Origin of the sequence: Pseudomonas sp. NCHU5216 (genome assembly GCF_052156495.1) — a bacterium.
Lineage (GTDB): Bacteria > Pseudomonadota > Gammaproteobacteria > Pseudomonadales > Pseudomonadaceae > Aquipseudomonas.
Genome location: NZ_JBQLIX010000033.1, coordinates 1 through 56,850 on the forward strand (window position 1 = coordinate 1; position 56,850 = coordinate 56,850).

50 protein-coding genes, 1 pseudogene and 2 CRISPR repeat arrays (1 of these 53 only partly in view) are annotated in these 56,850 nt (G+C 64.1%); of the genes and pseudogenes, 38 read left to right on the plus strand and 13 right to left on the minus strand.

Annotated features, from left to right (window positions below):
• A pseudogene (locus tag ACSVIK_RS19645) lies at positions 1-239 on the plus strand (hypothetical protein); the annotation flags it as partial.
• Positions 240-412: 173 nt separating this feature from the next.
• On the opposite strand, the gene ACSVIK_RS19650 reads toward ACSVIK_RS19645, so the two are convergent.
• The gene (locus ACSVIK_RS19650) at positions 413-1,636 is read right to left on the minus strand and encodes a CaiB/BaiF CoA transferase family protein (RefSeq protein WP_442445901.1); all 1,224 of its coding nucleotides are present in this window, start codon (positions 1,634-1,636) and stop codon (positions 413-415) included.
• 96 nt (positions 1,637-1,732) lie between these two features.
• Entirely contained in the window at positions 1,733-2,911 is a 1,179-nt protein-coding gene (locus tag ACSVIK_RS19655) for an acyl-CoA dehydrogenase (protein ID WP_442445902.1), read from the minus strand.
• Positions 2,912-3,079: 168 nt separating this feature from the next.
• Between ACSVIK_RS19655 and ACSVIK_RS19660 the strand changes: the two genes are divergently transcribed.
• From ACSVIK_RS19660 to ACSVIK_RS19695, 8 genes are all read left to right on the plus strand, one after another.
• The gene (locus tag ACSVIK_RS19660; protein ID WP_442445903.1) at positions 3,080-4,000 is read left to right on the plus strand and encodes a LysR substrate-binding domain-containing protein; all 921 of its coding nucleotides are present in this window, start codon (positions 3,080-3,082) and stop codon (positions 3,998-4,000) included.
• Between the two features lie 437 nt (positions 4,001-4,437).
• On the plus strand, positions 4,438-5,559 hold the full coding sequence (locus tag ACSVIK_RS19665) for a Re/Si-specific NAD(P)(+) transhydrogenase subunit alpha (RefSeq protein WP_442445904.1): 1,122 nt from the start codon (positions 4,438-4,440) through the stop codon (positions 5,557-5,559).
• An 11-nt stretch (positions 5,560-5,570) separates the two neighbouring features.
• Entirely contained in the window at positions 5,571-5,882 is a 312-nt protein-coding gene (locus ACSVIK_RS19670) for an NAD(P) transhydrogenase subunit alpha (RefSeq protein ID WP_027591131.1), read from the plus strand.
• A 3-nt stretch (positions 5,883-5,885) separates the two neighbouring features.
• Complete coding sequence (locus tag ACSVIK_RS19675) at positions 5,886-7,322, plus strand: NAD(P)(+) transhydrogenase (Re/Si-specific) subunit beta (RefSeq protein WP_442445905.1); 1,437 nt, start codon at positions 5,886-5,888, stop codon at positions 7,320-7,322.
• Positions 7,323-7,678: 356 nt separating this feature from the next.
• Positions 7,679-7,894, plus strand: coding sequence for a DUF1127 domain-containing protein (locus ACSVIK_RS19680; RefSeq protein ID WP_442445906.1), 216 nt, complete (start codon positions 7,679-7,681; stop codon positions 7,892-7,894).
• A gap of 140 nt (positions 7,895-8,034) precedes the next feature.
• On the plus strand, positions 8,035-8,355 hold the full coding sequence (locus tag ACSVIK_RS19685; RefSeq protein ID WP_442445907.1) for a DUF2388 domain-containing protein: 321 nt from the start codon (positions 8,035-8,037) through the stop codon (positions 8,353-8,355).
• A 125-nt stretch (positions 8,356-8,480) separates the two neighbouring features.
• Positions 8,481-8,801 carry a DUF2388 domain-containing protein gene (locus ACSVIK_RS19690; RefSeq protein WP_442445908.1) on the plus strand — a complete coding sequence of 107 codons (321 nt, stop codon included), beginning with the start codon at positions 8,481-8,483 and terminating at the stop codon, positions 8,799-8,801.
• Positions 8,798-10,753 (plus strand): DUF7844 domain-containing protein, encoded by a 1,956-nt coding sequence (locus ACSVIK_RS19695; protein ID WP_442445909.1) that lies wholly within the window; start codon positions 8,798-8,800, stop codon positions 10,751-10,753. The genes ACSVIK_RS19690 and ACSVIK_RS19695 overlap by 4 nt, the downstream gene beginning before the upstream one ends.
• Positions 10,754-10,832: 79 nt before the next feature.
• Here the strand turns inward: ACSVIK_RS19695 and ACSVIK_RS19700 are convergent, their stop codons facing one another.
• Positions 10,833-11,237 carry a GFA family protein gene (locus ACSVIK_RS19700; protein ID WP_442445910.1) on the minus strand — a complete coding sequence of 135 codons (405 nt, stop codon included), beginning with the start codon at positions 11,235-11,237 and terminating at the stop codon, positions 10,833-10,835.
• Between the two features lie 108 nt (positions 11,238-11,345).
• On the opposite strand from ACSVIK_RS19700, the gene ACSVIK_RS19705 reads away from it, so the two are divergent.
• The 4 genes from ACSVIK_RS19705 to ACSVIK_RS19720 all read left to right on the plus strand — a co-directional run bounded on the left by ACSVIK_RS19705 (position 11,346) and on the right by ACSVIK_RS19720 (position 14,897).
• A complete protein-coding gene (locus ACSVIK_RS19705) occupies positions 11,346-12,215 on the plus strand; it encodes an AEC family transporter (RefSeq protein ID WP_442445951.1) in 870 nt (289 codons plus the stop codon).
• A gap of 247 nt (positions 12,216-12,462) precedes the next feature.
• Positions 12,463-13,200, plus strand: coding sequence for a TerC family protein (locus ACSVIK_RS19710; RefSeq protein ID WP_442445911.1), 738 nt, complete (start codon positions 12,463-12,465; stop codon positions 13,198-13,200).
• Between the two features lie 157 nt (positions 13,201-13,357).
• Complete coding sequence (locus ACSVIK_RS19715) at positions 13,358-13,657, plus strand: hypothetical protein (protein ID WP_442445912.1); 300 nt, start codon at positions 13,358-13,360, stop codon at positions 13,655-13,657.
• A 115-nt stretch (positions 13,658-13,772) separates the two neighbouring features.
• Complete coding sequence (locus ACSVIK_RS19720) at positions 13,773-14,897, plus strand: PilT/PilU family type 4a pilus ATPase (protein ID WP_442445913.1); 1,125 nt, start codon at positions 13,773-13,775, stop codon at positions 14,895-14,897.
• Between the two features lie 60 nt (positions 14,898-14,957).
• Here ACSVIK_RS19720 and ACSVIK_RS19725 read toward each other — a convergent pair whose 3' ends face one another.
• A complete protein-coding gene (locus ACSVIK_RS19725) occupies positions 14,958-17,516 on the minus strand; it encodes a TRAP transporter permease (RefSeq protein WP_442445914.1) in 2,559 nt (852 codons plus the stop codon).
• Between the two features lie 140 nt (positions 17,517-17,656).
• A complete protein-coding gene (locus ACSVIK_RS19730) occupies positions 17,657-18,628 on the minus strand; it encodes a TAXI family TRAP transporter solute-binding subunit (RefSeq protein ID WP_442445915.1) in 972 nt (323 codons plus the stop codon).
• 277 nt (positions 18,629-18,905) lie between these two features.
• Here ACSVIK_RS19730 and ACSVIK_RS19735 point away from each other — a divergent pair, with 277 nt between their 5' ends.
• Positions 18,906-19,907: an LLM class flavin-dependent oxidoreductase gene (locus ACSVIK_RS19735; protein WP_442445916.1), complete on the plus strand. Its 1,002-nt coding sequence runs from the start codon at positions 18,906-18,908 to the stop codon at positions 19,905-19,907.
• Between the two features lie 96 nt (positions 19,908-20,003).
• Positions 20,004-20,429 carry an OsmC family protein gene (locus ACSVIK_RS19740; protein WP_442445917.1) on the plus strand — a complete coding sequence of 142 codons (426 nt, stop codon included), beginning with the start codon at positions 20,004-20,006 and terminating at the stop codon, positions 20,427-20,429.
• 22 nt (positions 20,430-20,451) lie between these two features.
• Here ACSVIK_RS19740 and ACSVIK_RS19745 read toward each other — a convergent pair whose 3' ends face one another.
• The gene (locus tag ACSVIK_RS19745) at positions 20,452-20,874 is read right to left on the minus strand and encodes a PA0061/PA0062 family lipoprotein (protein WP_442445918.1); all 423 of its coding nucleotides are present in this window, start codon (positions 20,872-20,874) and stop codon (positions 20,452-20,454) included.
• A 257-nt stretch (positions 20,875-21,131) separates the two neighbouring features.
• Between ACSVIK_RS19745 and ACSVIK_RS19750 the strand changes: the two genes are divergently transcribed.
• A complete protein-coding gene (locus ACSVIK_RS19750; protein WP_442445919.1) occupies positions 21,132-22,199 on the plus strand; it encodes an aminopeptidase in 1,068 nt (355 codons plus the stop codon).
• Between the two features lie 57 nt (positions 22,200-22,256).
• Positions 22,257-22,487 carry a DUF1161 domain-containing protein gene (locus tag ACSVIK_RS19755; protein ID WP_442445920.1) on the plus strand — a complete coding sequence of 77 codons (231 nt, stop codon included), beginning with the start codon at positions 22,257-22,259 and terminating at the stop codon, positions 22,485-22,487.
• 89 nt (positions 22,488-22,576) lie between these two features.
• Here the strand turns inward: ACSVIK_RS19755 and ACSVIK_RS19760 are convergent, their stop codons facing one another.
• On the minus strand, positions 22,577-23,224 hold the full coding sequence (locus ACSVIK_RS19760; protein ID WP_442445921.1) for an HAD family hydrolase: 648 nt from the start codon (positions 23,222-23,224) through the stop codon (positions 22,577-22,579).
• A 65-nt stretch (positions 23,225-23,289) separates the two neighbouring features.
• On the minus strand, positions 23,290-24,258 hold the full coding sequence (locus ACSVIK_RS19765; protein ID WP_442445922.1) for a hypothetical protein: 969 nt from the start codon (positions 24,256-24,258) through the stop codon (positions 23,290-23,292).
• 263 nt (positions 24,259-24,521) lie between these two features.
• A CRISPR array of direct repeats spans positions 24,522-26,290; the repeat unit is 28 nt; unit sequence CTTCACTGCCGTGTAGGCAGCTTAGAAA.
• Between the two features lie 136 nt (positions 26,291-26,426).
• On the opposite strand from ACSVIK_RS19765, the gene cas1f reads away from it, so the two are divergent.
• The 8 genes from cas1f to cas6f all read left to right on the plus strand — a co-directional run bounded on the left by cas1f (position 26,427) and on the right by cas6f (position 36,499).
• Positions 26,427-27,395: a type I-F CRISPR-associated endonuclease Cas1f gene (cas1f, locus tag ACSVIK_RS19770; RefSeq protein ID WP_442445923.1), complete on the plus strand. Its 969-nt coding sequence runs from the start codon at positions 26,427-26,429 to the stop codon at positions 27,393-27,395.
• Positions 27,392-30,631 carry a type I-F CRISPR-associated helicase Cas3f gene (cas3f, locus tag ACSVIK_RS19775; RefSeq protein ID WP_442445924.1) on the plus strand — a complete coding sequence of 1,080 codons (3,240 nt, stop codon included), beginning with the start codon at positions 27,392-27,394 and terminating at the stop codon, positions 30,629-30,631. The genes cas1f and cas3f overlap by 4 nt, the downstream gene beginning before the upstream one ends.
• A gap of 126 nt (positions 30,632-30,757) precedes the next feature.
• Positions 30,758-31,009: a helix-turn-helix domain-containing protein gene (locus ACSVIK_RS19780; RefSeq protein ID WP_442445925.1), complete on the plus strand. Its 252-nt coding sequence runs from the start codon at positions 30,758-30,760 to the stop codon at positions 31,007-31,009.
• Positions 31,006-32,292: a HipA domain-containing protein gene (locus ACSVIK_RS19785; protein ID WP_442445926.1), complete on the plus strand. Its 1,287-nt coding sequence runs from the start codon at positions 31,006-31,008 to the stop codon at positions 32,290-32,292. The genes ACSVIK_RS19780 and ACSVIK_RS19785 overlap by 4 nt, the downstream gene beginning before the upstream one ends.
• Positions 32,293-32,614: 322 nt before the next feature.
• Positions 32,615-33,931, plus strand: a complete 1,317-nt coding sequence (csy1, locus tag ACSVIK_RS19790; protein WP_442445927.1) for a type I-F CRISPR-associated protein Csy1 — start codon at positions 32,615-32,617, stop codon at positions 33,929-33,931.
• Complete coding sequence (gene csy2 / locus ACSVIK_RS19795) at positions 33,918-34,892, plus strand: type I-F CRISPR-associated protein Csy2 (RefSeq protein ID WP_442445928.1); 975 nt, start codon at positions 33,918-33,920, stop codon at positions 34,890-34,892. Before csy1 ends, csy2 begins: the two co-directional genes overlap by 14 nt.
• A gap of 12 nt (positions 34,893-34,904) precedes the next feature.
• The gene (gene csy3 / locus ACSVIK_RS19800) at positions 34,905-35,933 is read left to right on the plus strand and encodes a type I-F CRISPR-associated protein Csy3 (protein ID WP_442445929.1); all 1,029 of its coding nucleotides are present in this window, start codon (positions 34,905-34,907) and stop codon (positions 35,931-35,933) included.
• Complete coding sequence (gene cas6f, locus ACSVIK_RS19805) at positions 35,930-36,499, plus strand: type I-F CRISPR-associated endoribonuclease Cas6/Csy4 (RefSeq protein WP_442445930.1); 570 nt, start codon at positions 35,930-35,932, stop codon at positions 36,497-36,499. The genes csy3 and cas6f overlap by 4 nt, the downstream gene beginning before the upstream one ends.
• A gap of 130 nt (positions 36,500-36,629) precedes the next feature.
• A CRISPR array of direct repeats spans positions 36,630-38,458; the repeat unit is 28 nt; unit sequence GTTCACTGCCGTGTAGGCAGCTCAGAAA.
• A gap of 94 nt (positions 38,459-38,552) precedes the next feature.
• Here cas6f and ACSVIK_RS19810 read toward each other — a convergent pair.
• Together ACSVIK_RS19810 and ACSVIK_RS19815 are read right to left on the minus strand one after the other, a co-directional pair.
• The gene (locus tag ACSVIK_RS19810; RefSeq protein ID WP_442445931.1) at positions 38,553-39,053 is read right to left on the minus strand and encodes a GNAT family N-acetyltransferase; all 501 of its coding nucleotides are present in this window, start codon (positions 39,051-39,053) and stop codon (positions 38,553-38,555) included.
• A complete protein-coding gene (locus ACSVIK_RS19815; RefSeq protein ID WP_418805037.1) occupies positions 39,050-39,592 on the minus strand; it encodes a gamma carbonic anhydrase family protein in 543 nt (180 codons plus the stop codon). Before ACSVIK_RS19815 ends, ACSVIK_RS19810 begins: the two co-directional genes overlap by 4 nt.
• Before the next feature lie 128 nt (positions 39,593-39,720).
• Here ACSVIK_RS19815 and prlC point away from each other — a divergent pair, with 128 nt between their 5' ends.
• Together prlC and ACSVIK_RS19825 are read left to right on the plus strand one after the other, a co-directional pair.
• Positions 39,721-41,769: an oligopeptidase A gene (gene prlC / locus ACSVIK_RS19820; RefSeq protein WP_442445932.1), complete on the plus strand. Its 2,049-nt coding sequence runs from the start codon at positions 39,721-39,723 to the stop codon at positions 41,767-41,769.
• Positions 41,766-42,029 (plus strand): YheV family putative zinc ribbon protein, encoded by a 264-nt coding sequence (locus tag ACSVIK_RS19825; protein WP_277373274.1) that lies wholly within the window; start codon positions 41,766-41,768, stop codon positions 42,027-42,029. The genes prlC and ACSVIK_RS19825 overlap by 4 nt, the downstream gene beginning before the upstream one ends.
• A 515-nt stretch (positions 42,030-42,544) precedes the next feature.
• Here ACSVIK_RS19825 and ACSVIK_RS19830 read toward each other — a convergent pair.
• Positions 42,545-42,730 carry a hypothetical protein gene (locus ACSVIK_RS19830; protein ID WP_442445933.1) on the minus strand — a complete coding sequence of 62 codons (186 nt, stop codon included), beginning with the start codon at positions 42,728-42,730 and terminating at the stop codon, positions 42,545-42,547.
• A 107-nt stretch (positions 42,731-42,837) separates the two neighbouring features.
• Positions 42,838-43,629: an AraC family transcriptional regulator gene (locus tag ACSVIK_RS19835; RefSeq protein WP_442445934.1), complete on the minus strand. Its 792-nt coding sequence runs from the start codon at positions 43,627-43,629 to the stop codon at positions 42,838-42,840.
• An 82-nt stretch (positions 43,630-43,711) separates the two neighbouring features.
• Here ACSVIK_RS19835 and ACSVIK_RS19840 point away from each other — a divergent pair, with 82 nt between their 5' ends.
• The 11 genes from ACSVIK_RS19840 to ACSVIK_RS19890 all read left to right on the plus strand — a co-directional run bounded on the left by ACSVIK_RS19840 (position 43,712) and on the right by ACSVIK_RS19890 (position 56,229).
• On the plus strand, positions 43,712-44,698 hold the full coding sequence (locus ACSVIK_RS19840; protein WP_442445935.1) for a bile acid:sodium symporter family protein: 987 nt from the start codon (positions 43,712-43,714) through the stop codon (positions 44,696-44,698).
• Between the two features lie 76 nt (positions 44,699-44,774).
• Complete coding sequence (locus ACSVIK_RS19845) at positions 44,775-45,836, plus strand: PA0069 family radical SAM protein (protein ID WP_442445936.1); 1,062 nt, start codon at positions 44,775-44,777, stop codon at positions 45,834-45,836.
• 62 nt (positions 45,837-45,898) lie between these two features.
• Positions 45,899-46,804: an AraC family transcriptional regulator gene (locus tag ACSVIK_RS19850; RefSeq protein ID WP_442445937.1), complete on the plus strand. Its 906-nt coding sequence runs from the start codon at positions 45,899-45,901 to the stop codon at positions 46,802-46,804.
• Between the two features lie 227 nt (positions 46,805-47,031).
• The gene (locus tag ACSVIK_RS19855) at positions 47,032-48,342 is read left to right on the plus strand and encodes an ABC transporter substrate-binding protein (protein ID WP_442445938.1); all 1,311 of its coding nucleotides are present in this window, start codon (positions 47,032-47,034) and stop codon (positions 48,340-48,342) included.
• A gap of 114 nt (positions 48,343-48,456) precedes the next feature.
• Positions 48,457-49,389, plus strand: a complete 933-nt coding sequence (locus tag ACSVIK_RS19860; RefSeq protein WP_442445939.1) for a carbohydrate ABC transporter permease — start codon at positions 48,457-48,459, stop codon at positions 49,387-49,389.
• 10 nt (positions 49,390-49,399) lie between these two features.
• The gene (locus ACSVIK_RS19865) at positions 49,400-50,233 is read left to right on the plus strand and encodes a carbohydrate ABC transporter permease (protein WP_442445940.1); all 834 of its coding nucleotides are present in this window, start codon (positions 49,400-49,402) and stop codon (positions 50,231-50,233) included.
• Positions 50,234-50,245: 12 nt separating this feature from the next.
• Positions 50,246-51,349 carry an ABC transporter ATP-binding protein gene (locus ACSVIK_RS19870; protein WP_442445941.1) on the plus strand — a complete coding sequence of 368 codons (1,104 nt, stop codon included), beginning with the start codon at positions 50,246-50,248 and terminating at the stop codon, positions 51,347-51,349.
• A gap of 26 nt (positions 51,350-51,375) precedes the next feature.
• A complete protein-coding gene (locus ACSVIK_RS19875) occupies positions 51,376-52,851 on the plus strand; it encodes a mannitol dehydrogenase family protein (RefSeq protein ID WP_442445942.1) in 1,476 nt (491 codons plus the stop codon).
• Between the two features lie 3 nt (positions 52,852-52,854).
• Complete coding sequence (gene xylB / locus ACSVIK_RS19880; protein WP_442445943.1) at positions 52,855-54,354, plus strand: xylulokinase; 1,500 nt, start codon at positions 52,855-52,857, stop codon at positions 54,352-54,354.
• Between the two features lie 29 nt (positions 54,355-54,383).
• Positions 54,384-55,331 carry a carbohydrate kinase family protein gene (locus ACSVIK_RS19885; protein ID WP_442445944.1) on the plus strand — a complete coding sequence of 316 codons (948 nt, stop codon included), beginning with the start codon at positions 54,384-54,386 and terminating at the stop codon, positions 55,329-55,331.
• Between the two features lie 169 nt (positions 55,332-55,500).
• Positions 55,501-56,229, plus strand: a complete 729-nt coding sequence (locus ACSVIK_RS19890) for a carbonic anhydrase (protein ID WP_442445945.1) — start codon at positions 55,501-55,503, stop codon at positions 56,227-56,229.
• Between the two features lie 251 nt (positions 56,230-56,480).
• On the opposite strand, the gene oadA is transcribed toward ACSVIK_RS19890, so the two are convergent.
• Positions 56,481-56,850, minus strand: the end of a protein-coding gene (gene oadA / locus ACSVIK_RS19895) for a sodium-extruding oxaloacetate decarboxylase subunit alpha (protein ID WP_442445946.1). Its footprint extends 1,439 nt past the window's final position; the window shows 370 of its 1,809 coding nt (coding positions 1,440-1,809); its start codon lies beyond the right edge, outside the window; the stop codon is at positions 56,481-56,483.

Genomic DNA, 56,850 nt, shown 5'->3' on the forward strand with positions numbered 1-56,850 from the left:
ACAAGCACCCACACGAATTGCTTGATTCAGTTGTTAAAGAACAGTTGGTTAAGTCTTTCGTCTCAACCGAGGCCGCGAATTCTACAGCAGCCTTTGTTTCTGTCAAGCTGTTTTTCGAAGTTATTTTCTGGAGAAAACTCTTTCAATTCAACAGCTTGGATAATCCTCAGCTTCATCTCTTCAGCTTCGGTGAGGCGCGCATTCTACAGCACCTCGTTACTCCGTCAAGTTGTTTTTGAAGAAATTTTCTTTCTATCTCAACAACTTAGCGCTTCGCCGAACCTGAGTTCGTCTCAGCGAGGCGCGCATTCTACATGAGCTTAGCGGGCTGTAAAGCCCTGATATGCAAAAAATTGCGCAAATAGAACCAGGCGCCCTCTCCTCTTCTTTATATAAGGACGCAACGGCAGCCTCAGATCACGCCCGCCCCACGCAGCTCGGCGACCTGCGCCTCGCTCATGCCCAGCAGCCGCTGCAACAGAGCCTCGGTGTGCTGCCCCAGCAAAGGGGGCGCTGCGCGGTAGACCACCGGCGTAGCGGATAGGCGCAACGGACTAGCGACCTGCGGCGTCGTGCTGCCCATGGCATTGGGCAGATCGAGGCGCAGACCTCGCGCCTGCACCTGCGGATCGGCGAATACCTGTTGCAGGTCGTTGATCGGCCCACAGGGCACGCCAGCCTTTTCCAGCAGCTCGATCCATTGCGCCGTGGTCTTGAATACCGTGGCCTGGCGCAGCAGTGGGATCAGCTCGGCACGATGCGCCACCCGCTCCTTGTTACTGACAAAGCGCGGATCATCGGCAAGGTGCGCAATACCCGCCACTTCGCAGAACTTACGGAACTGCCCGTCATTGCCCACCGCCAGGATGAAGTTGCCATCGGCACTGGGAAAGTCCTGATACGGCACTATGTTCGGGTGGGCATTGCCCAGACGCTTGGGCGATACACCGGTTGCCAGGTAGTTCATGGCCTGGTTGGCCAGACAGGCCACCTGTACGTCCAGCAGCGCTACATCTATATGCTGGCCAATGCCGGACTGCTCACGCTGATTCAGTGCAGCCAACACCCCAACGGTGGCGTAGAGCCCGGTCAGGATATCGGTCAGCGCCACGCCCACCTTGATCGGCCCGGCGCCCTCTTCCCCTTCTGGCCGGCCAGTCAGGCTCATCAGGCCACCGAGGCCCTGGATCATGAAGTCGTAACCGGCACGCTTGGCGTAGGGACCGGTCTGGCCGAAGCCAGTGATGGAGCAATAGATCAAGCGCGGGTTGATCGCCTTCAAGGACTCGTAGTCGAGGCCATAGGCCGCCAGACCACCGACCTTGAAGTTCTCCAGCAACACGTCGCACTGCGCGACCAGCTCACGCACCAGGCGCTGGCCTTCTGGCTGGGTGAAATCCAGGGTCAGCGACTGCTTGTTGCGGTTGGCACTCTGGAAATAGGCCGCCTCCCGCGAGTCGTTGCCCTCGGCATCCTTTATATAAGGAGGGCCCCAGTGCCGGGTATCGTCGCCGGTACCCGGCCGCTCCACCTTGATCACCTCGGCACCCAGGTCACCGAGGATCTGCCCGCACCAGGGGCCGGCGAGGACGCGAGAAAGATCGAGCACACGGATATGGGAAAGGGCGCCAGCCATGGGAAACCTCTTCGAGGAGCTACAAGCGGTGAGCTTCAAACCGCAAGACAAGCTGCCGTTACTTGCAGCTCGAGGCTTGAAGCTTGCCGCTGCGGTTTAGAAGAAAGCCTGGATGCCGGTCTGCGCACGACCGAGAATCAGCGCATGCACGTCATGCGTGCCCTCGTAGGTATTGACCACCTCGAGGTTGACCAGATGGCGGGCGATACCGAACTCGTCGCTGATACCGTTACCGCCCAGCATGTCGCGGGCCATACGGGCGATATCCAACGCCTTGCCGCAACTGTTGCGCTTCATGATGGAGGTGATTTCCACCGCGGCAGTGCCTTCGTCCTTCATCCGCCCCAGGCGCAGGCAGCCTTGCAGAGCCAGAGTGATCTCGGTCTGCATGTCCGCCAGCTTCTTCTGGATCAGCTGATTGGCCGCCAGCGGCCGGCCGAACTGGTTGCGATCGAGCACATACTGGCGCGCGGTGTGCCAGCAGAATTCGGCAGCGCCCAGCGCACCCCAACTGATGCCATAACGGGCGGAGTTCAGGCAGGTGAAGGGGCCGCGCAGACCGCGCACGTCGGGGAAGGCGTTTTCCTCAGGACAGAACACGTTGTCCATAACGATCTCGCCGGTGATCGAAGCGCGCAGGCCGACCTTACCGTGAATCGCCGGAGCGGACAGGCCTTCCCAGCCTTTCTCCAGCACGAAACCGCGAATCTCGCCGGCATCGTCCTTGGCCCAGACCACGAACACATCGGCGATGGGACTGTTGGTGATCCACATCTTGCTGCCGCTCAGGCGGTAGCCACCTTCGACCTTCTTGGCGCGAGTCACCATGGAGCCCGGATCGGAGCCATGGTTCGGCTCGGTCAGGCCGAAGCAGCCGATGTACTCACCACTGGCCAGCTTGGGCAGGTATTTCTGCTTGGTCGCCTCGCTGCCGAACTCGTTGATCGGCACCATGACCAGCGAGGACTGCACACTCATCATCGAGCGGTAGCCAGAGTCGATGCGCTCCACTTCACGGGCGATCAGGCCATAGCACACATAGCTGAGGCCACTGCCACCATAGGCTTCGGGGATGGTGGCGCCGAGCAGGCCGGTTTCGCCCATCTCGCGGAAGATCGCAGGATCGGTGCGCTCGTGACGGAAAGCCTCCAGCACGCGCGGTGCCAGCTTGTCGGCGGCGAACTGTGCGGCGCTGTCGCGCACCATGCGCTCTTCTTCGCTCAGTTGCTGATCCAGCAGCAGCGGGTCGATCCAGTTGAAGCTTGCCTTGGCCATCGCGAAAAACCTCGAAGCAGTGAAAGGAGCAATCGGTGAATGACTCCGATCCTAGGCCGACCTGGCGCGGCGGGCAAACGCAGAATTCGCACAGACCTGTGCTTTTTACTCACTTCGAGATAGCCTGAAAGGCGATATAGATGGCTTATGAGTGAGGCCTTGGCATAAATGCGCCGCAAGATCCCCAGCACTGCCGCCCTGGTGGCCTTCGAGGCCGCTGCACGCCACCAGAGCTTCACCAAGGCCGCCGACGAGCTCAGCCTGACGCAAAGCGCAATCTGCCGGCAGATCGGCGGGCTGGAGAGCTTCCTCAATGTCGAGCTGTTCCGCCGCTCGCGACGCGGCGTGGTACTCACCGAAGCCGGCGTTGCCTATAGCCGCAAGGTGGCGACGCAGCTCGATGCCGTCGAGCGCGACACCCTGGCCCTGATGGGCAACCAGGGCACCAGCAGCATCGAACTGGCAGTGGTGCCCACCTTCGGCACGCAATGGCTGCTGCCGCGCCTGCGCACCTTCCAGCAAGTGCATCCGCAGGTGACCGTGCACCTGACCAACCGCACCCGCCCCTTCCTGTTCGCCGACACTCACTTCGACGCCGCCATCTATTACGGCGACGCCGAGTGGTCAGGCACCGAGGCGCACTTTCTCATGCACGAGCATCTGCTGCCGGTGTGTAGCCCGGCCTTGCTCGGCGCGAGCCCGGTCACCGCCGAGCACATTGCAACGCTACCGCTACTGCAGCAGACGACCCGCCCCTATGCCTGGCGCCAATGGTTCGCGGCTCAGGGCATGAATGTCTCCCGCGACATGACCGGCCCGCGCCTGGAGCTGTTCTCCATGCTCGCCCAGGCCGCACAACATGAAATGGGCGTGGCGTTGATCCCCCCCTTCCTGATCCAGCGCGAGCTGCAGGATGGCAGCCTGGTGATCGCCCTCGATCGCGCGGTGCCGAACAACGACCGCGCCTACTACCTGATGGTGCCAGAGCGCAAGGCCGAGTCGACGGCACTCAAGGCCTTTCGCGACTGGCTGCTGCTGCAAGCTAGCGCCTACCGCGAGGGCGATCTCCAGCGCCACGAAGACGGCTAGAAGAAGTCAAAAAAGTCATGATCAATACTGGTAGCAATAAATTGGTCACACTACAGCGCCATCCTTGAGCCAATCCGCGCCATGGCCAGTACTTTCGGGTGGTTCCACAATTTTGAACGCCCCGTTCGCGACTTTTCACACTGCAGCCAATACGACCAACGGTCATTCGCTCGATGAATATCGCGCGCGCAGCACAAAGCCCGTATAGCCTGCTTTCCCCAGATATGACGCGGGTTTGCCGCAGTATAAAAATCCCTCATAGACCCATTACTTGTAGTAATCCATTTTTTTTACTCCATAACTTCTTGTAAGGGTCTGCATTCGATTGCACAATCGCCGCGCCCGCCTTCATCCGGCAGGTGTTGTGCTGATCCCCAATCGCCGGCGCGCCAGCGCAGTGCACCGGTTCACAAAAAAGATCACGCAGGAGATTAGAAGTGCACATTGGTGTTCCTCTCGAAACCCATGCTGGGGAGACGCGGGTTGCCGCGACGCCCGAGACCGTCAAGAAACTGGTTGGCCAGGGCCACCAGGTGACCGTCCAGACCGGCGCCGGCATCAGCGCCAGCATCCCGGACAGCGCCTATGAAGCCGCTGGCGCCACCATTGGCAACGACTCCGCCGCCTTCGGCGCCGACCTGGTGCTCAAGGTGGTCGCGCCGACCGACGCCGAACTGGCGCTGATGAAGAGCGGCGCCGTGCTGGTGGGCATGCTCAACCCCTTCTGCAACGACACCATTGCGCGCATGAATGCCCGCGGCATCATCGCCTTCGCCCTGGAGGCCGCGCCGCGTACCTCCCGCGCGCAAAGCCTGGACGTGCTCAGCTCGCAGGCCAACATCGCCGGCTACAAGGCCGTGATGCTCGCCGCCAACCACTATCCGCGCTTCATGCCGATGCTGATGACCGCAGCCGGTACGGTGAAGGCCGCCCGCGTGCTGATCCTCGGTGCCGGCGTCGCCGGTCTGCAGGCCATCGCCACGGCCAAGCGCCTGGGTGCGGTGATCGAAGCCTCCGACGTGCGTCCTGCGGTGAAGGAACAGATCGAGTCGCTCGGCGCCAAGTTCGTCGACGTCCCCTTCGAGACCGACGAGGAGCGCGAATGCGCCCAGGGCGTGGGCGGTTACGCCCGGCCAATGCCGGCCTCGTGGATGGAGCGCCAGGCCAAGGCCGTGCACGAGCGCGCCAAGCAGGCCGACATCGTAATCACCACCGCGCTGATTCCGGGTCGCAAGGCACCCACGCTGCTGCACGAAGCCACTGTGCAAGAGATGAAGCCGGGCTCCGTGGTCATCGACCTGGCCGCCGCTCAGGGTGGCAACTGCCCACTGACCGAAGCCGACCAGGTGGTGGTCAAGCATGGCGTCACCTTCGTCGGCCACACCAACCTGGCCGCACTGGTGCCGGCGGACGCCTCCGCCCTGTATGCACGCAACCTGCTGGACTTCCTCAAGCTCGTGATCGACAAGGAAGGCCAGTTCCAGCTCAACCTCGAAGACGACATCGTCGCGGCCTGCCTGATGTGCAACGCCGGCGAAGTCGTGCGCAAGAACGGCTAAGGAGTAGAGACATGGATCTGATTTCCGACGGCATCTACAACCTGATCATCTTCGTGCTGGCCATCTACGTCGGCTACCACGTGGTGTGGAACGTCACCCCGGCCCTGCACACCCCGCTGATGGCCGTGACCAATGCCATTTCCGCCATTGTCATCGTCGGCGCCATGCTCGCCGCCGCGCTCACCGTTACCCCGCTGGGCAAGGCCATGGGCACCCTGGCCGTGGCACTGGCGGCGGTCAACGTGTTCGGTGGCTTCCTGGTCACCCGGCGCATGCTGGAAATGTTCAAGAAGAAGGCCCCCAAGGCCCAGGTGGAGAAGTAAGCGATGAGCATGAATCTGATCACCGTTCTCTACCTCGTCGCCTCGGTGTGCTTCATCCAGGCGCTCAAGGGCCTGTCGCACCCGACCACCTCGCGGCGCGGCAACCTGTTCGGTATGGTCGGCATGGCCATCGCCGTGCTCACCACCGTGGGTTTGATTCACAAACTGGGCGCTGAACTGGCCGTGCAGGGCATCGGCTTCGTCATCGTCGGTCTGCTGGTCGGTGGCACCGCTGGCTCGATCATGGCCAAGCGTGTCGAGATGACCAAGATGCCGGAGCTGGTCGCCTTCATGCACAGCATGATCGGCCTGGCCGCCGTGTTCATCGCCATCGCTGCCGTGGTCGAGCCACAGTCGCTGGGCATCGTCGCCGCCCTGGGTGATGCCATTCCGGCAGGCAACCGTCTGGAGCTGTTCCTCGGCGCCGCCATCGGTGCCATCACCTTCTCCGGTTCGGTGATCGCCTTCGGCAAGCTGTCGGGCAAGTACAAGTTCCGTCTGTTCCAGGGCGCGCCCGTGGTGTTCAAGGGTCAGCACCTGCTGAACCTGCTGGTGGGTATCGCCATCGTCGCCCTGGGCCTGTATTTCACCTTCACCGGCGACATCCGCGCCTTCGCCATCCTGGTGGCCTTGGCCTTCGTCATCGGCGTGCTGATCATCATCCCCATCGGCGGCGCCGACATGCCGGTGGTGGTATCGATGCTCAACAGCTACTCGGGCTGGGCAGCGGCCGGTATCGGCTTCTCGCTGAACAACTCCATGCTGATCGTTGCCGGCTCGCTGGTGGGTTCTTCGGGTGCCATCCTCTCGTACATCATGTGCAAGGCGATGAACCGCTCGTTCTTCAACGTCATCCTCGGCGGCTTCGGCGCGGATGCCGACGCCGGCGCGGCTTCCGGCAGCCAGGAGCAACGCAGCGTCAAGTCGGGTTCGAGCGACGATGCGGCCTTCCTGCTGACCAACGCCGACACCGTGGTCATCGTCCCCGGTTACGGCCTGGCAGTGGCCCGCGCCCAGCACGCGCTGATGGAGCTGGCGGAGAAGCTGACCCACCGCGGCGTCACCGTGAAGTACGCGATCCACCCGGTGGCCGGTCGTATGCCGGGCCATATGAACGTCCTGCTGGCCGAGGCCGAGGTGCCCTACGAGCAGGTGTTCGAGATGGAGGACATCAACTCCGAGTTCGGCCAGACCGACGTGGTGCTGGTGCTCGGCGCCAACGACGTGGTCAACCCGGCGGCGAAGAACGATCCGAAGTCGCCGATCGCCGGCATGCCGATCCTCGAGGCATACAAAGCCAAGACCGTGATCGTCAACAAGCGCTCGATGGCCAGCGGCTACGCCGGCCTGGACAACGAACTGTTCTACATGGACAAGACCATGATGGTCTTCGGCGACGCCAAGAAGGTCATCGAGGACATGGTCAAGGCCGTTGAATAAGCGCTGACCAGCCCGACAGGAAACCCGGCCTCGTGCCGGGTTTTTTGTGCCCGGGTTCTCAGAAAAAATTGATTTTCAGGTCAGAAACAAAAGCCAATCAATTCAAAACTGTACTGTTTGAAAGGCTGTATTTTTTGGGTTGCACCCAGTTAAAAACACTGCAAATTACGGTTGCACCCAGCTTTTTCACTTATTACCAGTACAGTTAATTCAATTAATAGCATCACAGTTACAAAGCAACCTATCTAATAGCACAACAATTTTCTTCATCTGTGACTACTGAGTCTCCTCCGCGCTCGGGATAATTTGCCCATCGACAGCAAACACACCCCGCCACAAGCGGAAGGATGACCACCATGGAACGTACCCTCAGTTCCGCCCTGCTCCAAACCCACAGCGCCGCCAGTGACAAGTCCCCCTGGCCGCTCCGCGTGATCGCCACCCTCACCCAGTGGCAGCGCCGCATCGTCAGCCGTCGTCAACTGGCTCGACTCGATGCCCGCCTGCTGGCCGACGCCGGCATCACCGAAGATCAGCGTTACCTCGAACTGCAGAAGCCGTTCTGGCGCTGATCCCCCTTTGCTCCATCCCATTAAGGGATCTTCTGAGAGCTCTACCGACTCTGCGCGGTAGGGCTTTCGTTTTATTCACGCCCTGCATAAGCTCGCCTGACCGCTCAACGATAACGAGGCGGCATTTTCGGAGCCTTGCCATGCACAGCAGATACCTGATCAGCCTCACCCTCCTGATGACCCTGGCAGGCGCTGCCTCTGCGAGCAGCTTCGTCGCCACCACCGATACCCTCGGCAGTGCCTTGGCAGGCAGCGCCGAAGCCACCTCGGATGCCACCTCCTCGCTGCGCGACAGCAAGGTGGTGCAAGCCGCCCAGGACGATGCCGCCAGCTTCGTCGCCAGCAATGGCCAGGTGCGCGGGGCTCGGCTGGAAAGTGCACTGCGCTACCTGCGCAGCCAATCGGCGGCCCTGCATGGCGTCAGCGACCTGCAACTGGCCAGCGCCATCCTCGCGCGCTGATTGCCGTGGACGGCTGCTGACCGCCGCGTCGGCGCCCCGTAAACTACAGCGACATCCCAGCAGCGGAACCGCGCTGGCCTGGCCACGTCCAATCGTCCGTCCTGCAGTTCTCGGAGCTATCCATCATGCGTCGTTCACTCGTCATCACCCTCACTACCTGCGCCCTGTTCAGCGGTATCGCCCAGGCGCAAACCGTGGTCGCCACCAGTAACATCGTGGTGCGCGCCCTGGATCGCAGCATCAACTTCACCTCCGATACCACCACCTCGATTCGTGACATGAAAGCCGTGGTGCAGGCCCGCGACGACGCCGCCAGCTTCGTCGCCAGCGCCGGGGAGATCCGTGGCGCGCAACTGGAAGCCGCACTGCAAGCTATCCGTCAGCAATTGCCCGAGGCGCAAAGCGCCAGCGACCTGCAACTGGCCGAAGCCATCCTCGCCCTGTGATACGCCTTGCCGCCTGGTGCTGCGGCGCGCTGCTGGCCCTGACCACAGGCGTCGCCCAGGCGCAATTGCGGCTGACCCTGGACAACCGCGGTCTCGACGCCGACCAGCGCCAGGTCAGCCAGGCCCTGCTGGAAGAGGCCATGGCGGCGCTGCCGCCGCGCTTCGTCGAACGCCTGGATCGAGACGTACGGGTCAGGTGGCGCGCCGACATGCCCACCCAGGTGTACGGCCAGGTCGGGCGCTACAGCGGTATCGAACTCAACGCCCGACTGTTGCCGAAACTGGTCGATGGCTCGGCGGCGCAGAACCGCACCAGCCGCCCCCATGGCACCCAGCGCCAGGAACTGCTGGCCACCTTGCTGCATGAGCTGACTCATCTCTACGACCGCGCTCGCCTCTGGCCCGCTGCCCAGCGCCGGCAGATCGTCCAGTGCCGGCAACGCGCCCGCTCCACTGGGCTGGTCGGGCTGCCGGATGCCTGTCGTGGCCAGACCGAGCGCCGCTTCACCCTCAGCGACGATCCACGCCTGCTCGACCTGGCTGGCTGGCCACAGCGGGTCGGCCGACGCGGCGCGCGTGACGACGACAACGGCCAGGTGGCGCGCAGCCCGGACAGCTACGAGCTGAGCAACCCGCTGGAGTTCGTCGCGGTCAACCTCGAGTACTTTCTGCTCGATCCCAGTTACGCCTGCCGCCGCCCGTCCCTGGCCCGCTACTTCCGTGAGCATTTCGACTGGGCGGCGCCAAGCCAGCCCTGCGCCGAGGGCTACGCCTACCTCAACGCCGGGCGCGACTTCGCCCGTCAGCCACTGGCACGCATCGACCCCGAACGGGTCTACGCCGTGGACTACCTGCTGGCCGAAGCCAACGACGCCTGGATGAGCCGCTGGGGCCACAGCATGCTGCGCCTGGTGATCTGCGCGCCGGGTCGACCACGCGGCCCGGATTGCCGGCTGGATCTCGATCAGCATCTGGTGCTGTCCTACCGCGCCTTCGTCGGCGACGTGCAACTGTCGAGCTGGGACGGCCTCACCGGCGCCTACCCCTCGCGCCTGTTCGTCCTGCCACTGGAACAGGTGATCGACGAGTACACCAAGATCGAGCTGCGCAGCCTGGCCTCGGTGCCGCTGCGCCTGTCGCGCGACGAACTGGAGCGCCTGGTGGCACGCGCCGCCGAGCAGCACTGGAGCTATGACGGCGACTACTACTTCATCTCCAACAACTGCGCGGTGGAGACGCTCAAGCTGCTGCGCAGCGGCACCGGCAATCCGCGCTTGCAAGCCCTCGACAGCATCATGCCCAACGGCCTGCTGGAGCTGCTGGCGGCGCGTGGTCTGGCCGACACCTCGGTACTGAACGACCCACGCGAAGCCTTGCGCCTGGGCTACCGCTTCGACTCCTTCCGCGAGCGCTACCAGGCCATGTTCGCCGTGTTGCGCCAACGCCTGCCAATTCCACAAAGCGACGTGGAAAGCTGGCTGGAACAGACCGCTGAAGAGCGCAGCCGGTGGTTCGCCCAGGCCGACCTGCGCGCCAGCGCCGCCCTGCTGCTACTGGAACAGGCGGCGCTGCGCCGGCAACTGCTGCTGGCCCAGGACGAGCTCAAGCGCCGCTACCTGACCGGCCGTGCGGCCGGCGACCCGAGCCTGAACAAGGCTGGCGCAGCGCTGGAACAGATACTGGCCAACAGCGGTTTTCTCAGCCGCCCGGCGGAATTGCTCGAAGGTGGCTACGGGCTGCCACAGCAACAGGAATGGGATCGCCTGGAAGCCAGCAGCCGCGAACGCCAGCAGCAACTGCGCCAGCTCAGTGACGAGCTGGACGGCGAAGTGCGCAACCTGCTGCTGCCCGAGCGCCGTGCCGAACTGGAAGCCAACGAAGCCAACCTGCTCGCCCTGGGCGAACACCTGCGCGCGCTGCACAAGGCCAGTGGTGGGCTGGAGCTGCCCTAGCCTCTTGAGTAGCCCGGATGAAATCCGGGAAATCACTCTACCCAGTCCCCGGATTGCATCCGGGCTACGGGTCGAGATCCTACGGAATGATCTCCTGATCTTCTTCCGGCAGGTGCTGGTCGACCGTCAGCCAGGGCAGCCGGCTGCTCACCCAGATATGCCGATTCGCTGGCGCCTGCTCGGGGGCGTCGAGGGTGGCCACGGTCACGTCCAGGGTGTCTGGGCTGAGCGTGGTGAACAGGGCCAGGTGTGCGCCGCAGTCGCCGCAGAAATAGCGGGTACAACTGGCCGACGAGGCAAAAGCCTTTGGCGCGCCACGTAACCATTGGAACGTCTGGCGCGGCACCGTGACCCAGGTGGTGAGAATGCCGCCGCTGCTGCGCCGGCAGATTGAACAATGACAATGCGCGCTGTCGTGCAACGCGGCCTCGATGCGATAACGCAGCGCCCCGCACTGACAGCCGCCTTCATGACGCTCGCTCATCCCACCTCCTCCTTGCATTGCCCCGCCGCGCTGACCAAGATAGCGCGACCCTCGCCACCGAGAATTGCCGTGATCGATCTGCTGCTGGCCCTGTGGCCGCTGTTCGCCATGATAGTCGCCGGCTACTGGCTGCGCCTGCGTGAATTTCCCAGCGAGGCCTTCTGGCCCGGTGCGGAACGCCTCAACTACTTCATCCTGTTCCCCGCCCTGCTGTTCTCCAGCCTGGCCAAGGCGCCGCTGAACAACCCGGCCCTGCCGCGCCTGGCCCTGGCGGTATTGCTAGGCCTGGGTATCGCCTGGCTCGCCCTGTTGTTGGTGCGCCGCCTGCGCGGCTGGCCGGCTGGGCGCTTTGGCGCCTTTACCCAGGGCATCCTGCGTTTCAACACCTATCTCGGCCTGGCGGCGGTGGGCAGCCTGTTCGGCCAGCAGGGCCTGACCCTGGCCGCGCTGATGCTGGCGCTGATGGTGCCGACGGTAAACGTGCTGTCGGTGTGGTCGCTGACCGCCGAGCGCGGCGTCAGCGCGCGCAGCCTGTTGCTGCCGATCGTCAAGAACCCGCTGATTCTCGCCTGTGTCGGCGGCGCGCTGTTCAACCTGACGGGCATAGGCCTGCCCGGCGGCACGGATCGTTTGCTAAGCCTGCTCGCCGCCGCCAGCCTGCCACTGGGCCTGCTCTGCGTCGGCGCGGCACTCAAGCCCGAGCAACTGGGCGGGGAGATTCCCGCGCTGGGCTGGAACAGCGCTCTGCGCCTGCTGGCCATGCCAATGCTGGCCTGGGGCGTGGCCTGGGTACTGCATCTGCCGGCGATGGAAAGCGCCGTGCTGGTGCTGTTCTTCGCCCTGCCCACCGCCCCCACCGCCTACGTGCTGACCCGCCAGCTCGGTGGCGACAGCCAGTTGATGGCCGGGATCATCACTCTGCAGACGTTGCTGGCGGCAGGCACTTTGCTGCTGGTGATGGCCGCACTTGTACCCTGACACCGGGCCACGGCTGAAAGCTGTCCGAAAGCAGCCGCACCTAGGATGACGTAGCACTGCGCCACAGCGCAGCCGCCACCGACAAGAACAAGACAGGTCACGCCCAAGACATTTCAGACGCCCATCTCCGAGATTTGCGGCCGCTCGTAGCAGTCGCCAACCCGCAAAATTCAAGAATAGCCAGCGGCCATGTAACATGCGCCGTCCAGCCGCGCGTGGCTCCCCTCAGCGTTTACGAGAATCGAATATGGAATGGCTCAGCAACCCGGAAATCTGGGTCGCCTTCTTCACCCTGACGGCCCTGGAGATCGTCCTTGGCATCGACAACATCATCATGATCGCCATTCTGGTCGGACGTATGCCGCCGCACCTGCAGGCGCGCACGCGCTTCTTCGGTCTGGCCCTGGCGATGGTCACGCGCATCGGCCTGCTGCTGTCGATCACCTGGATCATGCGCCTGACCAACGACCTGTTCCACCTGTTCGGCCAGGGTATTTCCGGGCGTGACCTGATCCTGTTCTTCGGCGGCCTGTTCCTGCTGTGGAAGAGCAGCACCGAGATGTACCACAGCCTCGAAGGCGAAGAGGAAACCGAGCAAACGGCAGGCAACGGTGCGGCGCGCAACTTCATCGGCACCATCATCCAGATCGCCATCATCGACATCGTATTCAGCCTGGACTCGGTGATCACCGCCGTCGGCATGGTGTCCCACGTCCCGGTGATGGTCGCGGCGATCATCGTCGCCGTGCTGGTGATGATGCTGGCGGCCGGCACCATCAGTAATTTCATCGACAAGCATCCTTCTTTGAAGATGCTGGCGCTGTCCTTCCTCGTGGTGGTCGGCACCGTGCTCATCGCCGAGGCCTTCGAGGTGCACGTACCAAAAGGTTACGTCTACTTCGCCATGGCCTTCTCGCTGGGCGTGGAGGCACTGAATATCCGCATGCGCGTACTGCGCGGGCGCAAGGAAGATCCGGGTCAGTAAGGCCGGCTGCCACCCAGATCAAGGGCTTCTATAACGAGGCCCTTTTTCTTTGCCTGACGAAAAGACCAGCACGTTGCCACAGCACTCGAAAATTTGTTTTTGATTGATAAATCATGGTGTTAGCCTTCTCGCCCCGCGAAGCTATACCCGATCACAGATGAAGAGTTCCGCTACCCTCCCCAAGTATCGACAACCTCAGCTCGACGATAGCCGCACTCTTGCCGAGCAGTTATCAGCATCATCGCCTGCCTCTTCTCGTCGCCCTGTTCCGCTGCGCGGCCAGGGCAAGGTCGTACCGCTCAAGCGTGCCGAAGTAAAACGTGCAACGGGATTTTTCGATGCCGTGCCTGGCGCCAACATTGAAACGGCTTTGCTGCTTTTCGGCGTGATTGCCCTCGGCATTGCCATAGGCGTTCCGCTAGGTGCCTGGATGTTCGTCAGCGCGGCGGTAGGCTGAAGCGCGCTCCTGTGCAGGCTTTCAGCCCTGCGCCGAGATTGATCCCGCTCAGCACGCAACCGGGCCGCTACGACTATGCTTGCCGGCACATTCGATCCAGCACAGGGTCATACCAATGAACGACGCCAGCGACACCCTAGACGTCTTCCCCTACCTGCAACTGATGCACCAGCATGCGGGCTCCGACCTGTTCTTCAGCGTCGGCGCGCCGCCGCATATGAAGGTCGAAGGCCACAGCCAGCCGGTCGGGCAGCGCGCGTTCAAGGCCGGCGAGGTGCAACAACTGGCCTACCAGTTGCTGAGCCAGAAGCAGGTCGCCGAGTTCGAGCGTGATCTGGAGATGAACCTGGCGGTCAGCCTGCAAGGCGCCGGGCGTTATCGGGTCAACGTCTATTACCAGCGCGGCGAAGTGGCCATGGTGGTGCGCCTGATCAAGAGCCAGATCCCCGACTTCGAGGCGCTCGGCCTGCCCAAGCTGTTGGAGAAACTGGCCCTGCAGGATCGCGGGCTGATCCTGGTCACCGGCGCCGCCGGCTCGGGCAAGTCCACCACCCTGGCGGCCATGCTGGACTATCGCAACCGCCACAAGAGCGGGCATATCCTCTGCATCGAAGACCCCATCGAGTTTCTCCACAGCCACCAGCGCTCGATCATCGATCAGCGTGAGGTGGGGCTGGACACCCACAGCTTCGCCGATGCCCTGCGCAACGTGCTGCGCGAGGCGCCGGACGTGATCATGCTTGGCGAGATCCGCGACGCTGCCACCATGCAACACGCCCTGCACTACGCCGAGAGCGGCCACCTGTGCATGGCCACGCTACATGCCACCAGCAGCAGCCACGCCATCGAACGCATCGCCCGTTTCTTTCCCGACGAGGCGCGCAAGCAGGTGCTGGCCGATGTGGCGCACAACCTGCTGGCGGTGGTTGGCCAACGCCTGGTGCCCGGCCTCGACCACAAACGCGTGGCGGCAGTCGAACTGATGCTCGGCACCCCCTATATCCGCGACCTGATCCAGCGCGACGAGCTGGACGAGTTGCGCGAAGCCATCGGCCGCGCCGCCGAACAGGGCCTGCAGACCTTCGACCAGCACCTGTTCGCCCTGCTCGAAGCCGGGCGTATCGGCCTGGCCGACGCGCTCAAGTTCGCCGATTCACGCACTGACCTCAGCCTCAGGTTCAAGCTCGAACGCGGGTTCTCCGCCGACGAGGCCGAACTCAAGGTGCTGCGCGACGCTTGAGCCGGGCCAAAAACGCACAAGGCAGCCGAAGCTGCCTTGTGTCTTCCTAGCGCCAGCGCGTCAGGCGGGTTGCAGCGCCTTGCGTCGACGCTGCAGCACGACCACCAGGGCGAACAGCAAGAAGCCCGGAATCCACATCAGCTCCTTGACCCAGCGGTCGGTGGGCGCCTTGATGCTGATGATCTGCTGATCGAACTCCAGCCCCGCTTCGGCCGCCGGGCTGCCGAAGCCGACGCTGTCGATCAGCACCTTGCCATTGTCCTCGTAGGTCATCAGGCCCAGCTTGTCCAGGCGTGCCTGGCCATCTTCACCCGCAGGCACCGGCAACAGCACGACGAACTCGCGCGGATCACCCACGGCGTCTTCGCCACGTACCCACACGCGCAGCGAGCTGCCGTCTTCGACATTGCCCAGCGCCTGCGCCAGTTGCGCCGGCGGCACCTCCCGATAGGGGTCGTGCAGCATGTCCATCCAGAAGCCGGGGCGGAACAGGGTGAAGGCCACCAGCAGCAACAGCACGCTTTCGTACCAGCGGCTGCGCACCAGGAAGAAACCCTGGGTGCCGGCGGCGAAGATCAGCATGGCGATGGTGGCCACGATGAAGATCAGCACGCCGTGCCAGAAGTCCACGTCGATCAGCAGCAGGTCGGTGTTGAAGATGAACAGGAACGGCAACGCGGCGGTACGCAGGCTGTAGTAGAAAGCCACCAGGCCGGTCTTGATCGGGTCGCCCTTGGACACCGCCGCCGCGGCGAACGAGGCCAGGCCCACCGGCGGCGTGACGTCGGCCATGATGCCGAAGTAGAAGACGAACAGGTGCACCGCGATCAGCGGCACGATCAGGCCGTTCTGCTGCCCCAGCGCCACCACCACCGGCGCCAGCAGGCTGGAAACCACGATGTAGTTGGCGGTGGTCGGCAGGCCCATGCCGAGGATCAGGCTGAACACCGCCACCAGCAGCAACATCAGCATCAGGTTGCCCATCGACAGCAGCTCGACCAGATCGGCCAGCACCAGCCCCACGCCGGTCTGCGACACCGCGCCGACGATGATGCCGGCCGCCGCCGTGGCGATGCCAATGCCGATCATATTGCGCGCACCGGCAATCAGGCCTTCGCGCAGATCGACCACACCGTCCTTGAAGGTGCCGTGATCATGGCTGCCGTCATGGCGCATCCAGCTCAGCAGCGGGCGCTGGGTGAGCAGGATGATCACCAGCATCACGCTGCCCCAGAAGGCGGACAGACCGGGTGACAGGCGCTCGACCATCAGGCACCAGACCAGCACCACCACCGGCAGCAGAAAGTGCAGGCCGGAGAGCAACACGGCACGCGTCTCGGGCAGTTCTTCCAGCGGCGCATTAGGGTCTTCGGCCGGCAGCACCGGCACGCTGGCGGCGATCTTCAGCAGGCCGAGATAAACCAGCGCCAGCAAGGTGCCGATCACCGGCAGGGCATAGTCTCCGAGCAACGGTTTGAGCCAGCCCAGGCCGTAATACACCGCCAGGGACAGGCCGCTGATCAGCGCCGCACCGAAGGCGAAGCCGGTCAGACGGCGCAGCCAGGGCTTGGGCTGGACGCTGCCAATGGGTTGCAGGCCAAGCTTGAGCGACTCCAGATGGACGATGTAGAGCAGCGCGATATAGGAAATCGCAGCCGGCAGGAAGGCGTGCTTGATGATCTCGACATAGGGCATGCCGATGTACTCGACCATCAGGAAGGCCGCCGCGCCCATCACTGGCGGCATGATCTGGCCATTGACCGAGGACGCCACTTCCACCGCGCCGGCCTTCTCCGAAGAAAAGCCGGTGCGTTTCATCATCGGGATGGTGAAGGTGCCGGTGGTGACCACGTTGGCGATGGACGAACCGGAGATCATCCCGGTCAGGCCGGAGGCCAGCACCGCCGCCTTGGCCGGGCCACCGCGGAAGTGGCCGAGCAGGCTGAACGCGAGCTGGATGAAGTAATGCCCGGCGCCGGCCCGTTCGAGCAGCGCACCGAACAGCACGAAGAGGAAGACGAAGCTGGTGGAAACCCCCAGGGCGATGCCGAACACCCCCTCGGTGGTGATCCACTGGTGGTTGGCCAGCGCTTGCAGGCTTACCCCACGGTGCGCCAGCAGGCCCGGCATGTAGGGGCCGGCCAGGCTGTAGACGAGGAACACCAGGGCGATGATCGCCAGCGGTGGGCCGAGCGCGCGGCGGGTGGCCTCCAGCAGCAACGGAATACCGATGCAGGCAGTGACCAAGTCTGCCGTGGTCAGGCTGCCGGGGCGCAGCGCCAGTTGCTCGTAGAAGATGAACAGATAGGCCGAACTGGCCGCCGCCACCAGGCCGAGGGCGATGTCCATGAGCGGCACCCGGTCGCGTGGCGAGCGCCTGAAGGCCGGGTAGGCAAGAAAGGCCAGCAACAGGGCGAAGGTCAGGTGAATGGCGCGAGTCTGGGTATCGTTGAGCACGCCGAAGTCGAAGATGAACGGCAGCGGCGAGGCGATCCATAACTGGAACAGCGACCAGAGCAGGGCGAGGCCAGTGATCACCTTGGCCATGAGGCCGACAGGCGAGCGTGCGCCGACATCCTGGGCGATCAGTTCCTCGGTGGACAGTTGCTTGTCAGGCATGGAATGGAACCTGCGTTTGAATGAATCGGAAAACGGCAAAAACCCGCAGGCCTGCGCCATGCGGGTTTTGCCAGGGCTGCCGGATATCACCGGCAGCGGGACGTAACAGGCTCACCGAGGGATATCGGCGGGCCATCGCCTTACATCCAGCCGCGTTCCTTGTAGTAACGCACGGCGCCTTCATGCAGCGGCGCGCTCAGGCCGACCTTGATCATGTCGGTTTCCTTGAGGTCGGCGAAGGCCGGGTGCAGACGCTTGAAGCGGTCGATGTTGTCGAATACCGACTTGACCAGTTGGTAGACCACTTCCGGGTCAGCCTTGGCGCTGGTGGACAGCACAGCCTTGCCGCCGATGGACGGGGTCGGCTGATCGTTGCCCTTGTACAGCCCGCCAGGGATGTCGGCCTTGGTGTAGTAAGGCTTCTCGGCCAGCAGCTTGTCGATCTCGGCGCCGGTCACCGGCACCAGCACGGCGTCGACGGTGGTGGTGGCTTCCTGGATCGCGCCGTTGGGATGACCGACGAAGTAGGTCATGGCGTCGATGTTGTTGTCGCCCAGGGCACTGGCCTGCTCGGCCGGCTTCAGCTCGGCGGCCAGGGCAAAGGCGGAACGATCCCAGCCCTTGACGGCCATGATCTCTTCCAGGGTGTCACGCTGGCCGGAACCGGGGTTGCCGATATTGACGCGCTTGCCCTTGAGGTCATCGAAACTTTTGATGTTCGCGTCACGACGGGCGAGGATGGTGAACACTTCGCTCTGCAGCGAGAACACCGCGCGGATGTCCTCCATCGGGCCTTCGGCCTCGAACGGCGAGGCTCCCTTGAGCGCCTTGTACTGATGGTCGGACTGCATGATGCCGAAGTTGAATTCGCCACTGCGAATGCCGTTGACGTTGGCCACGCCACCGCCGCTGGCCGGTGCGTTGCACTTGATACCGTGCTCGGCCGTGCCACGGTTGAGGAAACGGCAGATGGATTGGCCCGCCACGTAATACACGCCGGTCTGGCCGCCAGTGCCGATGGTGACGAACTTCTCGTCAGCCTGTGCCATTCCACCGAAGGTGGTGCCTGCGAGTACGGCAGACAGAGCCCATGCCAAGGATTTGCCTTTCATGGGGAATCTCCTTTTTCTGTTTTGTGGAGCCGGCGCACCTCGTGGGCACGAGCCGGGGAACCTGAAGTCTAACCGCTAGGGACGAGAATGCACGCCCGTCGTTCGCCAGGGCTCGTAACCGCTTGTGTAAAGCAGCCCTGACAGCGCCACTCGAGCATAGGCTTGAGGGCAAGCGGCGACCCCTCTCGTCGCCAGGCGGGTATCCGCAGTACAGGGTTTGGCGCCCTGTCGGCAAAGCCCGTAGAGTGTTCACCCTGTTGTCATGAGGATCCCATCCATGAGCCGACTGGCCTCCATCAAGCTCTCCACCCTCGACCTGGCGCCGATTCGTGATGACGGCGACGCCGCTCAGGCCCTGAACAATTCCCTGGCCCTGGCCCGTCATGTGGAAAGCCTGGGCTTCGAGCGCTTCTGGGTCGCCGAGCACCACAACATGGACGGCATCGCCAGCTCCGCCACCGCCGTGCTGATCGGTTATCTGGCCGCCGGCACCTCGCGCATTCGCCTGGGCGCCGGTGGGGTGATGCTGCCCAACCACGCGCCGCTGGTGATCGCCGAGCAATTCGGCACCCTCGCCACCCTCTACCCCGGCCGCATCGACCTGGGCCTGGGCCGTGCGCCCGGCGCCGACCAGTACACCGCCCATGCCCTGCGCCGCAGCCGCGACGGCAGCGCCGAGGACTTCCCCAACGACGTCGAGGAACTGCAGGCCTATCTCGGCCCGCGCCAGGAGGGCCAGCGGGTCATCGCCATGCCCGGCAGCGGCACCGAAGTGCCGATCTGGCTGCTCGGCTCCAGCCTGTTCAGCGCCCAGCTCGCCGGCATGAAAGGCCTGCCCTATGCCTTCGCCTCGCACTTCGCGCCGCGCTACCTGCACGAGGCGATCCGCGTCTACCGCAACCACTTCCGCCCCTCGGCGGTGCTGGACAAGCCCTACGTGATGCTCGGCGTGCCATTGCTGGCAGCGGACAGCGACGAGCAGGCGCAGCACCTGGCTACCTCGGCCTTCCAGCGCATCCTCGCGCTGATCCGTGGCCAGAGCCTGGTGCAGCGCAAGCCGGTAGCGAGCATGGAAGGCCTGTGGCTGCCACACGAGCGCCAGGCCGTCAGCGAGTTCCTCGGCCTGGCCGCCATCGGTGGGCCACAGACCGTGCGCAACCGTCTGGAACAGTTGCTGGAGCAGACCGAAGCGGACGAGCTGATCTTCACCTGTGACATGTACGACTTCGCCGATCGCCTGCATGCCTTCGATATCCTCGCCGAGCTGCAGCGCGGCTGACAGGTTGCTGAAGTCGAACTTGTGCGCCACACAGGCCTCTGAATGCACGAGGGCCGCCAGCCAGGCGGCTCGCCATCAAGCAATGGGAGAACGCGCATGAAGAAGACAGCATCGGCCCACTGGCAAGGCGGCATCAAGGACGGCAAGGGCACCATCAGCACCCAGAGCGGCGCCCTCAAGGACAACCCCTACGGCTTCAACACCCGCTTCGAGAACGAGCCCGGCACCAACCCCGAGGAGCTGATCGGCGCGGCCCATGCCGGCTGTTTTTCCATGGCTCTGTCCAAGGAGCTGGGTGATGCCGGCATGACTGCCGAGAGCATCGACACCAAGGCCGAAGTGACCCTGGACAAGGTGGAAGGCGGCTTCGAGATCAGCGCCGTGCACCTGTCGCTGCGGGCGAAGATTCCCGGCGCCGACCGCACCGCCTTCGAGAAAGCCGTGGAAACGGCCAAGACCGGCTGCCCGGTCTCCAAAGTGCTCAACGCCAAGATCACCCTGGAAGCGGTACTCGATAACTGAATCGATGGCCGCGGCGCATGACTCAGAGCGCCGTGCCGCAGCGCTCCACCTCACCCCGCGCCAACACCTGGCGCTGCTCGTCATAGAGCCAGGCCTGCGCCTTCATCAGCAGCGGCCTGGCCTCGATGCGGTAGCGTTGGCCGGGGGCGAAATCTGCATAACGCAGGGTGATCTCGCAGGTCATGCGCAGCGGCTCGCTCTGCATGCCCAGCGAGCCACCGCCGCGCACCTCGAACTGAAAGCGGGTCTGCAACTCATGCTCGCCGGGCGTTACCTGAAAGTAACGCCCATCCGGCCAGCGTTGGCCATCCAGGCGGTCGGCCATCAGCAGTGTATCGGCGGAGGAGTAAAGCTCGACCCAAGCCTGCTGCGGGTCGGGCTTGGGCAGTGGCGAAGCACAGGCCCCGAGCATCAGCAGGGCGGGCGCGAGAAGCAGGGCACGCATGGTGGCCTCCAATCGATGAGTGACTCGACGCCAGCCTACACCCCTGAAGGCCAGCCTGTATCTGGGCGAAACGTCGCCATAGGGCATCTCTAAAAACGTAGGCGAGGCAGTCAGCGCAAGACAAAAGCAGGCGAAAAAGCGCAGTTTACGCATTGTAAATGAGCATTTTGACTGGGCTCGCACGCGAGCCTGTTTTTAACGCCGCGATGGCAACGTAGGTAGTTTTTAGAGGTGCCCTATTCAGGTAGCGTGACGCCATGCCCACTATCCTTCCTATCGACTGGCTGCGCCGCCTCGGCGTTCCCCTGCTCGCCCTGCTGCTAACGGGTTGCTCGACCCTGGATTACTACGCCCACCTGGGCCAGGGCCAATGGCAACTGCTACAGGCACGTGAGCCGGTCGAACGCCTGCTCGCCGACCCGGCCACTGCCCCCACGCTGGCCCGGCGCCTGCGCCTGTCACAAACCGCACGAGACTTTGCCAGCAGCCATCTGCACCTGCCGGACAACCGCAGCTATCGCCTATACGCCGACCTGCACCGCCCCTTCGTGGTGTGGAACGTCTTCGCCACCCCGGAGTTCTCCCTCGACCCCGAGCTGCACTGCTTCCCCATCGCCGGCTGCGTCGCCTATCGCGGCTACTACCAGCAGGGCCGTGCCCGAGGCGCCGCCGCGCTGCTGCGCCAGGAGGGGCTGGACACCTACATCGGTGGCGTGGAGGCCTACTCCACCCTGGGCTGGTTCGACGACCCGCTGCTCAGCACCATGCTGCGCTGGAACGACGAACGCCTGGTGGCGGTAATCTTCCACGAGCTGGCCCACCAGCAGTACTACCTGCCAGGCGATACCGCCTTCAACGAATCCTTCGCCACCTTCGTCGAGCGCGAAGGCCTGCGCCAGTGGCACGCAGCCCGTGGCGAAACGCCGCCGCCCAGCGACGACCGCCAGCGTCAGCAGTTCGTCGACCTGGTGCTGGCCAGCCGCGAACGCCTGCGCCAGCTCTATGCCAGCGATCTGCCAGAGGCAGCCATGCGCCTGGCCAAGCAGGCCGAATTCGCCCGTCTGCGCCGTGATTATCGCGCCTTGCGCCAGCGTGAATGGGGTGGCCAGGGCCGCTTCGATGCCTGGATTGACAGCCCGCTGAACAACGCCAAGCTGCTGCCCTTCGGCCTCTACGACCAGTGGGTGCCGGCCTTCGCCGCCCTGTTCGCCCGTGCAGGGCAGGACTGGCCAGCCTTCTATGCCGCCGTCGCCGCACTGGGCCAGTTGCCTGCAGCCGAACGCCAGGCGCAGCTACAAGCTCTGCTGCAAGAACGCCAGAACTGAGCGGCCATTTGCCAGTCCAACCTACTCAGGTTTCGCCCAACACCGGAGGTACAAGCGATGCAACGACTGATTCCCGCTCTGGCCCTGATGCTGCTCGCCGGCAGCGCCCTGGCCGCGACCAAGCCCTGCGAAGAACTCAAGCAGGAAATCGAAGTGAAGATCCAGGCCAACAACGTGCCCAGCTACACCCTGGAAATCGTCGCCAACGACGAGGTCAAGGATCAGAGCATGGTGGTCGGTAGCTGCGACGGCGGCAGCAAGAAGATCATCTACCAGCGCAACGACTGACACCCAACGCCTGTAGGAGCGAGCTCTGCTCGCGAAACATGTCGAGCAGACAAAATGCTTCGCGAGCAGAGCTCGCTCCTACACAGCCTTCAGCCGATCAACGCCCGGTGCAGTTCTGCCAGCGTCTCGACGTGATAGGCCGGTGCCTCCCCAAGCAGCTCTTCACGGCTGCCGAAGCCATAACCCACCGCCACCGCCTGCAAACCGTTGCTGCGCGCCCCGATCAGGTCGTGCTTGCGATCACCGATCATCAGAGCCGATTCCGGCGCCAGCTTCTCCGACGCCAACAGGTGCGCCAGCAGTTCCACCTTGTTGGTGCGCGTGCCATCCAGCTCGCTGCCATAGATACGGGTGAAGTAACGGCCGAAGCCGAAGTGCCGAGCGATCTCCTCGGCGAATACCGTCGGCTTGCTGGTGGCGATGTACAGCGTGCGCCCCTGCGCCACCAAGGCCTCCAGCAATGCCTCGACACCCTCGAATACCCGGTTCTCGTACAGCCCCGTCACCCCGAAACGCTCACGGTAGTGATTGACCGCCTGCCAGCCGGTGGCCTCGTCCAGCGCATAGGTACTCATGAAACACTGCAGCAAGGGTGGGCCGATGAAGTGCTCCAGCGCGGTGATATCCGGCTCGTCGATGCCCAGCTTGGCCAAGGCGTACTGCACCGAACGGGTAATGCCCTCGCGCGGGTCGGTGAGCGTGCCGTCGAGATCGAAAAGGAGAGTGGAGTGCTGCATGGCGGGCGCCTATTCGTAACCGGAACGGCTGCGCAGGATACCCGCCTTCATCACCAGCTTCACGCTCAAGCGGCCTGCGCCCGATAGCCCCAGCGCAACCCCAGGCAAGTGAACGGCCAGAGTAGCGCCAGTTGCAGCAAGGCGAGCAGCAGCATCAGCACCAACCCTCCCGCTACGCCAAACACGAACGACGTCAGCACCATGAGCACACTCAGAAGCACAGCGCTGCCGAGCCACAATGCAAAGGTGATCAGGCAGGCCAACGCCAGCCGCCCACCTCTGAAGCCGCGCACCTGCGCAGGCAGTGCCGAGCGCGCCGCGAAGAACGACACGACCAGGCACAACCCGGCATTGAGCAACAGCGCCAGCATTTGCCAACCGTCGCTCACGCTACTCGGAGCCACAGCCTTCACAAGGCGAAGCGAGAGGCCATGAAGCTGCAGGCTGACCACCACCACGCCCAGGGCGAAACACCAGGCCAGAGCCGTCGCCGACACCCGCAAGGTGTCTTCCGTCGGCCTGGCCTTGTGGCGGAACAGATGCAGCACCAGCCACAGCGTCAGCAGCGTCTCGACGGCGAAACGCAGCAAGCCGATCAGCCACCACAGGCAATCATTGAGCAGGCGGCCAATGCCGTTATAACCGGTTTTCTCGTACAGCCAGATGGACAGAAAACTCAGCGCGTAGCCCAAGCCCCAGGAAACCAGCAACCAGACCAAACCGTAAGCCAGCATCAGCCACCCAGGCTGCGGGTAGTCCGCCAGGCCGTTGCGTTCCAGATAGACCAAGATAACCCAGTAAGCGGCCAGCGCCGACAGCAGCAGATACCCCGCCCAGGCCGACACCGACTGACGCAACAAACTGGCGTAGTCGACCTCATCGATCCTGCCCCAGGTAATCAATGTGATGACAATGCCGATCACCCCGACCGCCAAGGCAACCCAAGCCAACCTGCGCGGCAATGCCGGCCACTCGCTCAGGCTGGGACTCACGGCCGCAGCCGGCAAAGAATCGAAGGGATTGGCTTGGCTCATGCAGCACTCCTTGTCGGGGTTTGGATCCATCGAGAACGCGAGAGTACCGACCCTCCCCGCAGTGCAATAGTTCGAGATGGCAGAACTGTGCGGTACGGCCCGTCGATTGGAGACAGATGCAAAGCGTATCCATACCCTTTTTTCTACGGCTGACGCCTCACCTTTAAAAATCAATGACTTGCAAGACATTCAGAAAAAAGGGGTATCCACCACCGAATCCCGCCATCCCTTGAGCGGCGCGGATTTGCCGGCTATCGTGCCTACTTCACTGCCGTGTAGGCAGCTTAGAAATCGCATGTCGGCCTGGCTACGCAGCACCGTGACTTCACTGCCGTGTAGGCAGCTTAGAAATGTAACTCATTGGCAGCCGCTCCCTCCTCCCCCTTCACTGCCGTGTAGGCAGCTTAGAAATGATAGGCGCCAGGCGCCAGGTTCTCGAATCGCTTCACTGCCGTGTAGGCAGCTTAGAAAAAACGCGGTACCGAGCTGGAAACCCGCGTCACCTTCACTGCCGTGTAGGCAGCTTAGAAATGGTTCAGCTCGGCGCGCACGTCGGCCAGTCGCTTCACTGCCGTGTAGGCAGCTTAGAAAAACATCGGCTTCACCTACCTGACTGGCGGCTCCTTCACTGCCGTGTAGGCAGCTTAGAAAGTGCCGGCCTCGAATCCCTCGCCTGGCACCACCTTCACTGCCGTGTAGGCAGCTTAGAAAAGCCACAGGGCCTGAGTGGGGCAGTGCCTCGGCTTCACTGCCGTGTAGGCAGCTTAGAAAATGTAGCGATCACGCATCCTGAGCTGCTCAAGCTTCACTGCCGTGTAGGCAGCTTAGAAATGGTGGTGTGAAGATCACCGGCAATACGGACACTTCACTGCCGTGTAGGCAGCTTAGAAACATCGCCCACGGCGCGATGAAAACCAAGACGGCTTCACTGCCGTGTAGGCAGCTTAGAAATCGACGACAGACGCGCCCAGGAAGCGAATCACCTTCACTGCCTTGTAGGCAGCTTAGAAAAAACCAAGTGGCAGCAAGCCGCTACCGCTGATCTTCACTGCCGTGTAGGCAGCTTAGAAAACTCAGGGTTTTGCAGACGAGCAGGGGTTTTGCCTTCACTGCCGTGTAGGCAGCTTAGAAATTGTGGGTTTGTGCCCATGATGAGTTTCGGGTCTTCACTGCCGTGTAGGCAGCTTAGAAAAGTACGGCTGCCAACTGTCGAGCGAGAGCGTCCTTCACTGCCGTGTAGGCAGCTTAGAAACTCAAGGACGGCAAGCTCACGCTGGATTACGACTTCACTGCCGTGTAGGCAGCTTAGAAATGGGGTCGAACGGGGCGGGTGTTGAGCCTGGTCTTCACTGCCGTGTAGGCAGCTTAGAAATTGTTCTTCATCGCGGCGTCGATTCGCTTTGTCTTCACTGCCGTGTAGGCAGCTTAGAAATGGTCGATCGACAAAGTGACCGCCAGCGGATCCTTCACTGCCGTGTAGGCAGCTTAGAAAAGGAACACGACGCCATCGCCTCGGTGAAGGCCCTTCACTGCCGTGTAGGCAGCTTAGAAAACGTCGACCGCGGGCGACCCGTCATCATGCCGCTTCACTGCCGTGTAGGCAGCTTAGAAAACCTTGTCGCCCAGCTCGCGATACTTTTGCCACTTCACTGCCGTGTAGGCAGCTTAGAAAAGGTGCCGCCGCAGCCGCGCGGCAGGGGCTTGCTTCACTGCCGTGTAGGCAGCTTAGAAAAGTGCACGCGGTACTGGTCGGCATCGGTCACGCTTCACTGCCGTGTAGGCAGCTTAGAAAGCCCCAACCGTCAAGGCTGAGCAGGTGCAGTGCTTCACTGCCGTGTAGGTAGCTTAGAAACGGAGGCGGTCGCAAGCCGAAGCCGACCGCGCACTTCACTGCCGTGTAGGCAGCTTAGAAAGCGAGCGGAGCAAAAGCGCGGCCCTGTGCCTCTTCACTGCCGAACAGGCAGCTTAGAAACTGCCTCCCGACGCCTCGCGGGCGAGAGCGGTCTTCACTGCCGAATAGGCAGCTCAGAAAAGGCCATGGTGCGACCGGTGTCCCGCTTCACTCTGCCGCTCATGAATGGGCCATGAGATCGTCAACGAAGCCGCCCCTGCACTTGGCACCTTCTGGCAAAAGCGCTTAACTGCCAGCATTGCCTCAGGAGCCTTTCATGGACGACATCAGCCCCTCCGACCTCAAGACCATCCTCCATTCCAAGCGCGCCAACCTGTACTATCTGCAGCACTGTCGGGTGCTGGTCAACGGCGGGCGGGTGGAGTACGTCACCGATGCCGGCAAGCAGTCGCTGTACTGGAACATTCCCATCGCCAACACCACTACCATCCTGCTCGGCACTGGCACCTCGATCACCCAGGCGGCGATGCGCGAGCTGGCCAAGGCCGGTGTGCTGGTGGGCTTCTGTGGCGGGGGCGGCACACCGCTGTTTTCCGCCAACGAGATGGACGTGGAAGTCGCCTGGTTCTCACCACAGAGCGAATACCGCCCCACAGAATATCTGCAGAAATGGGTAGGGTTCTGGTTCGATGACGGCAAACGTCTGGAGGCAGCCAAGGCCTTCCAAATGGCGCGCCTGCAACGCATCCGCCAGGGATGGCTTAGCAGCCGCGCCCTGAAAGATGCCGGTTTCCAGGTCGATGCTGCCGCCCTGGAGCACGCACTCGATGCCTCGCAGCAAGCCATCCTGGCCGCCCCGGACAACACCTTTCTGCTGACCGAAGAAGCCCGCCTGAGCAAGCAACTGTTCGCCCTCGCCGCCCGCGCCGTCAGCTATGGCGACTTCACCCGCGCCAAGAAGGGCAGTGGCAGCGACCCGGCCAACCGCTTTCTCGACCACGGCAACTACCTGGCCTACGGCCTGGCCGCCAGCGCCACCTGGGTGCTGGGCATCCCCCATGGCCTGGCCGTGCTGCATGGCAAGACGCGCCGTGGCGGCCTGGTGTTCGACGTGGCCGATCTGGTGAAAGACGCCACCATCCTGCCCCAGGCCTTCGTCAGTGCCGTGTGCGGCGACGAGGAACAGGAGTTCCGCCAGGCCTGTATCGAAAGCCTTACCCGCAGCGAATCGCTGGACTTCATGATCGACACCCTCAAGGCCGTGGCCGAGCAGGTCGGCGCATGAACGTGCTGTTGATCGCCCAGTGCGACAAACGCGCCCTGGTGGAGAGCCGGCGCATCCTCGACCAGTTCGCCGAACGCCGGGGCGAACGCACCTGGCAGACGCCGATCACCCAGGCCGGGCTGGACACCCTGCGCAAGCTGCTGAAGAAGAGCGCCCGGCGCAACACCGCCGTGGCCTGCCACTGGATACGCGGCAAGGATCACAGCGAGCTGCTGTGGATAGTCGGCGACGCCAGCCGTTTCAACGCCCAGGGCGCGGTGCCGACCAACAGTACCCGCCGCGACGTGCTGCGCAAGGACGACGAGAACGACTGGCACAGCGCCGAGGCCATCAAGCTGCTGGCGCAGATGGCGGCGCTGTTCCACGACGTCGGCAAGGCCAACGCCGCCTTCCAGGCCAAGCTGCGTGGCAAGGGATCACTGGCCGATGCCTACCGACATGAGTGGGTGTCGCTGCGCCTGTTCGAGGCCTTCGTCGGCAGCGGCGCCAGCGATGCCGACTGGCTGCAGCGGTTGATAGACGGCGATGCCGACTGGTTCGCCCGCCTGCGCGCCGACCATCCACAGCCACAGCCCAGCCCGTTCATGCAACGGCACCTGCCACCGCTGGCGCAGGTGATCGGCTGGCTGATCGTCAGCCATCACCGTCTGCCCAGCGGCAAGCTGCCAGCAGCGGGCCTGAAACTGTTGCCGGCGCCGATAAAACCCGACTGGTGTGGCGCACGCCCCGATGCCAGCCCAGCGGAAAAAGCCGCCTGTTGGCAATTCCCGCCCGGCCATCTGCCGTTCGCCAGCGCCGCCTGGAACAAAGGTGTCGCCGCCTGCGCCCAGGCCATGCTGGAGCGCCCCGGCCTGCTGCAGAACGCGCCGCAGTGGCTGAGCGATCCCTACCTCATGCACCTGTCGCGCCTGGTGCTGATGCTTGCCGACCACCACTATTCGAGCCTGCCGAGCAATGCCCGCCTGGGGGATGCCGCCTTTCCCGCCCACGCCAACACGGACAGCAACGGCGCGCTGAAACAACGCCTCGACGAACACCTGCTCGGCGTCGCTCAGGGCGCCCGGCGCATCGTCGGCCTGCTGCCGCGCCTGGAGCGCAGCCTGCCGCGCATCGCCCGGCACAAGGGCTTCAAACGCCGCGCCACGGACGAGCGCTTTCGCTGGCAGGACAAGGCCTTCGACCTGGCCTGCAGCCTGCGCGAAACCTCCATGCGCCAGGGCTTCTTCGGCATCAACCTGGCGTCCACCGGCTGCGGCAAGACCCTGGCCAACGGCCGCATCCTCTATGCCCTGGCCGACCCGCAGCGCGGCGCGCGCTTTTCCATCGCCCTCGGCCTGCGCACCCTGACCTTGCAGACTGGCGAAGCCTACCGGGAAAAACTTGGCCTGGATGAAGACGACCTGGCCGTGAGAGTCGGCGGCACGGCAGTACGCGAGCTGTTCGAGCTGGGCGCCCGCGAACAGCGCGCCGCCGCCCGAGGCAGCGAATCGGCAGCCAGCCTGCTGGACAATGGCCACGTGCACTACGAAGCCAACCTGCAGGACGGCCCGCTCAAGGACTGGCTGCAACGCGACCCGCAGGCACACAAATTGGTCAGCGCGCCCGTGCTGGCCTGCACCGTCGACCACCTGATCCCCGCCTGCGAAAGCACCCGTGGCGGACGGCAAATCGCGCCGATGCTGCGCCTGCTCACCTCCGACCTGGTGCTGGACGAACCGGACGACTTCGACCTGGCCGACCTGCCAGCGCTGACGCGCCTGGTGCACTGGGCCGGGCTGCTCGGTAGCCGCGTACTGCTCTCCTCGGCCACCTTGCCGCCAGCGCTGTTGCGCGCCCTGTTCGAGGCCTACAGCGCCGGGCGCGCGGCCTATCGCCAGCACCGAGGCGAGCCCGGCACCTCGGCGGACATCTGCTGCGCCTGGTTCGACGAGTTCACCTGCAACGCCTCGCAGCACGCCGACGGCGAAGGTTTCACCATTCAGCACAGCACCTTTATCAACAAGCGCCTGGCCGCCCTGAGCACACAACCCGTGCGCCGCCGCGCGCGCATCGTCCCGCTCAGTGCCAGCAGCAAACAACGCCCAGTCATTTGCGCCGAGCTGGCGCAGCAATTACCGAGCTGGATGAGCGAACTGCACCAGCGTCACCACAGCACGGCCAGTGACGGCCGACGCGTCAGCTTCGGCCTGCTGCGCCTGGCCAATATCGACCCGCTGATCGAGCTGGCCCAAGCCCTGCACGCCCAGGGCGCCCCCGAGGGCGTGCGCTTGCACCTTTGCGTCTACCACGCGCGCTTCCCATTGCTGCTGCGCTCGGCCATCGAACGCCAGTTGGATGCGCTGCTGCGCCGCCATGATCCGCAGGCCGTGTTCGACCAACCCACGGTACGCGACGCCCTGGCCCGTTACCCGGAGGCCGATCATTTGTTCGTCGTGCTCGCCTCGCCGGTGGCCGAGGTGGGCCGCGATCACGACTACGACTGGGCCATTGTCGAACCCTCGTCCATGCGCTCGATCATTCAGCTCGCCGGGCGCATTCGCCGTCATCGCCCCGGCGCCTGCGAGGGCGACAACCTCTACCTGCTGTCGCATAACCTCAAGGCCCTGCAAGGCGAAGCACAGGCCTTTACCCGCCCCGGCTTCGAGAGCGAGCGCCTGCGCCTGGCCAGCCACGACCTGCGTGAACTGCTGCCCGCCGCAGCGCTCGCCATCGACGCTGCGCCGCGCATCGTAGAGGCCAGCCCCTTGCAGCCGAAAACCCGCCTGGTGGACTTGGAGCACGCTCGCCTGCGCGCCGAACTGCTCGGGGAAGGCGCCAGCAATACCGAACTGAGTGCAGCGTTCTGGTGGCAAACGCCGGCCCCGCTCAGCGGCGTGATGCAAAACGCGCAACGCTTTCGCAAAGGTCGCCCACAACTCGATTACGCCCTGCTGCCGAACAGCGACGACGAGCCGCCCTATGTCTTGCACCGCGACGAGGAAGACGGCACCTGGCGCCCGCTGGGTAATCTGCTCGAAGCATTGCCGCTGGACTACGGCCCACGCATCCACCGCTGGGGCCACCTCGGCTACGAGGCCGAGCTGATAGCGATGGCCGAGCAGCAAGGCCTGAGCCTGCGTGTTTGCGCCATGCGCTACGGATACCTCAGCCTCGACTGCCAGCACAACGACAGCGGCACCCTGACCGACCTCCCCTGGCGCTGGCACGAGGCACTGGGCTTCACCCGTGCACGTTAATCCTCATGATCGTGAAGATTGGCGCTCGCCATGTCGTGAGGAGCCAAATAATCCTCACGAATGTGGGGATTTACTTGCTCAACCGGGTATTACATGCCAGATTCCTCACAATCGTGAGGATTCAATATGCAAACCACACTCAAGAACGCCGCCGAACTGGGCGAGTTGATACGCCGGACGCGCAAAGCACAGAACATCCGCCAGGATGACGCCGCCGGCAGTATCGGCGTCAGCGAGAACTTCCTCGGCAAGGTCGAGCGCGGTAGCGAGAGCGTGCAGTGGGGCAAGCTGTTCCAGGTGCTCGACGGACTGGGCCTACGACTGATCGTCGATTTGCCGGATGAGGTGCAAGCACGCTCCGATGAGCCTGACGCATGAAACGCGAACTGCTGGCCTGGATCGATGATCGCCTGGTCGGGCATCTGTATGACGACAATGGCGTGTGGAGTTTCCGCTATGCCGACAACTGGGCCGCTTTCGACCTTTGCCCGAACCTGCCACGGGCACAGGGCAGCATCGTAGACGGCAGCAGCCAGCGCCCCGTGCAGTGGTACTTCGACAATCTGCTGCCCGAAGAAGGCCAGCGCCAGTTGCTGGCTGCCGATGCTCGCCTGGAAGCCAGCGACGCCTTCGCCTTGCTGGCGTACTACGGCGCCGAGTCGGCCGGCTCATTGACCCTGCTGCCGCCGGGCGAGGCACTGCCGAGCGGCGCACTGCGCCCTCTGACGGACGAAGCATTGGCCAGACGCATCGCCGCCATGCCGCGTCTGCCTCTGACCCACGAAGCCCACAAGCGCATGTCCCTGGCTGGCGCCCAGCACAAGCTGGCCGTGGTGCTCAAAGGCGGCGAGCTGTATGAACCGGTCGGCGCCGCACCCTCGACGCATATTCTCAAGCCGGATCACCCCGAGCGCGCCTTCGCCCATTCGGTGATCAACGAGTGGTTCTGCATGCGCCTGGCCGCCCGCGTCGGTGTGGCCGTGCCCAACGTCAGCCGTCATTACGTACCCCAGCCGGTCTATCTGATCGAGCGCTTCGACCGCCAGTCACAGGGCGACACCTGGCAACGCCTGCACAGCATCGACGCCTGCCAGATGCTCGGCCTGGATCGTCATTTCAAGTACCAGGCCGGCAGCATCGAGCGCCTGGTTCAGCTACTGGGGCTGACCACAGCTCCCGCCGTTACCCGTACACGTCTGTTCAACTGGCTGCTGTTCAATGTGCTGATCGGCAACACCGACGCCCACCTGAAGAACATCAGCTTTCTGGTCGGCCCGCGCGGTCAACAGTTGTCGCCGTTCTATGACCTGCTGAGCACCGCCGTCTACGAAACCCGCGCCTTCGATCAGGATCGCTGGCCCCATGCGACCACCCTGGCCTGGCCGCTCCTCGACGAATCGCACCTGGCACGTATCGACCGCCAGCATCTGCTCGATGCCGCCGAAGCGCTGGGTCTGAAACGCTCCCCGGCCAACGCGCAGTTGCAGCGTATGCAGACACGCATCGTCGCGTACGCCGATGAAATGCTGGCACAGACAGAACAGGAAAACGCCGAGCTTGCAGCCCAACGCCCGGAGCTGCGCGCCACCTTTGCAGGGGAAATGCGTTGCCTGCGAGCGATTCGGGCACTGGTGGCAGAGCAGGCCGCTCGGCTGCAATAGACAACGTGTAAAAGAAACGCTGTTTTCTTTACACGTCACGCCCAACGCATAAAGAAAACGGCGATTTCTTTACATGAGGCTGCTTGCTCAGCAGTCGAAGGAACACAAAGGTGCAAAGCAATATTTCTGAGCTACCTGATCGGTAGTGCCTTCAGCCTAGCTCACCTATTGCTTTGCGCTAATATGTTTTTGTCTTGAAGGATCAGCTTGCGCCCTCACCAATATGTACTAGCCTAACTGAGCAACCGGCAAAATGATGGCACCACCTACCATTCGGACAGGCAGTCCTGACATCAATGCTTTCGCCTAAACAGGAGGTTCCATGGCGACGAGGAGCTCATCTGAATCAGCCGCCCTGCGCGACCTGATCCACACCTTTATCCACACCCGCCTACAGACCAAGCTCGACAAGCTGGCCGACGACGATCCCAAGCGCCAGAAACTGCTCGACGAGCACCAGCCCGACGCCTGGCTCGCCGATGCCGCACGGCGCGTGGCGCAGATCCAGCTCGCCACCCACACCCTCAAGCCCATTCACCCGGATGCCCGTGGCAGCAACCTGCATGCGCCGCCGCCCGCGCTCGACCTGCCAGGGCTGGTGTCCAGCCATTGCCTGGCCGAGCAGTGGGACGATGACGTGGTGGGCAACGCGGCGGCGCTGGATGTGTTCAAGTTCCTCAAGCAGGAACACGCAGGCCGCAGCCTGCTGCAACGCCTGCTGGAGCACGACGCCGAGCTGCTCGCCGCGCTCAGTGACGATGCCGCGCAGGCCGAGGCCTGGCGCGCCAGCTTCGCTGCTATCACCGAAAGCCGAGGCACGCCGGCCTCCCATACCCTGGCCAAGCAGATCTACTTCCCCTTGCCAGATGGCAGCTACCACCTGCTGGCGCCGCTGTTCCCCACCAGCCTGGTGCATCGCGTGCAACGGCGCATGCGTGAGGATCGTTTCGGCGAGGCGGCCAAGGCGGCGCGCGATGCGCGCAAGGCCAAACAACCGCACCCGCACGGTTACTGCGAGTACCTAGATCTGGCGATCCAGAAATTCGGTGGCACCAAGCCGCAGAACATCAGCCAACTCAACAGCGAACGCTATGGCGAGAACTGGCTGCTCGCCTCGCTGCCACCGCAATGGCGCACTCTCGACCTGCGCCCGCCGCTGCGCCGCGACTCGGCCTTCGAGTTCATCTACCGCAACGACAAGGCGCTACGCGCCCGCGTGGCCGAGTTGCAGCACTTCCTGCGCGTGACAGCCCACAACAACTGGCAGATTCGTCGCAAGCGCGCGCGCCTGCTCGGCGAAATCACCGATGCCTGCCACCAGTACGCCGCCGCCTTGCTGGAAGCCAACCGCAACGGCGAGCTGGCCGCCGGCTGGAGCGCCCACGCCGAGTGCCGCCTGGATGACAGCGAGCGACGCTGGCTAGACCCGCTGCGCGCCCACGATGATGAGGCGTTCAACAGCGCCCACCTCTGGCGCGACTGGCCGGAGCAAGCCAGCAAGCGCTTCGGCAACTGGCTCAACGCCAAGCTCGACCACGACGCCCTGCGCCTCGGCGAAGACGAGGCCGCGCACTGGCGTGGCGTGCTGCACGATGAACTGACCCTGTTCAAGGAGATGCTCGACCATGGACGCGCCTGAAGCCCTGCTGTTGTTGCCACGCCTGCGCGTGCAGAACGCCAACGCCATTTCCGGCCCGCTGACCTGGGGCTTTCCCGCCGTCACCGCCTTTACCGGCTTCGTCCACGCCCTGCAGCGCCAGCTTAGCCAGGACATGGACATCGCCCTGGACGGCGTGGCCATCGTCTGCCACCGGCATCAAACGCAAACCTCACAACCGGCGGGCAAGCGCACCCAGGTGTTCCACCTCACGCGCAACCCGGTGGGCAAGGACGGCAGCACAGCGGCCATCGTCGAAGAAGGCCGCATGCACCTGGAAGTCAGCCTGCTGATCGGCGTTTCCGGCATGGCGCTCTACGACGGCCTGCTGGATGAAAAAACCATCGCCCAACGCGCCTGGGACACCGCCCTCGGCATGCGCCTGGCCGGTGGCAGCCTGCTGCCGCCGACCTGGAAACTGGGCGAACGCAACCAAGCCTCGCTGGAAATCTGGCCCGGCAACGCCGAAGACGGTGCCCGCCTCAGCCGTAAACTGGCGCAACGCCTGTTACCCGGCTTCGCCCTGATCCCCCGTGACGACCTGCTGACGCAGCACACCCACGCCTTGCAGGAACAGGACGCCAGCCTCACCAGCCTCGACGCCCTGCTCGACCTCACCCGCCTGAACGTCGACCCGCCCGGATCAAAGGACGACCACGGTGAGCCACGCGAAACCTGGCAAGTGCGCCAGCGCGCCGGCTGGCTGGTGCCCATCCCCCTGGGTTACCGCTCACTGTCAGCGCATGCCCCCGGCAGCGTGCGCAACGCCCGCGACCGCGAGGTGCCGTTCCACTTCGCCGAAAGCCTCTATGGCCTCGGCGAATGGCGCAGCCCGCTACGTTTCAGCGATATCCGCCAACTGCTCTGGTATCACCAGGCCAAGCCCGATGCCGGCCTGTTCCGCTGCAACACCCCCTTTCTCGACCTCGACGCCCACGCATAAGGACATCCGACCATGGCCAAGACCACCACACTGACCACCGCCTCCGTACTCGCCTTCGAGCGCAAGCTCGACCCCTCCGACGCCCTGCTCTCTTCCGGGCGCTGGAGCGAGCGTGACGCTGGCACCTGGCAACCCGTGCATATTCGCGAGAAATCCGTGCGCGGCACCATCTCCAACCGCCTGAAAACCAAGGATCGCGACCCGGCCAAGCTGGACGCCTCGATCCAGGCGCCCAACCTGCAGACCGTCGATGTCGCCGCCCTGCCCGCCGACGCCGACACCCTCAAGGTGCGCTTCACCCTGCGCGTGCTCGGCGGCGCCGGTACGCCCTCGGCCTGCAACGATGCCGACTACCAGGCCAAGCTGCTGGCCACCGTGCAGGGCTACGTCAGCCAACAGGGCTTCGCCGAACTGGGCCGGCGCTACGCCGCCAACCTGGCCAATGGCCGCTTCCTCTGGCGCAACCGCATCGGCGCCGAACAGGTGGAAGTGCAGATCGCCCGCCTGCAAAACGGCGAAGCCATACAGCGCTGGACATTCGACGGCCTGAGCCTGCCGCTGCGCGCCTTCGCCGCCCACGCCGAGGTCGACAGCCTGGGCCAGGTGATCGCCGATGGCCTGGCGGGCAAAGGCCACCTGCTGCTGGAGGTGGTGGCCTTCGTACGCATCGGCGCTGGCCAGGAAGTCTTCCCCTCGCAAGAGCTGATCCTCGACCGAGGTGACAGCAAAGGCAGCAAGAGCAAGACGCTCTACCACGTAGGCGACATGGCCGCGATCCACTCGCAGAAGATCGGCAATGCCCTGCGCACCATCGACACCTGGTATCCGGATGCCGGCGAACTCGGCCCCATCGCCGTCGAGCCCTATGGCTCCGTCACCTCCCAGGGCAAGGCCTACCGCCAGCCCAAGGACAAGGCCGACTTCTACAGCCTGTTCGATGCCTGGGTGCTCAACGACGCGGTGCCGAGCCTGGAACAGCAGCACTACGTGATTGCCAACCTCATCCGTGGCGGCGTATTCGGGGCCGCCGAGGAGAAATGACCGTGGATCACTACCTCGACCTCAAACTCCTGCCCGACCCGGAGTTCCCGGCCACGCAGTTGATGAGCGCCTTGCTGGCCAAGCTGCACCGGGGCCTGCATGACCTGCGTCGTAGCGATGTGGGCATCAGCTTCCCGGATGTGGAAACAGCAGACCACGGCCTCGGCGCGCGCCTGCGCCTGCATGGCAGTGCCGAGGCGCTGGACAGGCTGATGGCGCTTGGTTGGCTCAACGGCATGCGCGACCACCTGCACTTGGGCGAACTGGCGCCGATCCCGGCGCAGGTGCGCTGGCGTTGCGTCAGCCGTGTGCAGGTGGACAGCAACCCCGAGCGCGCCCGCCGCCGCCTGATCAAGCGCCATGGCATCAGCGAAGCCGAGGCGCGCCAGCGCATCCCCGACAGCGCCGGCAAACGCTGCGACCTGCCTTATGCCAGCCTGCGCAGCAACGGCAGCGGCCACAGCTTCCGCCTGTTCATCCGTCACGGCCCACTGCTCGACGCCCCCACCCCAGGCACCTTCGGCGCCTACGGCCTGAGCGCCCAGGCCAGCATCCCCTGGTTCTGACCCTTTTTTCCCAGCACAAACGGAGCCCCTGCAAAATCAATGACTTGCAGGTGGCTCCGAAAAAAGGGGTAACAGCGGCAAAACAGGGATGGTTCTTTAACAATCAAAGGGTTAGGGGTTTCAGGCTCTAGTTCACTGCCGTGTAGGCAGCTCAGAAATCGACGACTTCGCCGGCCGCGCCTGCTATGTGGGTTCACTGCCGTGTAGGCAGCTCAGAAACGGCGGAAACCTGGCAGGAACTGGAGCAAGACGTTCACTGCCGTGTAGGCAGCTCAGAAAACCGTCATGCAGGGTGATGCCGGTGCAGTAGGGTTCACTGCCGTGTAGGCAGCTCAGAAATTCGGGGCGGTGGTACTCGAGCGCCGAGACAAGTTCACTGCCGTGTAGGCAGCTCAGAAATGGATGACGACGAATTCACCGACCAGCAAGCCGTTCACTGCCGTGTAGGCAGCTCAGAAAGACCACGCCTGCAGCCCGCATTCCTTCGTGCCGTTCACTGCCGTGTAGGCAGCTCAGAAAATGAAGAAAGCCCCGGCCTGGGTGAACGGCGCGTTCACTGCCGTGTAGGCAGCTCAGAAAGCACGCGCCACGGCACTGATGGCCGATACCGCGTTCACTGCCGTGTAGGCAGCTCAGAAAATGCAGGCGCAGAGCAACGTCAACCATTTCCGGTTCACTGCCGTGTAGGCAGCTCAGAAATCGAATCACAACTGATCGAGGACATTGCCGGGGTTCACTGCCGTGTAGGCAGCTCAGAAATCGATGCCATTCGCAAGAGTGGCATCAGGGAAGTTCACTGCCGTGTAGGCAGCTCAGAAAAGCCAGAGCGTCAGAAATCGCAGGAGGTGCCGGTTCACTGCCGTGTAGGCAGCTCAGAAATGAGCCTCTTCCATTTCCTGATAGGCGCCAGGGTTCACTGCCGTGTAGGCAGCTCAGAAAGTGCTGCCGCTCGATGTGCAGGCAGGTGCCACGTTCACTGCCGTGTAGGCAGCTCAGAAATGCCAGGTTGGAGACGTTGGAAGCCTTACGCTGTTCACTGCCGTGTAGGCAGCTCAGAAAGAGCGCGACGCCGCTTTGGCTGAGCTTGAGGCGTTCACTGCCGTGTAGGCAGCTCAGAAATGCGCCTGGGCGATGGTCTGGTCTATGAGCTGGTTCACTGCCGTGTAGGCAGCTCAGAAAATCTCCACCCAGTTCTACCTGGCCGACGACGGGTTCACTGCCGTGTAGGCAGCTCAGAAAGAGAAGGCTACGTGCATCCGCAGTGGTAGATAGTTCACTGCCGTGTAGGCAGCTCAGAAAGTCAGCGCCGAACACCAACGCAGCCTGCTGCGGTTCACTGCCGTGTAGGCAGCTCAGAAATGAATGACTTGTTGAGTCGATTGGCATACGAAGTTCACTGCCGTGTAGGCAGCTCAGAAAGTGGTCACCGCCAGGCCCTGGCTGACTGCCGTGTTCACTGCCGTGTAGGCAGCTCAGAAATTCAAGGTCAAGCAGGTGGGCGACGACGGCACGTTCACTGCCGTATAGGCAGCTCAGAAAAGTGCTCGACGCCGCACCGTAGTAGCCAGTGCGTTCACTGCCGTATAGGCAGCTCAGAAAAAAGCCGAGCCCCAGCTCGGCAGGCTTCCCGAGTTCACTGCCGTATAGGCAGCTCAGAAAAGAAATGGCGCGCGGCTTCACCCATGATCGTCGTTCACTGCCGTATAGGCAGCTCAGAAAAGCACCAGCATGGCATCGCCTGGCTTCAAGTCGTTCACTGCCGTATAGGCAGCTCAGAAATATGGAGTGGCCTCGCTGAGCTTGTAGAGCGTGTTAACTGCCGTATAGGCAGCTCAGAAAAAGACCCGTCGCTCCACGCGCAAGGTGCAACTGTTCACTGCCGTATAGGCAGCTCAGAAATCGATGCTGAGCAGGATCTCCTGCCCAACGCGGTTCACTGCCGCATAGGCAGCTCAGCCTGTAGCCTGGGTGGGACGGAGCGATACCCGGGGCAGAGTTTCCCGGGTTTCGCGGTGCTCTACCCAGGCTACTCATTCGGGCGGCTGCACAGCACTCAGCCCAGCAAACTGCGATACATCACATGGCAATCCACCAACCCATGCCGCGCATGGCGGTAGGCCTTGGGCAGGGTGCCGACGATGGCGAAGCCGTGCTTCTGCCACAACGCCACGGCCACCGTGTTGGTGGCCACCACGCTGTTGAACTGCATGGCGCTGAAACCCAGCTCGCGCGCCACTTCCAGAGAATGGGCGCAGAGCCGGCTGGCCACGCCCTTACCCCGCGCGGCAGGCGCGGTCATATAGCCGCAGTTGCAGACGTGGTCGCCGGGCCCGGCGGCATTGGCCTTGATGTAGTAGGTGCCGAGAATCTGCCCATCCTGTTCGGCGACGAAGGTGGCACGCGGCAGTTCCACCCAGAGCTTCCAGGCCGTGCCGCGATCCATCTCGGGGTCATAGGCGTAGGTTTCCTGCGCCTGCACCACGTCACGGATGATCGGCCAGACCTGGTCGAAATCTGCAGCCTCGATGGGGCGGATGATCAGTGCATCGCTCACTGGTCGTACCCCTCGGCCAGGTGTTGATCCTTGAGCTTGACGTAGTTGCCGGCGGTGTAGCTGAAGAAGTTGCGCTCCTTGTCGGTCAGCGGGCGCGCCTGCTTGACCGGGCTGCCGACGTACAGGTAGCCGCTCTCCAGGCGCTTGCCCGGTGGCACCAGGCTGCCGGCGCCGATGATCACTTCGTCTTCGACCACCGCGCCGTCCATGACGATGCTGCCCATGCCCACCAGAATGCGGTTGCCCAGGGTGCAGCCGTGCAGGGTGACCTTGTGCCCGACGGTCACTTCGTCGCCGATGATCAGCGGGAAACCCTCCGGGTTGAACGGCCCGGCATGGGTGATGTGCAGCACGCTGCCGTCCTGCACGCTGGTGCGCGCGCCGATGCGGATGCGGTGCATGTCGCCACGGATCACGGTCAGCGGCCACACCGAGCTGTCCTCGCCCAGCACCACGTCGCCGATGACCACGGCGCTGGCGTCGACGAAGACGCGCGCGCCCAGTTGCGGGAGATGCTGTTGGTATTTGCGAATGGCCACGATAGAGGCTCCTGAGCTGCGAGAAAGCTTGATTGTAATTAAGATGCCCCCATGTCTGTTGTCAGCGTGCTGCATTCTCGGATGCCAGCCACCTCAACACCGCCCTCCTTCGCCACAGGTATCTCGTCGTGACCGCGAACAATCCCCTGCTGCAAGACTTCGACCTGCCGCCCTATTCGCAGATCAAACCGGAACACGTCGAGCCCGCCGTCGACCAGATCCTGGCCGACAGCCGCGCCGCCATCGCCGAGCTGCTCGAACAACAGCAGGCCAAGCCGAGCTGGGACGGCCTGGTGCTGGCCCTGGACGAGCTGGGCGCACGCCTGGGCCGCGCCTGGAGCCCGGTGAGCCACCTCAACGCGGTGTGCAACAGCCCCGAACTGCGCGCCGCCTATGAAGCCTGCCTGCCCAAGCTGTCGCAGTACTGGACGGAAATGGGTCAGAACAAACCGCTGTTCGAGGCCTACGATGCGCTGGCCAAGAGCCCCGAGGCGGCCGATTTCGACGTGGCGCAGCAGACCATCCTCGAACATGCTCTGCGCGATTTCCGCCTATCCGGCATCGACCTGCCCGCCGAGCAGCAGAAGCGCTATGGCGAAATCCAGATGCGCCTGTCCGAGCTGACCAGCAAATTCTCCAACCAGTTGCTCGACGCCACCCAGGCCTGGAGCAAGCACGTTACCGACGAAGCCCTGCTGAGTGGCCTGACCGACTCGGCCAAGGCGCAGATGCAGCAGGCTGCCCAAGCCAAGGGCCTGGACGGCTGGCTGATCACTCTGGAGTTCCCCAGCTACTACGCGGTGATGACCTACGCCGACGACCGCGCCCTGCGCGAAGAGGTGTATGCCGCCTACTGCACCCGCGCCTCCGACCAGGGGCCGAACGCCGGGCAGAACGACAACGGCCCGCTGATGAGCGAGATTCTCGACCTGCGCCAGGAGCTGGCACGCCTGCTCGGCTTCGCCAATTACAGCGAGCTGAGCCTGGCCAGCAAGATGGCCGAGTCCACCGACCAGGTGCTGAGCTTCCTGCGTGATCTGGCGGTACGCAGCAAGCCCTTCGCCGAGCAGGATCTGGCCGAGCTGCAGGCCTTCGCCAGCGAGCGCGGCCTGAACGATCTGCAAAGCTGGGATGTCGGCTACTACAGCGAGAAGCTGCGCCAGCAGCGCTACAGCATCTCCCAGGAAGAGGTGCGCGCCTGGTTCCCGGTGGACAAGGTGCTCAGCGGCCTGTTCGCCATCGTGCAGAAGCTCTACGGCATCGAGATTCGCGAGCTGCAAGACTTCGACACCTGGCAACCGGATGTGCGCCTGTTCGAGATTCAGGAGAACGGCCAGCATGTCGGGCGCTTCTTCTTCGATCTCTACGCCCGTGCCAACAAGCGTGGCGGTGCCTGGATGGACGGCGCCCGCGACAAGCGCCGCGACGCCAACGGCAAGCTGATCACCCCTGTGGCCAACCTGGTGTGCAACTTCACCCCGCCGGTCGGCGGCAAGCCGGCGCTGCTGACCCACGATGAAGTGACCACCCTGTTCCACGAGTTCGGCCACGGCCTGCACCACTTGCTGACCCGCGTCGAGCATGCCGGCGTTTCGGGCATCAACGGCGTGGCCTGGGATGCAGTGGAGCTACCGAGTCAGTTCATGGAGAATTGGTGCTGGGAGCCGGAAGGCCTCGCGCTGATTTCCGGCCACCATGAAACCGGCGAGGCACTGCCCCAGGCCCTGCTGGACAAGATGCTGGCGGCGAAGAACTTCCAGTCCGGGTTGATGATGGTGCGCCAACTGGAATTCTCCCTGTTCGACTTCGAGCTGCACGCCACCCACGGCGACGGCCGCAGCGTGCTGGACGTGCTCGAAGGCGTGCGGCGCGAGGTGTCGGTGATGCGCCCGCCGGCCTACAACCGCTTCGCCAACGGCTTTGCGCACATCTTTGCCGGTGGCTACGCGGCCGGTTACTACAGCTACAAATGGGCCGAAGTGCTCAGCGCCGATGCCTTCTCCAAGTTCGAGGAAGAAGGTGTGTTCAACGCCGATACCGGCCGCGCCTTCCGCGAGGCCATCCTGGCCCGTGGCGGCTCGCAGGAACCGATGGTGCTGTTCATCGACTTCCGCGGTCGCGAACCGAGCATCGACGCCCTGTTGCGCCACCTCGGCCTGAGTCAGGAGGCAGCATGAAGAAGCGATTCATCGCCGGCGCCGTATGCCCGGCCTGCAGCGAGCAGGACAAGATCCAGATGTGGGAAGAGGACGGCGTGCCACACCGCGAATGCGTGGCCTGCGGCTACGCCGATACCCTGGATGCCAACGGCAACTCGGTGCCCAAGGAATTGCCGACCCGGGTCAACGTCAGCGGCCTCAAGCCCAAGGCCGCCGACCCCAATGTGCAGGCCGTGCAGTTCTTTCCCAATCCCAAGCTGAAGAAGCCCAGCGAGTAACGACGTAGCCCGGATGCAATCCGGGGCGATGTGCCAGGTATTTCCCGGATGGCATCCGGGCTACTGGCTGAAAAAGCACCCTCTCCCCCAGCCCCTCTCCCATAAATGGGAGAGGGGAGCCAAACCGTGCCGCTGGACGTGATGGCGACTCCGGTCAGCACCCTCGCCCCTTGGGAAAGGAGCTGGCAAGCGGGCCCCGCTGTAAGAGCGAGCTCTGCTCGCGAAGCTTCTGCCGTTTGCCATGGTTCGCGAGCAGAGCTCGCTCCTACAATCAACGGGATGCTTTTCAGCTCGCCGCAACCGTCTTCGGCAAAGTGGCGCTGGCGATCATTGCGCCGGACGGGAACCGTAGGGTGGGTTAGCGGCGCCGGGCACGGGCTGACCAACACCAATGAAGTTCACGCGCCGCGTAACCCACCGGGCGGAGGTGTGCCTGGCACCACTGGCGGGTCATACCATCAAGGCCGGGACGGATGTGTGCGCTTCTTCCCGGATTGCATCCGGGCTACGGCGGCTCAGCGCACCCCGGGGCGAGGCTTTTCGGGGCGAAGATAGAAGCCTGAGATGACGGCGATCATGACCAGCATCAGCCCCAGTCCGTTATCCCCTTGGGGAATCATGAACTGGAACAGGCCCGCGGCCATGGAAATGCCCGAACCGATGCACAACAGTACCCAGATGGTCTTCTTCAGATATTTCATCTTGCCTGCGTCCTTGCTACTTGGTTATGCGAAACGGGGAAGTCTAACCCGTGGGCGCTTCTTCAAATCATTGACTGGGTCGCGCTTTGCGCGACTCAGCGCTCGCCTCAACCACGAAAGAACTCCCCCGGCGTCGCACCGAACTGCTGACGAAAGGCAGCGATAAAGGCCGAGGTTGAGTCGTAGCCGCAGGCCAGCGCCACGTCGGTGACGCGCTCGCCGCGTTGCAGCGGTTCCAGCGCATGCAGCAGGCGCAGGCGCTGGCGCCAGGCGCGGAAGGTCAGGCCGGTTTCGCGCAGGAACAGGCGGCTGAGGGTCTTCTCCGAGGCGCCGAGCACCTGGCTCCATTGTGTGAGGCTGCGATTGTCGTCCGGTTGCGCCTGCAAGGCGCGGCACAGGCGCAGCAGCCGTGCATCCTGCGGCAATGGCAAGGACAACCCCACCTCCTGCGCCGCACACAACCGATCCAACAACACCTGCGCCAGGCGACCCTCGGCGCCCTGCTCGTCGTATTCCACCGGCAGCTCGCAGAAGCCCCGGATCAGCTCGCGGGTCAGGCTGTCGATGGCCAGCACCCGGCAGCGCGGTGGCGCCCAGGTGCTGACGGCGCAGTCGATGTACAGGCTGCGCATCTCGGTGCCCGGCGAGCTGATCACCTCATGCTCGAGATCGGCGGGTATCCAGATCGCCCGTTGCGGCGGCGCGACGAAGCGGCCGGCGGCGCTGTGCACATGCAACACCCCTTCCAGCGCATAGGAGAGCTGCACCCAGGGGTGACTATGGCGCGGCGTGCTGACCGCCAGGGCCAGGGACTCGGTACGGGCGTAGAGCGGCCTGGGCAGATGCGGCAGGCGCGGTACTGCGCGTTCTGGCAGCGGGTTTTGTCCGTTAAGCGACATTCTCTGGCCTGATGGCGTTAGTCGGTCGATACGGCTCAGGCTAAAGTGGCCGGGCCCGTCTGACAATAACCGGATCTCGAACATGGCTCGCTCCCGCCTGCTGCCCGACAACTTCACCCTCACCCTGCTCGCGGTGGTGCTCACCGCCTCGCTTCTGCCCGCCAGTGGCCAGGTGGCCACGGTTTTCGAGTGGATCACCGACCTGGCCATCGCCCTGCTGTTCTTCCTGCATGGCGCCAAGCTGTCGCGCCAAGCGATCATCGCCGGTGCCGGCCACTGGCGCCTGCACCTGCTGGTGTTCTCCTGCACCTTCATCATCTTCCCGTTGCTCGGCCTGCTGCTGCGGCCGCTGCTGGAGCCGCTGCTGGGCACCGAGCTGTTCATGGGCATGCTCTACCTGTGCGCCCTGCCGGCCACGGTGCAGTCGGCCATCGCCTTCACCTCGCTAGCGCGCGGCAATATCCCGGCGGCGATCTGCAGCGCGGCGGCCTCCAGCCTGCTGGGCATCTTCGTCACGCCGCTGCTGGTGGCCTTGCTGATGGGTGTGCACGGCGATAACGGCTCGACCCTGGACGCCATCGGCAAGATCAGCCTGCAACTGCTGCTGCCCTTCGTGCTCGGGCAGATCGCCCAGCGCTGGATCGGCGGCTGGGTGACGAAGAACAAGAACTGGCTGAAATACGTCGACCAGAGTTCGATCCTGCTGGTGGTCTATACCGCCTTCAGCGCTGCGGTGATCGGTGGCCTGTGGCAGGAGGTGCCGCTGGTCACCCTGCTGGCCCTGATCCTCGCCTGCAGCGTGCTGCTGGCCCTGGCGCTGCTGACCACTCACCTGCTCGGCAAGTGGCTGGGCTTCAACCTGGAAGACCGCATCACCATCATCTTCTGCGGCTCGAAGAAGAGCCTGGCCACTGGCGTGCCCATGGCCCAGGTGCTGTTCGCCGGCAGCACCATCGGCGTGCTGATCCTGCCGCTGATGCTGTTCCACCAGATCCAGCTGATGGTCTGCGCGGTGCTGGCGCAGCGTTACGCCCGCCGCGAGGAAACGCCGCAAGTGCAGGCCGCGTGAAGGCCTGGCGATAGACGGAGCTTGATCGGGCGCCAGATAGCTGTATTTTTATACAGTATATTTTTGGAGCCCGATCATGTCCGTCAGCATGCCGCCACGGGGCCGTGGCACTGCCAGCAATCCGCACAACCGCTTTGCGCCGACCCGCTCGGAGCAGGAGGACGACGGCTGGTATCAGGACGAAACCCCGCCCAGCCGCGCCACCGAGGTGCGCAAGGAGAAGGCGAAGACGGCGATCACCTGCAACGACTCGCCGGACGTCGGCTTCGACCGCTCGGTAAACCCCTACCGAGGCTGCGAGCACGGCTGTATCTACTGCTTCGCCCGCCCCTCCCATGCCTACTGGGACATGTCGCCGGGCATCGACTTCGAGACTCGCCTGATCGCCAAGACCAACCTGGCCGAGCGCCTGGAAGAGCAACTGCAGAAGCCCGGCTACGTGCCGCAGCCCATCGCCCTGGGCATCAACACCGACGCCTACCAGCCCATCGAACGCGAACAGCGCCTGACCCGCCAGGCCCTGGAAATTCTGCTGCGCTACAAGCACCCGCTGAGCATCATCACCAAGGGCTCGCTGATCCTGCGCGACCTCGACCTGCTCAGCGAGCTGGCCAGCCATAATCTGGTCAGCGTGGCGTTCAGCCTGACCACCCTGGACGACGAGCTGAAACGCATCATGGAGCCGCGCACCGCAGCGCCGGCCGCGCGTCTGCGCGCCATGCGCACGCTGCACGAGGCAGGCGTGCCGGTGAGCGTGATGTGTGCGCCGATGATTCCGATGATCAACGACATGGAACTGGAAGCCCTGCTCGAAGCCGCGGCCGATGCCGGCGCGCGCTCGGCCGGCTACGTGCTGCTGCGCCTGCCGCTGGAGATCGCCGACCTGTTCGAGGAATGGTTGCAGGTGCATTTCCCCGAGCGCGCCGCCCATGTCATGAGCCTGATCCGCCAGAGCCGCGGCGGCAAGAACTACGACAGCCGCTTCGGCAGCCGCATGCGCGGCGAGGGCCAGTTCGCCGAACTGCTGGCCCAGCGCTTTCGCCTGGCGCGGCGCAAGTTCGGCCTGGACAAGCGCGAGCGCGTGGTGCTGGACTGTTCACAGTTCTGCCCGCCGGGGATGCAATTGAGCCTGCTCTGACTTGGCGCCCGCCGCCGATATGTTAAAACGTCGCAACACGAGGCATTGAGCGACGCAGCCCCATGACCCGCACCTCCCGCGTAGCCGACCCGTCCTACGAGCTGATGGACGACCACGAAGGCCATTCGCTGATCTACCGTCAGCACGGCTTTCCTTCGCCCCTGGTGCGCTGGCACTTCCACAAGGAATACGAGCTGCACCTGATCGTCGCCAGCTCGGGCAAGGTGTTCATCGGCGACTACATCGGCAACTTCGCCCCCCATACCCTGTTCCTCACCGGCCCCGGCCTGCCGCATAACTGGATCAGCCAGGTGGAGGACGGCGAAGTGGTCGAGACTCGCGACATGCTGGTCAACTTCACCGACGAGGTGCTGGAAAGTGGCAGCGCGGTGTTCGCCGAACTCAAGACCCTGCACCCCTTGCTGGCCCGCGCGCAGTTCGGCATCGAGTTCCGCGACCCACAGGTGATACGCGAAGCCGCCGTGCTGCTGCGCAGGATCGCAGACAGCCGGGGCATCACCCGCCTGGGGCACTTCTTCATCCTCATGGAGCTGCTGGCCGCCAGCGAGGATTACCAGTTGCTCTCGACCCTGACCTCCTCGGAGCTGGGCGACGAGCAGCATGTCGAGCGCATCAACCGCGCGGTGGACTACATCTTCCAGCACTACGCGCAAGGCATCGGCCAGGAGGAAGTCGCCGAATACCTGGGCATGACCCCCACCTACTTCTCACGCTTCTTCAAGCAGGCCACCGGTCGCGGCTTCGTCGAGTTCGTCAACCGCCTGCGGGTGAGCAAGTCCTGCGAGCTTTTGAGCCAGAGCGACAAGCCGGTGACCGAGGTGTGCTTCGAGTCCGGCTTCAGCAACATCTCCAACTTCAACCGCCGCTTCCAGCAGCTCAAGGGCATGACGCCCTCGGGTTATCGCAAGCTGGTGGTGCAACGTCTGACCGAGCAAAATCTGTACTGAATCGGACGCGGCGTTCTCCTGCAACTTCCTCTTCAGCCCTACTGCCAGACGGATCCACCGGCCGCTCGGGCGGTTTTACGCTGTTCATCGAGTGCAAAAAAGTATCGGTCGCTGTGCGCTCAAGGATTTGTTCGCGCGCCCTTGCGGGGGTGTAATCCGGCCCGAGCGAAACAAAAACAATAGCGTTCTTCCGTAGCCGCCCCGGCGCGGAAGAGGAGTTCACAAGCATGAACCACTCGATCAAGGCCCTGGTGGCCACCTCTTGCCTGTCCTTCGCCGTGCTTGCTCAGGGCGCCGAAACCCTGACGATCGCCACGGTCAACAACAGCGACATGATCCGCATGCAGCGGCTGTCGAAGACCTTCGAGCAGCAGCACCCGGACATCCAGCTCAAGTGGGTGGTGCTCGAAGAGAACGTGCTGCGCCAGCGCCTGACCACCGATATCGCCACCCAGGGCGGCCAGTTCGACGTGCTCACCATCGGCATGTACGAGGCGGCGCTGTGGGGCGAGAAAGGCTGGCTGGCGCCGATGACCGATCTGCCGGCCGATTACGACCTCGACGACGTGTTCCCCTCGGTGCGCGAAGGCCTGTCGGCCAAGGGCACGCTGTACGCCCTGCCGTTCTACGCCGAAGCCTCGATCACCTATTACCGCAAGGATCTGTTCGAGCAGGCCGGCCTGACGATGCCGGAACAGCCGACCTGGGAGCAGATCGCCGAATTCGCCGGCAAGCTGCACCAACCGGACAAGGGCATCTATGGTCTGTGCCTGCGCGGCAAGGCCGGCTGGGGCGAGAACATGGCGCTGATCACCACCCTGGCCAACGCCTTCGGCGCCCGCTGGTTCGACGAGCAATGGCAGCCGGAATTCACCGGCAGCGAGTGGAAGAACGCGCTGAACTTCTATGTCGACAACATGAAGAAGTACGGCCCGCCAGGCGCCTCCAGCAACGGCTTCAACGAGAACCTGGCGCTGTTCAACAGCGGCAAGTGCGCGCAGTGGGTCGACGCCAGTGTGGCCGGCTCCTTCGTCACCGACGAGTCGCAGAGCAAGGTGGCCGACTCGGTAGGCTTCACCTTCGCCCCCACCCAGGTCACCGACAAGGGCGCTTCCTGGCTGTACTCCTGGGCGCTGGCGATTCCCACCAGCTCCAAGGCCAAGGACGCCGCCAAGACCTTCGCTGCCTGGGCCACCTCCAAGGACTACGCCAAGCTGGTGGCCGACACCGACGGCGTGGCCAACGTGCCACCGGGCACCCGCGCCTCCACCTACAGCGAGGCCTACATGCAGGCCGCGCCGTTCGCCAAGGTGACACTGGATTCGCTGAAGAAGGCCGACCCGGCCGATCCCAGCGCCAAGCCGGTGCCTTACGTGGGCATTCAGCTGGTGACCATTCCCGAGTTCCAGGCCATCGGCACCAGTGTCGGTAAGCTGTTCGCCGCCGCGCTCACCGGGCAGATGCAGCCGCAGCAGGCCCTGCAGGCGGCGCAGCAGAGCACCTCACGGGAAATGAAGCGCGCCGGCTATCCGAAGTAGCCATCTGTAGGGTGGACAACGCGAAGCTTGTCCACCGCTCTATGTCGCCAATGGTGGACAAAAAGAGCGTTGTCCACTCTACGTTTCACCACGACATCGCCTTTCGGAGGCACCATGAACACCTCGGCCATCGATACCCCCGCCGTGCAGGCCAGCACGCCGGTGGCGCGCAAGCCCCGGCGCCTGGCGCCCGGCTGGTTCCTGGTCAGCCCCTCGGTCGTCCTGCTGCTGATCTGGATGATCGTGCCGCTGGGCATGACGGTGTATTTCTCGCTGATCCGCTACAACCTGCTCTACCCCGGCGAGAACGGCTTCGTCGGCCTGGAGAATTTCGAGTATTTCGTCACCGACGCTGCCTTCCTCTCCGGCGCCCTCAACACCCTGCTGCTGGTGGGCAGCGTGCTGTTGATCAGCGTGGTGTTCGGTGTGCTGATCGCCGCGCTGCTGGAGGCCAGCGAGTTCTTCGGCCGCGGCATCGTGCGCGTATTGCTGATCTCGCCGTTCTTCATCATGCCCACGGTCAGCGCGCTTTTGTGGAAGAACCTGATCTTCCATCCGGTGTCGGGCATTCTCGCCGCCATCTGGCAGTTCTTCGGCGCCCAGCCGGTGGACTGGCTGGCGCACTATCCGCTGCTGTCGATCATCCTCATCGTCTCCTGGCAGTGGCTGCCGTTCGCCATCCTGATCCTGATGACCGCCATGCAATCGCTGGATCAGGAGCAGAAGGAAGCCGCGCGCCTCGACGGCGCCGGGCCCATCGCCATCTTCTGGCACCTCACCCTGCCGCACCTGGCGCGGCCGATTGCCGTGGTGGTGATGATCGAGACCATCTTCCTGCTCTCGGTGTTCGCCGAGATCTACACCACCACCAGCGGCGGCCCCGGCTACGAGTCCACCAACCTCGCCTACCTGATCTACAACCAGGCGCTGCTGCAGTTCGACGTCGGCATGGCCTCGGCCGGCGGGCTGATCGCGGTGGTCATCGCCAACATCGCCGCCATCGTGCTGATCCGCATGATCGGCAAGAACCTGACCGAGCGGCAGTGAGGAGCGCAGCATGCTGACCCTGAAACAGTCCCGGCGCCTGCACAGCCTGATCATCGGCCTTCTGGCCTGGGCCATCGCCGCGCTGATCTTCTTCCCGATTTTCTGGATGGTGCTGACCAGCCTGAAGACCGAGATCGACGCCTTCGCCACGCCGCCGCAGTTCATCTTCACCCCGACGCTGGAAAACTACCTGCACATCAACGAGCGCAGCGACTACTTCGCCTTCGCCTGGAACTCGGTGCTGATCTCCGCCTCGGCGACCTTGCTGGGCATGCTCCTGGCGGTGCCGGCCGCCTACTCCATGGCCTTCTTCGAGACGCGCCACACCAAGCGCACGCTGCTGTGGATGCTGTCTACCAAGATGCTGCCGCCGGTGGGTGTGCTGGTGCCGATCTATCTGCTGGCCAAGCAGTTCGGCCTGCTCGATTCACGCCTGGCGCTGATCATCATCTACACCCTGATCAACCTGCCGATCCTGGTATGGATGGTGTACACCTACTTCAAGGACATCCCCGTGGACATCCTCGAAGCCGCGCGCCTGGACGGCGCCAGCACCTGGCAGGAGATCGTCCGCGTGCTGCTGCCGATCGCCCGTGGCGGCCTGGCCTCGACCATGTTGCTGTCGCTGATCCTGTGCTGGAACGAGGCCTTCTGGTCACTCAACCTGACCAGCTCCGCCGCCGCCCCGCTGACCGCGCTGGTGGCCTCCTACTCCAGCCCCGAAGGCCTGTTCTGGGCCAAGCTCTCTGCCGTTTCGACCCTGGCCTGCGCGCCCATCCTGATCTTCGGCTGGATCAGCCAGAAGCAGTTGGTGCGTGGCCTGTCGTTCGGCGCCGTCAAATAAGAGGTTCATGTCATGGCTGATCTGAAGATCCGCAACCTGAAAAAAGGCTTCGACGGTACGGCGATCATCCAGGGCGTCGACCTGGATATCCGCGACCGCGAGTTCGTGGTGTTCGTCGGCCCCTCGGGCTGCGGCAAGTCCACCCTGCTGCGCCTGATCGCCGGGCTGGAAGAAGTCAGCAGCGGCCATATCGAGCTCGACGGCCAGGACATCACCGATGTCGCCCCGGCCAAGCGTGACCTGGCCATGGTGTTCCAGACCTACGCGCTGTACCCACACATGACCGTGCGCAAGAACCTCTCCTTCGCCCTCGACCTGGCGCGGGTGGGCAAGCAGGAAGTCGCAGCCAAGGTGGCCGACGCCGCGCGCATCCTGCAACTCGAAGCCCTGCTCGAGCGCAAGCCCAGGCAGCTTTCCGGCGGCCAGCGCCAGCGCGTGGCCATCGGCCGCGCCATCGTGCGCAACCCGAAGATCTTCCTGTTCGACGAGCCGCTGTCCAACCTCGACGCCGCCCTGCGCGTGCAGACCCGCCTGGAACTGGCACGGCTGCACAAGGAGCTACAGGCCACCATGATCTACGTGACCCACGATCAGGTGGAGGCCATGACCCTGGCCGACAAGGTGGTGGTGCTCAATGGCGGCCGCGTCGAGCAGGTGGGCTCGCCTCTGGAGCTGTATCACCACCCGGCCAACCTGTTCGTTGCCGGTTTTCTCGGTACACCGAAGATGGGCTTTCTGCGCGGCACCCTGCACAAGGCCCAGGCCGATAGCTGCGAGGTGCAACTGGAATGCGGCGCGCAACTGATGCTGCCGCTGTCCGCCGCCGGCCTCGAGGTCGGCAGCGCGGTGACCCTGGGGGTGCGCCCCGAGCACCTCAACCTGGTCGGCGAGGGTGCCGGGCGCCTGCAGGTGAACGCCGACGTCAGCGAGCGCCTGGGCAGCGACACCTTCTGCCACGTGCGCTGCGCCTCGGGAGAGATGCTCACGGTGCGCGTGCGTGGCGACTTCGCCCCGCGTTATGGCGAGGCATTGACGCTGGATTTCGATCCGGCGCACTGCCACCTCTTCGACGCCGCCGGCCAGGCCGTCGCCAAACCCCTGCAGCAGGCCGCCTGACGCCACTTCATGACGGGATCATCCAGATGAAACTCAATCGCCAGCAGCTTTCCCAGCTTGGCGGCGCCGTCGCGCTGCCGCAATACGACCCGCGCACGCTCCGCAACGGCATCGCCCATATCGGCGTCGGCGGCTTTCACCGCGCCCACCAGGCGGTTTACACCGACGCCCTGATGAACCGCGGCCAAGCCCTGGACTGGGGCATCTGCGGCGTCGGCGTGCGCAGCGAAGACCGCGCCATGCGCGACGCCCTGGCCAGCCAGGACTTTCTCTACAGCCTGGTGGAACTGGGCGACGAACCGAACCTGCCGGTGCGGGTGATCGGCGCCATCACCGACATGCTGCTGGTCGAGGACTCACCCCAGGCGCTGATCGACAAGCTGGCCGACCCGACCATCCGCATCGTCTCGCTGACCATCACCGAAGGCGGCTATTGCATCGACGACAGCACTGGGGAATTCCTCGCCGAATTGCCAGCCATTGCCCACGACCTGCACCACCCCGAGTCGCCGCGCAGCGTGTTCGGCCTGCTCTGCGCCGCCCTGGCCAAGCGCCGCGCCGCCGGCACCCCGGCCTTCACCCTGATGTCCTGCGATAACCTGCCGCACAACGGCACGGTCACGCGCAAGGCGCTGCTGGCCTTCGCCCGCCTGGCCGACCCCGAGCTCGCTAGCTGGATTGACCAGCACGTGAGCTTTCCCAACGCCATGGTCGACCGCATCACGCCGATGACCAGCGCCACCCATCGCCAGCAACTGGCCGAACAGCACGGCGTCGAGGATGCCTGGCCGGTGGTCTGCGAGCCCTTCGTGCAATGGGTGCTGGAAGACCGCTTCGTCAACGGCCGCCCAGCCTGGGAAGAGGTGGGCGTGCAGTTCACCGACGATGTCACGCCCTACGAGGAAATGAAGATCAAGCTGCTCAACGGCAGCCACCTGGCGCTGACCTACCTGGGCTTTCTCAAGGGCTATCGCTACGTTCACGAAACCATGAACGACCCGCTGCTGCGCCGCTACGTGCGCACCTTCATGGATCTCGACGTGACCCCGCAACTGGCGCCGGTGCCGGGCATCGACCTGCACGCCTACAAGGACACTCTGATCGAGCGCTTCTCCAACCAGGCCATCGCCGATCAGTTGGAGCGGGTCTGCTCGGACGGCTCGTCGAAGTTTCCCAAGTTCATCGTGCCGACGATCAACCGTCTGATCGAAGACGGCCGGCCACTGGAGCGCGCGGCGCTGGTGGTCGCGGCCTGGGCGTTGTACCTCAAGGGCGTCGACGAGAACGGCACGGGCTATCGCATCCCCGATCCACGCGCCGAGTTCTGCCAGGCGCTGGTGGTCGATGACGACCTGGTGCGCCAGCGAGTGCTAGGCGTCGAAGCGATCTTCGGCACGGCCATCCCGCAGTCGGCGGCCTTCGTCACGGCCTTCGAGCTGTGTTACGACAGCCTGCGCCAGCTCGGCGTGACCCGCACCTTGCAGACCCTGCTGGGCGACTGAGCCATGTACCTCGGTATCGATTGCGGCACTCAGGGCACCAAGGCGCTGATACTGGACACCGAGAGCGGCCAGGTGCTCGGCGCCGGCAGCGCCAGCCATTCTCTGCACAGCGGCGCCAATGGCCACCGCGAACAGCAGCCGCAGCAATGGCTGGATGCCTTCGCCCAAGCCACTGGCCAGGCGCTGGCGGCAGCCGGTGTCAGCGGGGAGCAAATCCTCGGCATCGGCGTCTCCGGCCAGCAGCATGGTCTGGTGCTGCTCGACGAACAGGGCGATGTGCTGCGCCCGGCCAAGCTCTGGTGCGACACCGAATCGACCCCGGAAAACCAGCGCCTGCTCGCTCATCTCGGCGGCGAGGCCGGCTCGCTGCAACGCCTGGGCGTGGCCATCGCACCGGGCTACACGGTATCCAAGCTGCTCTGGACCAAGGAGCAACACCCCGATGTCTTCGCCCGCATCGCCCACATCCTGCTGCCCCACGACTACCTCAATCACTGGCTTACCGGCCGCGCTTGCAGCGAGTACGGCGACGCCTCCGGCACGGGGTATTTCGATGTGCGCACGCGCACCTGGGATACCGAACTGTTGAACTTCATCGACCCCAGCGGGCGCCTGTGCAACGCGCTGCCAGAGCTGATCGGGCCGGATCAGCCGGTGGGCCGCATCCGTCCGCAGATCGCCCGGCAACTGGGCCTGAACCCGGAGGCCGTGGTGGCCAGCGGCGGCGGCGACAACATGCTGGGCGCCATCGGCACCGGCAATATCCGCCCCGGAGCGATCACCATGAGCCTGGGCACCTCCGGCACGCTCTACGCCTACAGCGATCAGCCGACGGTCAGCCCACACGCCCAGGTGGCGACCTTCTGCTCGTCATCCGGTGGCTGGCTGCCGCTGATCTGCACCATGAACCTGACCAACGCCACGGGGCTGATCCAGCAGTTGCTGGAGCTGGATATCCACAGCTTTGGCGAACTGGTCGAACGCGCCCCCATCGGCGCCGAAGGCCTGCTGTTGCTGCCCTTCTTCAACGGCGAACGGGTGCCGGCCCTGCCCCGCTCGCGCGCCAGCCTGCTGGGCATGGACAGCGATAACCTGACCCGCACCAACCTGTGCCGGGCGGTGGTCGAAGGCACCGCCTTCGGTCTGCGCTACGGCCTCGACCTGCTGCGCGCCAGCGGCCTGCAGAGCGAGACCATCCGCCTGATCGGTGGTGCGGCGAAGAGCCCGGTGTGGCGCCAGGTGATCGCCGATATCATGGGCACCCCGCTGGTCTGCCCGCAGCACACCGAAGCCGCCGCCCTCGGCGCCGCCATCCAGGCGGCCTGGTGCCTGACACCGGGCAGCGACCGCCAGGCGCAACTGGCCGCGCTGTGCGAGCGCTGCGTGCATCTGGATGCCAGCACCCAGACGCAGCCCGACCCGGCGCGTACGGCGCAGTACGAGGTGGTCTATCAACGCTATCGCGAGCAGGTCAGCCGGCTCGCCGAAGGCAATCCGGCGTGAGAGCGCCACGGTTCTAGACGGAGACACACATGTATCTGGTCTGTGGCGAAGCACTGTTCGACGTGTTCATCCAGAACGACGGCGGGCGCAGCAACGAACTGGCCTTCAAGGCCATCGCCGGCGGCTCGCCGTTCAACGTGGCGCTGGGTCTACGCCGCATGGGCACCGACTCTGCGCTGTTCACCGGCATCTCTTCGGACAGCCTCGGCCAGCGTCTGCGCCAGGTGCTGCGCGAAGAAGGCGTGAGCGATGCCTACCTGATCGCCAGCGAGGCACCGACCACCCTGGCGATGGTCGGCCTGGACGCTGCCGGCTCGCCACATTACAGCTTCCGTGGCGCAGGCTGCGCCGACCGCCAGCTACTGGCCGAGCATCTGCCGAACCTGGATGATCGGGTGCGCGGCCTGCACCTCGGCTCCTTCTCCCTGGTGGTGGAGCCGGTGGCCAGTACGCTGCTGGCGCTGGTGCAACGTGAGCATGGCCGACGCCTGATCAGCCTCGACCCCAACGTGCGCCTCGGCCCGGCGCCGGATATCGCCCGTTGGCGCGAGCGCGTTGAAACATTCGCCCGTTACGCGCACCTGATCAAGGTCAGCGAGGAAGACCTGCAGTTGCTCTACCCGGAACGCGACCCGCAAGAGGTCGCGGCAAGCTGGCGCACCGAGCGCTGCCCACTGGTGTTCCTCACCCATGGCAGCGCGGGCGCCAGCGTCCACAGCCATCACGGGCAATGGTCTGCACCGGCGCTGGCTGTGCATACCCGTGATACCGTCGGCGCCGGCGATACCTTCCAGGCCGCGCTGCTCAGCTACCTGGCACGCCACCGGTTGGACAACCCCGAGGCGCTAGCGAGGCTGAACCGCGAGCAGATCGACGCCATGCTGCGCCTGGCCATCGCTGCAGCCGCGCTGACCTGTGAGCGGGTCGGCCCCGACCTGCCCTACCTGCATGAACTGGAACGGCAAAGCGCCCGCTGATCCTGCAGCGCTCCTGCTCCACTACACTCTTCTGGCGTCACGAGCCGGGCCTGGTGGAAAACGACCAGTTGTCGCACCGCCTGCGCAAGGCGAAACTGAGCGTGTGACTCGCACAGCGCAGCGACAGTCGTTCTAGCAGCGTCTTTTCAGGTAACCAGAGGTTCAGAGCATGCCTTACAAACACCAGGTGATTCCGCTGCAGACCCATGAGGGCAACGAAACCGCCGAACAAGCGCTGCGAAATATCGTCGATGGCTTCAAACGCTTTCGCAACGAGGTGTTTCCCCAGCAGGAAGAGCTGTTCAAGAAACTCGCGACCGCACAGAACCCACGCGCCATGTTCATCACCTGCGCCGACTCGCGCGTGGTGCCGGAACTGATCACCCAAAGCTCCCCAGGCGATCTCTTCGTCAACCGCAACGTCGGTAACGTGGTGCCGGCCTACGGGCAGATGATGGGCGGCGTTTCCACCGCCATCGAATACGCGGTGCTGGCCCTGGGCGTGCAGCATATCGTCGTCTGCGGCCACTCCGACTGCGGCGCGATGAAGGCCGTACTCAACCCGGAGTCGCTGGAAACCATGCCCACGGTAAAGGCCTGGCTGCGCCATGCCGAGGTGGCGCGCACCGTGGTGGCGGAGAACTGCAACTGCAGCAACGATCAGGAAGCCCTGGCGGTGCTCACCGAAGAAAACGTGGTGGCCCAGCTCAACCACCTGTGTACTCACCCTTCCGTGGCAGCCAAGCTGGCGCGTGGCCAACTGTTCATCCATGGCTGGGTGTATGACATCGAAACCAGCCAGATCAAGGCCTACGACGCCGAGCTGGGCAGCTTCCTGCCGCTCGATGGCGACAAGATGCCGATGGCCACGCCACGCGCACGCTTCGCGCAACCCTGAAACGAGATGGCCGGAGCACCAGGCTCCGGCCGTCCAGAAGGAAAAGACCATGCCCCGCGCCAGACGGTGCTGATCGCCCGCGCTGTGCTCGCGCACCTGGGGCATGGCCGTAGAAACCGGGTAAAAAAAGGAGCCTTGCGGCTCCTGGGTCTCAACCCTGGAGGCGCCTCATGCGAGACGCCTGTGAATAAAAAAGGAGCCCGGGTTACGCCCCGTCAAACTTGCCCATCCAACAGGCCGGGCTCCTGAGGTTAACCTTCGATTTCCACCAGCACTTCGCCCGGATTGACGCGGTCGCCCTTGGCCACATGAACGGCCTTGACCTTGCCGGCAATCGGCGCCTGCACTTCGGTTTCCATCTTCATCGCTTCGGTGATCAGCACCGCCTGACCGGCCTTGACCGTATCCCCTTCCTTGACCAGCACATCGACGATGTTGCCCGGCATGGTGGTGGACACGTCGCCCGGCTCGCCGGCCTGCTTGCGCTTGCCGCCGGAGCCTGCGACGAAATCATTGAGCGGCTCGAACACCACCTCTTCCGGCATGCCGTCGATGGACAGGTAGAAGTGGCGCTTGCCGTCACCCTTGACGCCCACGCCGGTGATGTCCACCCGGTAGCTT

Excerpts from the sequence above, each read along its gene's own strand:
- ACSVIK_RS19650 (WP_442445901.1), bottom strand. The coding sequence starts at position 1,636 with ATGGCTGGCGCCCTTTCCCATATCCGTGTGCTCGATCTTTCTCGCGTC.
- ACSVIK_RS19655 (WP_442445902.1), bottom strand. The coding sequence starts at position 2,911 with ATGGCCAAGGCAAGCTTCAACTGGATCGACCCGCTGCTGCTGGATCAG.
- ACSVIK_RS19660 (WP_442445903.1), top strand. The coding sequence starts at position 3,080 with ATGCGCCGCAAGATCCCCAGCACTGCCGCCCTGGTGGCCTTCGAGGCC.
- ACSVIK_RS19670 (WP_027591131.1), top strand. The coding sequence starts at position 5,571 with ATGGATCTGATTTCCGACGGCATCTACAACCTGATCATCTTCGTGCTG.
- ACSVIK_RS19675 (WP_442445905.1), top strand. The coding sequence starts at position 5,886 with ATGAGCATGAATCTGATCACCGTTCTCTACCTCGTCGCCTCGGTGTGC.
- ACSVIK_RS19680 (WP_442445906.1), top strand. The coding sequence starts at position 7,679 with ATGGAACGTACCCTCAGTTCCGCCCTGCTCCAAACCCACAGCGCCGCC.
- ACSVIK_RS19685 (WP_442445907.1), top strand. The coding sequence starts at position 8,035 with ATGCACAGCAGATACCTGATCAGCCTCACCCTCCTGATGACCCTGGCA.
- ACSVIK_RS19690 (WP_442445908.1), top strand. The coding sequence starts at position 8,481 with ATGCGTCGTTCACTCGTCATCACCCTCACTACCTGCGCCCTGTTCAGC.
- ACSVIK_RS19700 (WP_442445910.1), bottom strand. The coding sequence starts at position 11,237 with ATGAGCGAGCGTCATGAAGGCGGCTGTCAGTGCGGGGCGCTGCGTTAT.
- ACSVIK_RS19705 (WP_442445951.1), top strand. The coding sequence starts at position 11,346 with ATGATAGTCGCCGGCTACTGGCTGCGCCTGCGTGAATTTCCCAGCGAG.
- ACSVIK_RS19710 (WP_442445911.1), top strand. The coding sequence starts at position 12,463 with ATGGAATGGCTCAGCAACCCGGAAATCTGGGTCGCCTTCTTCACCCTG.
- ACSVIK_RS19715 (WP_442445912.1), top strand. The coding sequence starts at position 13,358 with ATGAAGAGTTCCGCTACCCTCCCCAAGTATCGACAACCTCAGCTCGAC.
- ACSVIK_RS19720 (WP_442445913.1), top strand. The coding sequence starts at position 13,773 with ATGAACGACGCCAGCGACACCCTAGACGTCTTCCCCTACCTGCAACTG.
- ACSVIK_RS19725 (WP_442445914.1), bottom strand. The coding sequence starts at position 17,516 with ATGCCTGACAAGCAACTGTCCACCGAGGAACTGATCGCCCAGGATGTC.
- ACSVIK_RS19730 (WP_442445915.1), bottom strand. The coding sequence starts at position 18,628 with ATGAAAGGCAAATCCTTGGCATGGGCTCTGTCTGCCGTACTCGCAGGC.
- ACSVIK_RS19735 (WP_442445916.1), top strand. The coding sequence starts at position 18,906 with ATGAGCCGACTGGCCTCCATCAAGCTCTCCACCCTCGACCTGGCGCCG.
- ACSVIK_RS19740 (WP_442445917.1), top strand. The coding sequence starts at position 20,004 with ATGAAGAAGACAGCATCGGCCCACTGGCAAGGCGGCATCAAGGACGGC.
- ACSVIK_RS19745 (WP_442445918.1), bottom strand. The coding sequence starts at position 20,874 with ATGCGTGCCCTGCTTCTCGCGCCCGCCCTGCTGATGCTCGGGGCCTGT.
- ACSVIK_RS19750 (WP_442445919.1), top strand. The coding sequence starts at position 21,132 with ATGCCCACTATCCTTCCTATCGACTGGCTGCGCCGCCTCGGCGTTCCC.
- ACSVIK_RS19755 (WP_442445920.1), top strand. The coding sequence starts at position 22,257 with ATGCAACGACTGATTCCCGCTCTGGCCCTGATGCTGCTCGCCGGCAGC.
- ACSVIK_RS19760 (WP_442445921.1), bottom strand. The coding sequence starts at position 23,224 with ATGCAGCACTCCACTCTCCTTTTCGATCTCGACGGCACGCTCACCGAC.
- ACSVIK_RS19765 (WP_442445922.1), bottom strand. The coding sequence starts at position 24,258 with ATGAGCCAAGCCAATCCCTTCGATTCTTTGCCGGCTGCGGCCGTGAGT.
- cas1f (WP_442445923.1), top strand. The coding sequence starts at position 26,427 with ATGGACGACATCAGCCCCTCCGACCTCAAGACCATCCTCCATTCCAAG.
- cas3f (WP_442445924.1), top strand. The coding sequence starts at position 27,392 with ATGAACGTGCTGTTGATCGCCCAGTGCGACAAACGCGCCCTGGTGGAG.
- ACSVIK_RS19780 (WP_442445925.1), top strand. The coding sequence starts at position 30,758 with ATGCAAACCACACTCAAGAACGCCGCCGAACTGGGCGAGTTGATACGC.
- ACSVIK_RS19785 (WP_442445926.1), top strand. The coding sequence starts at position 31,006 with ATGAAACGCGAACTGCTGGCCTGGATCGATGATCGCCTGGTCGGGCAT.
- csy1 (WP_442445927.1), top strand. The coding sequence starts at position 32,615 with ATGGCGACGAGGAGCTCATCTGAATCAGCCGCCCTGCGCGACCTGATC.
- csy2 (WP_442445928.1), top strand. The coding sequence starts at position 33,918 with ATGGACGCGCCTGAAGCCCTGCTGTTGTTGCCACGCCTGCGCGTGCAG.
- csy3 (WP_442445929.1), top strand. The coding sequence starts at position 34,905 with ATGGCCAAGACCACCACACTGACCACCGCCTCCGTACTCGCCTTCGAG.
- cas6f (WP_442445930.1), top strand. The coding sequence starts at position 35,930 with ATGACCGTGGATCACTACCTCGACCTCAAACTCCTGCCCGACCCGGAG.
- ACSVIK_RS19825 (WP_277373274.1), top strand. The coding sequence starts at position 41,766 with ATGAAGAAGCGATTCATCGCCGGCGCCGTATGCCCGGCCTGCAGCGAG.
- ACSVIK_RS19830 (WP_442445933.1), bottom strand. The coding sequence starts at position 42,730 with ATGAAATATCTGAAGAAGACCATCTGGGTACTGTTGTGCATCGGTTCG.
- ACSVIK_RS19835 (WP_442445934.1), bottom strand. The coding sequence starts at position 43,629 with ATGTCGCTTAACGGACAAAACCCGCTGCCAGAACGCGCAGTACCGCGC.
- ACSVIK_RS19840 (WP_442445935.1), top strand. The coding sequence starts at position 43,712 with ATGGCTCGCTCCCGCCTGCTGCCCGACAACTTCACCCTCACCCTGCTC.
- ACSVIK_RS19845 (WP_442445936.1), top strand. The coding sequence starts at position 44,775 with ATGTCCGTCAGCATGCCGCCACGGGGCCGTGGCACTGCCAGCAATCCG.
- ACSVIK_RS19850 (WP_442445937.1), top strand. The coding sequence starts at position 45,899 with ATGACCCGCACCTCCCGCGTAGCCGACCCGTCCTACGAGCTGATGGAC.
- ACSVIK_RS19855 (WP_442445938.1), top strand. The coding sequence starts at position 47,032 with ATGAACCACTCGATCAAGGCCCTGGTGGCCACCTCTTGCCTGTCCTTC.
- ACSVIK_RS19860 (WP_442445939.1), top strand. The coding sequence starts at position 48,457 with ATGAACACCTCGGCCATCGATACCCCCGCCGTGCAGGCCAGCACGCCG.
- ACSVIK_RS19865 (WP_442445940.1), top strand. The coding sequence starts at position 49,400 with ATGCTGACCCTGAAACAGTCCCGGCGCCTGCACAGCCTGATCATCGGC.
- ACSVIK_RS19870 (WP_442445941.1), top strand. The coding sequence starts at position 50,246 with ATGGCTGATCTGAAGATCCGCAACCTGAAAAAAGGCTTCGACGGTACG.
- ACSVIK_RS19875 (WP_442445942.1), top strand. The coding sequence starts at position 51,376 with ATGAAACTCAATCGCCAGCAGCTTTCCCAGCTTGGCGGCGCCGTCGCG.
- xylB (WP_442445943.1), top strand. The coding sequence starts at position 52,855 with ATGTACCTCGGTATCGATTGCGGCACTCAGGGCACCAAGGCGCTGATA.
- ACSVIK_RS19885 (WP_442445944.1), top strand. The coding sequence starts at position 54,384 with ATGTATCTGGTCTGTGGCGAAGCACTGTTCGACGTGTTCATCCAGAAC.
- ACSVIK_RS19890 (WP_442445945.1), top strand. The coding sequence starts at position 55,501 with ATGCCTTACAAACACCAGGTGATTCCGCTGCAGACCCATGAGGGCAAC.